The following is a 56,564-nucleotide window of genomic DNA, read 5'->3' as shown; positions in this document are numbered from 1 at the left end:
CTGGTCACCCGGTTCTGCGACTTCTTAGCCATGCGAAATACTCCTTCCCCACCCACGTGCGGTACCTTCAAGAGTCCACTGCCAAGTGACTCCGTGCCCTCTCGAACGACCTCGAGGGGGCACGACCAATATTGGGAGCTTGCGTACCCGTGGGTGCGGGCAGCAAGGTCAGGCCGGCGGCCTGTACAAATTTGGGGTAAGGGCGCGTCATTCATCGTCCTCAGGTGACAAGCCCATCGCCGTGCGTAAAACGCGTGTCGCAGCCCGTCGTGCTGGGAAGCTGTTGCGGGTGCTGAACTTTCCTGCAGTTCCTGACGGCGTAACAACACCAACATTTCTCCAGACCGGATTGTCGATCGCGAAAATGTCCGGACCCGTCGCCTGCTGCAACTTTGGGAAGGCCTCCTGGGGGTCGACACCCTCGGCGTACATCACCGACATCGCTCCAATGAGGCCGAAGATTGCAACGGCCGTCGACGAGATCGAGTTTCGACGGTAACTCTGCCTGGCGGGAGTCGAGAGCTTCCCAAACTCGGGTCGCACGTCGACGAGAGCATCCCACGCATCAATCAACCACTCGGACTGCTCGTCCAGATCGGCGGCTGTAACCGGGCCACCCTTCCAAAACGACTCGATCGCCTTGCTGATGGTGTTGAATGCCGTCAGCTTGTGCGAGCTGGCCGACACGGAATTGGAAAGAACCTCTACGTTGTCTTGGCCGAGGTGAGGGCTGTGGTTCACCAGACGGCGTGCCAGCTCCTGCTCCTGCGTCTCGGAGTACGCGTACTTCGCGGTGGAGTCATTGACCTTATCGCCGCGGGTGTTGTAAATCGTTGCGACCTTCTTAGCGTCGATGTCATTAAGCAGCCAGATGCGGACTTGGAACCGGGTGTCGAGATTGAAGCTCGCCAGCGGGTTCTCAGCGGCCGAAAGAATCGCCTTGATTCGTGAGAGGGAATCGACGGCGCAGTCGAGAACTCCCTCACGTATGGTCAGGCAGGTGTCGCCAGTTTCTTCGTCATTCCACACCTCAGACTTGGCACGGTCTGGATTCAGGCGGACCGAGATGTTGCCAATAATTGCGTTGTTGTCCAAAAGCTCACGCGTCCACTTCTGGATTTTCATTTTCGTCTTGCCAGTCACCTGGTCACGGTTGTGCTCTGGCCTGATGTTGCCTGTAAGTGTGAGCAGTCCCGAGCGGTAGAGATCCACGAGATAAGCGCCGGTCATTTGGCACTCGAAGTGCGAGCCACCGGCATCATCCACGACGCCAACATTTCGAATCTCCAACGGCAACGTCAGCCCGTCCGAGTCGATCACCGATTTCATACGGATCCACCTCCTACGTGTTCTACGTGTATTCTAACACAACTACGTGTAGATGGCGGGACCTACGTGTAGGTTCGCTTGTGTTGTGCTCGGGCTACCTTCGGTAGCCCGTAAGCCGCCCCCCATCGGCACACCCACGCCCGACCTCGAGCTGACCGCCTCGTCCTACTCGCTACAGGCGGTCCCATTCCCGTAAGACCTGCCCGACTTAATGCCCGGTGAACATCCCCTATGCGGAACACCGAAACGGACCGCGGGGCCCGTCTTCGTGCGTCTCATAAACCTAAAGCTTTCTGAGACAACTGGACCCACCCCGCACGGAACAACCAATTCCTCGAGATTCCGGGCCTCCTTTTGTCTCGGAAACTTGTCTCACTGGGTTTCGTCTTAGAAGTCCTCGCATTCGGGGTTTATGAGTCAGAATGGCGGGATGAGGCATCTCGGGTACACCAGAGTCAGCACGTCCAGCCAGGACGCGCAGTTGCAGCTCGACGCACTGGTCGCTGCAGGCGTGCACAAACGTGATGTGTTCGCTGATGTGACCTCGGGGACAAGGGCCGCGATTGAACGGCCCGGCATGAAAAAGCTCCTCGAGTACGCCGACGAGGGCGACACCGTCGTGGTGTGGCGCGTCGACCGACTCGGCCGTTCCCTCATCGACGTCCTCAATACGGTGAATACGCTCCGCGACCGCGGCATCCTTGTCCGATCCCTGTCGGACGGGATTGACCCGACGACGTCGACCGGACGGCTGATGCTCAACATGCTCGCCACCTTGGCCGAATACGAGCGGGAGCTGATCGTGGAACGCATCAATGCAGGCATCGCCGCCTCTAAACAGAACGGCACGAAGTTCGGTCGGCCAACCATGAATCCGAGGGTCGTCGCGGACAAGCTTGCCATCGCCGCCGATGCCCGGGCGAAGGGACGCACCGCGGAGGAAGCTGCCCGACTCGTCGGGTGGAGCCGAGCAACGCTCTACCGGCACCAGCGCGCTTCTGCACGACTCTGATGACCTAGTCACCCCTGAGGGCAGGGCCCCCGGCGCGCCGCAATGACCCACTTGATGCTCTTTAAGGCGTGATCCGCTGCAGCTGCGACTCGCTACAGCAACCACCAATGCAGCACTTGCACTTATTGCAGATATGGCACATGCTGGATACAAGTGAAAAAGGAGACCTACTCATGGCTGCTCTTACTGCCATCCAGAACGTTCGAACCATCGACGTCACATCTACTCAAACCGCTGAAGCCAAAGAGGTTTCGCGTCGTTTCAATGAAGTAGACGCCCAGGATCTCACCATCCGCATCGAGTCATCTGCAGGGGAGGCTGTGACTGTGCCTGAAGACCTCAGCAACCTACTACAAACGATCCTCAGACTGGCGGCGTCCGGTCAATCCATCGGTATCACTCAGCTCTCGAAAGCGATGACAAGTGTGGAGGCCGCTAAGACGCTTGGCATCTCTCGGCCGACCTTGCTCAAACTTGCCGCCAATGGAGACATAGCATCACACAAGGTCGGTTCCCACACACGCTTCGATCGCGCCAACGTACGCGCCTTCGCCGAAGCCCGCCTTACCAAGCAGCGTGATTCATTCGATTCGCTGCGCGATTTCGAAGATGCAATGAGCTTCAACCAGGACTGACAATCCTGTTCGAGTGGCCCCCGATGCGCATAGGCTGAGCCCATGCAGCCGGGGGCCACTCTCATCTTCCTAGACACGAGCGTTATCTACCCCCGGACTCTGCGCGACTGGTTCTGTCTACTTTCACTGAACTCCGGGATCGAAGGCATCGACCTCCGGTGGAGCGAAGACGTACTGGCAGAGTTCATTTACAACCGCAGACGTCAAGAGCCTGGTGCGTCGGACGCCCAGATTGGCCAATGGCGACAACGCCTCACGGACTCCTTCCCCAACGCGATTGTCTCCAACTACTCGATCGACCCCATGTTCCTTGCGGGTGAGGACAAGTTCGACGCACATGTCCTGGCCGCAGCCATACATGGACGCGTCGACTATCTCGTCACGTCCAACATCTCGGATTTCGAAGGCTTTGCGGACAGCGTCGAGTTCGAGATCCTGACCCCCGACGACATGTTGTGTCTGATCGAGCAAAGAAGGCCTGATGCCGTCAGCACAGCAACTAAGAAGCAATGCAACTACTGGTCAAAGCGTGAAGGGTCCAAGACCCTTCACGACGCACTAGTCGACTCCGGGGCACCCAACTTCGCTCAAGGCATCCGGAAGCGACTGTCCCAATGGGCGCTCTCCGGTCGGTACTAGCGATCGGTTCGTCCTGGACGTTCAACCCATAGCCGTTACCTGTAGGCGAACCACTCACTGCAGGACCACCATCATCGTCTCACCGTCTCATCGACCTCCGACTCATCTAAGGGTTACGTTGGTCCGAATGAGACGAACCAAATGCGACACATCGATACGAGACTGTCCGACTGAAGAACAACCCCAATCGTGGGCCACTTCTAGCCGTTGGCAAGCTGATTCAGCTGTCCAGTCAAGGGATCGTTTTATGAGGGAACCGCGCCACCTCCGATCGGGGTGATAGTAGGCCGTAGTGGTGAAGATCTGTGCGAGAAACGGTCGCAGTTGGAGCTTCGGAGAATCAGCGTTCGGTCAGGTTTTACCCAGTTTTCTGACTAGCTCGGGGTGCCCGTTGTAGCGTCGGCGAGAAGGGTGTCCACACATCAGTCGCCAGAACGGCTGATCGATTGTGCCGAGGATGTACGTCCTTCTAGCCTGCTGGGGAGTTCGTTCATGCCTGATCGTAAGACTGTGCGAACGTCAGCGGTGGTGCGAACCCTTGTTCGTTGACGGTGAGTGCGTAAGTGCCGATAGCCGCTAGTGGACCCTCGTCCTCACGCCCTCGCTCTCCTCGATTAGAAAGCAGATTTGCTTTGCATGCTGGCGTCTCGAACCTCATAGATCGGCACCACGTCAGATTCAGTGGTCGGCCCGATGGGTCGGTGCTGCTGTTTGCCCATGGTTTTGGGTGCGATCAGAGCATGTGGCATCGAGTCATCCCGTACTTCGAGGACCGGTACCGGATCGTGTCGTTCGACCATATGGGCTCGGGGCTCTCTGACCTGGACCAGTACGATCCCGAGAAGTACTCGACTCTCGATGGTTATGTCGCGGATCTGCTCGCCCTGTGCCGTGAGCTCGACCTCCACAACGTCGTCCTCGTCGCACATAGCGTCGCGACCATGATGGCGATCGAGGCTGCCATCGCGGACGCCGATAGGTTTCGTGGGCTGGTCCTGGTAGCGCCGTCCCCGTCCTACATTGATGATCCGTCCGCGGGCTATGTTGGTGGCTTCACCCGGCAGGACATTGATGGGCTTCTGGAATCGCTGGACAGCAACTACTTCTCCTGGTCCGCCTCACTCGCCCCCATCATCATGGGTAACCCTGATACACCTGAATTGACGGATGAGCTCGAGGCGAGTTTCTGCCGAACCAACCCTGACACTGCACGAAACTTCGCGAGAGTCAGTTTTCTCTCCGACATACGCTCACATCTGACTGCCCTGGCCACTCCGGCGTTGATCCTTCAATGCTCCGATGACATGCTCGCGCCCCCCGAGGTAGGCCGCTACCTGAACGAGCGACTGGCAGTCAGCACGCTCGTCGAACTCGCAGCGACCGGACATGTACCCCAGGCCAGCGCCCCGCAGGAAACAGCACAAGCCATCCTGCAGTACCTGCAGCACCAGATAACAGGCTTCTCATGACGTCGGACACGGATTACGAGCAACTGTTCCAGGAGGCGCCGTCCAGCTATCTGATCACTGATGAGGCGTGGACGATCATCGCGGCCAACGCGAGCTTTCTGACCTGGACGGGGTACAGCAGCGACGAGGTCCTTGGGACTTCTCTTCCCCGGCTGATGCCGATAGGGGACCGTCTTCTCCACTCAACTCACAGTGCACCTCAGATGCAGCTCACCGGAACCGTGTCCGAGGTGTCCCTCGAGATCCTCGACGCGGCAGGACGCCGCCGGGCCGCCCTGCTCACAGCCGTCCGGTCAATTCGTTCCGACGGGCGTGTGGAGATCCGGGTCATCATCTTCAGCGCTCATGAACGCCGTCAGTACGAGCTCGAACTTGTTGCGGCCCGCCGGCGCGCGGAAGAGTCCGAAGTCCGCAGCGTTCGTGCCGAGGCCGGCCTGCAACACCTCGCACTGCACGACTCCCTCACCGGGCTGCCAAACAGGGCGGGTCTGGCGGCCATCCTCGAACGGGACATCGCCGAGCCACTGCCCAGCATGAAGGTCGCCGTCCTGTTCGTCGACCTCGACCATTTCAAGTCGGTCAATGACAGCCTCGGACACAACGCAGGGGATGAGCTACTGAACATCGTGGCGCGGCGGCTCTCCTCAGCCATACGGGATACTGGGACCGTCGCTCGGTTCGCTGGAGACGAATTCGTCGTGATCGAGCAGGTCAGTGCTCTGTCCGATGCGACAGTACTGGCCCAGCGGCTGCTCGAAACAGTAAACAGTCCGATGATTATCGAGGGCCTGGAAGTCATCTGTTCCGCAAGTATCGGCATTGCCCTCACCGATGACCAGGGTGCCGATGCCGATCGGCTGCTGCGGCGAGCTGATATTGCCATGTATCGAGCGAAAGCGCGCGGCCGCAACACCTGGGACGTCCACGACCCCTCCGAGTCCGATCCGGCAGTAAACCGAATGCGCCTCCTCGGAGAACTCCGCCACGGCATCGAGACCGGACAGCTGCGCGTCCACTACCAACCCCGCATGGACGTCGCGACGAGCATCATCAACGGCGTCGAAGCACTCGTCCGCTGGGAACACCCGGTACGAGGCCTCCTACAACCAATCGACTTCATCGACCTGGCCGAGGAATCCGGACTCATCCGTGACCTGGGAGCCTGGGTGCTCAATGAAGCCATCAAGCAGGGCGCCCACTGGAGTACATCGACGGCGGTGCACACACCAATCGAAATCGCAGTGAACCTCTCCGCCCGCCAACTCATCGACCCACAACTCACCGGGATCGTCGAAGCCGCCCTCGCCCGGCACGACTTCGATCCTCATATGCTGACCCTGGAAATCACCGAAACTGCCCTCATGGACAACCCGGCGGTCGCACTCACGGTGCTCACCGCTCTCAAAGCACTAGGCGTAGGCCTGGCCATCGACGACTTCGGCACAGGCTACGCGAGCCTGACCTACCTCAAAGACTTCCCCATCGACGAACTCAAAATCGACCGGTCCTTCGTCAGCGGGCTCGGCAGCAACGACGGTGACAGCGCGATCGTCGCGAGCTGCATCCAGCTCGCCCACGCCGTAGGCATCAGAGCCGTCGCCGAAGGAGTCGAAACAGACAACCAACGCTCCACCCTGATCACCATGGGGTGCGACCTCGCACAGGGATACCACTACAGCAGACCCCTCAGCCCCGAACACCTCACCAACTGGATCACCAGCCACACCCGCGCCACACCCGAAAGCACGTTCACTGACGCCCAACCGATAACCGTCAGCAAAAACATTCACTAACAAGCCCGACAGCTCAACCATGTCAATTAGTGACATGGTCAAAGACTTGTTGTCGGATCATCAAAGGATCCTTTGATCGGACGGACGGGAGAGCTGCTGGCCGGTGTGGATGTTCCTAGAAGCGGCGAGGAATTAGAGCCGTCCTCTCGTCTCAGCAATGTGTCTCACGTCGCGTATTCTCATCAAAGCAGAAAAAAGCCTTTGATGAGCGTCAGGAGCACGAGGATGGGAAGCATCGGGTATGCCAGGGTCAGCACCTTGGAGCAGAACGCAGATCTGCAGCAAGCAGCACTCACGGCAGCGGGGTGCGACCGGATCTTCACCGACCACGGCGTGAGCGGAACGAGTGCCAGCCGGCCGGAGCTCGACAAGCTCCTCGACCACCTACAAAGCGGTGACGAGGTCGTGGTGTGGAAGCTGGACCGCCTGGGGCGCAACACCCGCAACCTGTTGGCCCTCATCGATGACCTGGAGTACAGGGGAGTGCACTTCCGCAGCATCACCGAGGGCATCAGTACAACCGGACCGATGGGTAGGGCCATGCTCACGGTGATGTCCGCCTTCGCGCAGCTGAAGCGTGACCAGCTCGCTGAACGGACCAGGGCCGGTATGGCCGCGGCCGCCGAACATGGGCGGAAGGTCGGCAGACGGGAGATCACGATTGATCACGCGAAGGTCAGACGAGCCCGAGACCTTAAAGCCCAAGGGCTCGCCCCCGCTGACATTGGGAAGATCATCGGTGCCAGCCGAGCGACGGTGTATCGCTACCTCAATCTAGGAGGAAGTGAGGACGTTCCGCAGTGATCGAAGCTTGTACCGCGGACTGCTGACAAAATGGTGGGCTACAGGAAGTGGGGACATGGACCCGTCGTTAGTGAACCAAATGATCGTCGCCATCGCGACCCTAGTCGCATCCATAGGTGGCTACTTGCTTGCAGGGCTCAATGAGCGTCGTAGAGATGAGCGCACCATGCAACGCGAATCACGACTGCGAGTCTTAGATCGCGGAGCTCAGCTTGACGATGGCAGACGGGCGCTCCAGCGCGAGACGATGCTTGCGCTACAAGATGCTGTCCAGGCGATGGCTCGTTTTGCCGGACAGGCAATGCACTTCGATCACATGCAGGCTCGACAGGGGAAATACACTCAACTGCCCGACGCCCTGAGTAACGACATGTTTGTCAACCAAGTCGAGGTCCGTCGTCTCGCGAGCAGGATCCTCGATTCTGATGTTCGTGATGCCGTCGACGGATTGATTGAACTGACAGTACGCCTGACAACGTCACCGAAGGATTTGGAGGGGCTGGTCGGGGATCGCCTGGAAAATGGTGCCTTTGCAAAGTTGGCAAACCTCAACGACGAATACGCCGCAGTGTCAAGGATCCTTGGGGAAGCAGTCCGGCGAGAGATCGCATGGCAGCCGGCAGAGCTAGTGCGGTGAGGCTCAGGTTCCGCGGTTGCACTCTGATCAAGCGCGACAGGGTGCCAGGGCAAGAACGCCGTTGAGGGCGTCCGCTTTCCATGTTTTTACAGCCTTAGAGTTGCGACCGGCCATTATGAGCCGGCACGCAGGGTACTTCGGGGATGTCCCTACGCCAATGAACACGACGAGTCAACGCGACCGTGCTGGCGATTGGAGCTTTGTCGCAGGACGAGCCGACCGGTCGGATGCTGAGCCTTAGGGGGCAGTGTGTGGATGCAAACGTTCAACTTCTTGCAGGATCCCTTCGATATCGTCAGCATCGTCAACGAAAGATACGGTCCCGAAGACTTTGCCTATGCGGTTGAAAGAAAATTCCATACGGACGGCTCGCGAGCGGTCCGTGACCAGGTGCCGCGAGTGCATCTCTCGTCCCTTGTGAAGCTGAACGGACAGCGACGGGTTGATTAGGGCGATGTCCTGACGGAGGAAATCCTGGACCCCCTCACGGATTTTGCCGTGCACGAAGGTTACCGAGCTGACGTTCTCAAGTGCGGGTTTCAGGAGAGCAGCGACGTTCCCTGCGTAAATCTCAGGGTCCGCACCTCCAGCATCGAGCACGTAGGGGTCGATGACATGGAGGTGGTTTGCCGGGAGGATTCGCTTCAGCTCGGACCAAAATTTGGATAGCACGTCGAACAGCGGCAAGTCGGTTGGAAAAGCGCTCTCCTGGATGTACTCCAAGGTAGAGGTCGCTTCCATTCGATCATCGTCGTCTGCGCTCACTTCAGACCCTCCCCATGGCGACCGCGGGACCCAGGTCCGCGGTCGCAGCGATGCCCGAATCGCACACGCACTCATCCGGGCAGAAAAAAACCCGGCCCAACGAGGGACCGGGTGAGTTATACAACTAGCTTATTGCATACTGTAAGACACTGCAACTCGCGCGTGGAGTACAGGGGCATGTGCTGCGATCTACCAGCTGGTCTACCAACCAACCGGGCGAGTGATGGTTCCGACTGTAGGAGGCAACTGGTTGGACGTGAAGTGAGTGGACGCTACCTGCCAGTTCCAGTGATCCGACGTAGGTATGTCCAACTTCGGAATCTGGAGCGCGCCGGCGGTAAAGCCCGTACTGGGGTTGACTACTGCTGTGGGCATGAGGGTTCGAACATGTTCAACGGGGAAGCGGAGGTCGCTGTCGTTCGAGATGATCATGACCGCGTCGACCTGTGCGGTGAGGGCGTCGATGAGCAGGTGCGATGCGACGTTGACGTCACTGCCTTTTTCCTCAGTGTGGAGGTAGGACACCAGGAAGTTGGCGTTCGGCACGTCAACGCCTGCCGCGTCCTTGACCATAATCGGCCACGCCGAGCTGACGAGTTGAGGTTTGTTGTTTTTGCCCCGCACTGCCAGCGGGGCGGATTTGACCTTCTGCTGGTAGTAGCCGCGCTCGACCTTGTCCGCTGAGCCACTACCGAGCAGGGCTTTGATGTATGCGTCCTGGTGCTGAGATCCGGTTGGATCAGACGCGGCGCTGATGGGGGCGGTGCAGTACACCAAGCGGTCGATGGTCGCGTTGCCCCAGATGGCTGCACCATTCCAGCCCTGCGCAGTGGCCCTGTGCAGGTAGGTGTTGATGACGGCCTCCGAGAACGCCCGTACGTCGAGCCACCTCCACCCCTGGGTAGACGCGCCACAGTGCCCCTTGCCCCCGTAGTACAGGTTGAACGCATCCACGTACACCCCAACTCGCATGCCAACACCCTTCACCTGAGAAGACCTTCAGGCACACCTTGCATGCCGTCCTCCTACTGTAGGGCTTGCGCCTGTAATTACGCAAGCGCATACTGTCTTACACGTACACAGCGGTTGTTCATTGAAGAGGTGCAGGAATGGCTACAGTCACTATTCGGTTGGATGAGAATCTTCGGGATCGTATTTCTGACGAAGCGGAAAGCAAAGGGCTTACTGTCAGCACTTATATCCGCAACGCATTAGAGAACCATCTGATGTTCGCTCAAACGGAGGAGCTTGAGAGTCCTCGCCCTCCTGACACCGACGACATTGATCTCTCGCCCTTCCAGCGCAGGGTTTTGGTGCACCTACACCGGGCGGTGATGGCTGCTCAAGGGAACCTCTCCGCGGAGTACTACGACGTTGAGGAGGAGGTGCGGCAGATTCAGATCCTCGAGCACGGGTTCGAAGGCGACTACTCCGATGAGTTTGCCGGCATCAACCCGCCGATGTCCCGCGCCCAGTGTGAGTTGGTATGGGACATCCTCGACATGTTCCGCATCATCAACGCAAGCGTCGATGCCCTCGGCACCGAGGAAGAGAATGGATGGAGCAAGCTCGGTATCAATCAGCGGTATGGATCCTTCCGCGGATTCGACGCCAACCACGCAGTAGAGCATCGGTTGCTTAGTTACACGAGATTCCTGGTCAAAAACGGCCGATGGGAAGAGCAGGCACACTTCATGAACAGCCGGGAGAGGGGAAACTCTCACAGACAGATGATTCCCACCTACCGGTCGATGCTCAGTGTCTTCAAGCCGATCTGGAGTCAAACCGTGAAGAGCGGGACTCGGTGGCACCTCACGGAAGACAACCTCCGAACAGTTTTCATGGAGGTCCCAGGAGCAGGCCCTGATGATGACGATGACTAAGCACAGTCTCCCTTGGGGTCACTAGAACAACTACCACTAAAGCTGGCCATTTCATCAGGAGCGGACCACGTTCATCATGTTCCAATCACTCACCGCGGGTATCGGGTCGGTTGATGTCCGACATCATAGCCAGCGTCGCGGAGATGGAACGCGAGCGGATCCGGGAGCGTACGAAGGCCGGTCTCGCTGTCGCTACAGGGAAGGGTGGCCGCCCGCCGCGCCTCCAGCCTCACGTCGTCGTGGAAGCGCGACGACGTGAGGCTGGAGGAGAAGTGGACTGTTGAAGCCATCGCGAAGAGGGTCAAGGTTCACCGCTCCACCATCATTCGTGCACTGCGCACCGATGGACTCGCCGGCACCGGATACAAGGGACAACGAAGTGGTGATTAGAGGACTGAGGCTGGCGTCTGTGAACCCTTCCCGGTGAGTGGTCGGGCGCTGGGTACGGTGGGGGCAGTATTCCACCGGCACCAGGGGGACCGACGATGGCGCGATCGCGCAAGCGCAACCAGATTGATGGACAAGCAACTCTCGACCTAGACGCATTTCTTTTCGCACCACCAGAGGAGGTTCTCGATGAACAAGTACGGCAAGTTCGCGCAGGAGACGTGGAGGATGACCGCTCCGTCGCAGTACGCCCTGATCCCGGACCCGGACGAGTGGTTCCGGAAGCTGGGGGAGGAAGCGATGAACCAGGTAGGGGAGCTGCAGTACCAGATCGCGGGACCGGATCCGGAGGGCGAGACGTACCTGGAGAAGGTGGGCCGGCTGAACGCCTCGAGGACGCAGGCCGAGGAGATCGTGCGGACGGAGATGTTGACGCCGGACGTGATGGAGACGGAGGGCGACGACTCGGACGAGGACCTGCCGGAGTCGACCAGATTGATGCACGAGATTCTGCAGTCCTTCAACCACGGGTATCAGGAGGACTTGGAGACGCTGAGGTCCGAGGAGTTGGACCAGAACAGCCAGCGCCCGTAGTACCAGCTGCACTCGAGGGCCGCTTCGTTCCTGCGCGGCAGGATGATCTTGCCCCGTCGGGTGCCCGTGCGCGATTCCAGGCCAACGTCGCTGTGCTGCGCGTCCTGCGCGAGCTGCAGGACCAGGATCGGGCAGCCACGGTGCAGGAGCGTGCCGTGCTGGCCCGGTGGGGGAGCTGGGGTGCCACAGGTGTGGCTGAGGTGTTCGATGAGACCCGGACGGAGTACGAAGCTGACCGCGCCGAGCTGCGCGAGCTGCTGAGCGAGAGCGAGTACCGGGCTGCGAACCGAACCGTCATTAACGCCCACTACACCGACCCCGCCCTCGCCACGGAACTCTGGCAGACCCTGAACACTCTGGGCTTCACCGGCGGCCGCGTGCTCGAACCGGGATCAGGTGCGGGCACCTTCATCGGCCTCGCGCCCGAAACCGTGACCATGACCGGTGTGGAGCTGGACCCGATCACCGCGGGAATCTCTCAGGCCCTCTACCCGGACGCCGACATTCGCGCCGAGTCCTTCGCTGACACGCGCCTGCCGACTGGATACTTCGACGCTGCCGTCGGCAACGTCCCGTTCGCCAAGACCAGACTGCACGACCCGCGGCACAACGCGGGCAACCACTCGATGCACAACCACTTCATCATCAAGTCACTCGACCTCACCCGGCCCGGTGGTGTCGTCGGCGTCATCTCGTCCGCGTTCACGATGGACGCCCAAAACCCGGCAGCCCGCCGCGAAATCTACGAGACGGCCGACCTGCTCGGGGCGGTTCGCTTGCCGAGCGGTGCGCACCGTCGCGCCGCCGGCACCGACGCCCTCACTGACGTCCTGATCTTCCGCAAGCGGCTCCCGGGTGAAGAACCGATGAGCCCGCAGTGGCTGGAGTCACGCGTCTTGTCCGTAGGTGACAGCCAGGATGCCGCGCAGGACGTAATGCTCGACGCGAGCCAGGACGTGGCCCGGATGAACGCCTACTTCATCGAGAACCCGCAGCGGGTACTGGGTGAGCCCATGGTGGGCAACGGCATGTACGGGTCAGCCACCCTCACTGTGCGCAACGAGGATCTGTCCGCCGTACCGGAGCAGCTGCACGACCAGTTGCAGGATCTTGCCCTCACCGCCGTCGACGCCGGCAGGGGAGTGGCAGAACGTGAGCCAGGGCAGATCATCGAGTCCGTCGCCATCGTCCCAGCAGGCAAGCAGCTCCAGGCCGGACACATCATTTCCGAACCGGACGGCACCTTCCGCCAGGTCGACACCGATGGATCAATCGCCCCGTTGAAGGTCCCCGCAACCCAGGCGCGCGAACTGCGGTCCCTGCTCCGGCTCCGCGACCTCGCCCGCTCCGTGCTCACGCTCGAGGCGAGCAACGTGGAGGACACCCCGGAGCTCGCCGCCGAACGCGCCAACCTGCGCGATTCCTACCGCACCTACGTGGATTCCTTCGGCCCGATCAACCGATTCACCGAACGTCGCACCGGCAAGGTCAACGACGCCGGCGCGGACATCATGGCCAGGGTGACGCCGAAGGCAGTGGCGCTGCTGCGCATCGACCCCTTCGGGCCGATCGTCCCTGCTCTGGAGCGGTTCAACGAGGCCAGTCAGAAGGCGACCCCGGCAGCGCTGCAGAACGAACGCCAGGTCCAGCCGCGCCAACCCATCCGAGGCGTCGACACCCCGGCTGAGGCCCTTGCGGTTACTCTGGATGCCCGAGGCGACGTCGACCTCACCGAGATAGCCAACCTGCTCGGCGTCGACCCAGCAGCGGCCAGGGACGCACTGGGGGAGCTGGTCTACGACATCCCCGGCGAACCCGGCGTCATGGAAACCCGGGCCGAGTACCTCAGCGGCAACATTCGGGAGAAGCTCGACGTCGCCACGGTCGCCGCGGCCGAGGACGAACGGTTCCTGCGCAACGTCGAGGACCTGAAAGCGGCCATGCCGCTGCCGTTGGGCGCGGATGAAATTGAAGCCCGCATCGGCTCCATCTGGATCTCGGCCGACGTCCATCAGGAGTTCCTGCAGACCATCACCCGCGACCCGCGGGCACGCGTCGACCGGGTGACCGGCGCGAACTGGGACGTTCAGGCAAACAGGCACAGCTTCCTGGCCCGCAACGACTGGGGGACCGAGCGGATGCCGGCGGGCGAAATCTTCAAGTGCCTACTCGAACAGAAACGCGTGCAGGTCACTGACCCGGACCCCGATCCCGAGAGCCAGCGACGCATCCTCAACCCTGTCGAGACAGCATCGGCTCAGGAGAAGGCCCAGTTGATGCAGGACCGTTTCGGGGAGTGGGTGTGGGAGGACGCAGACCGCGCCATCGCCCTCACCGACGAATACAACCGTAGGTTCAACTCGCTTGTGCTGCGCGACTACACCGTCGAAGGTGAACGCCTGACCCTGCCCGGGCTCAAGAAGGACTGGACTCCCAAACCCCACCAGCGTGCCGCCGTGGCGCGCATGATTTCCGAGCCGTCGGTGGGACTCTTCCACGAGGTCGGAGCAGGCAAGACCGCTGAGATGGTCATGGGTTCAATGGAGCTGCGGCGACTCGGCATGGCGCGCAAGCCCGCGATCGTCGTACCTAACCACATGCTCGACCAGTTCGCCCGCGAATGGCTGCAGATCTACCCCCAGGCGCAGATCCTCGCCGCGTCGTCCGCCGACCTCGCCGGCGACAAGCGCCGACAGTTTGTGGCGCGTGCGGCCGCGAATGACTGGGACGCAGTGATCATGACCCGCACCGCGTTCGAGCGCATCCCGCTCTCTGCCGAGTCCGAGTCCGAGTACCTCACCCGTGAGGTTGACCGGAAGCGCCAGGAGATTCTGGCGGCGAAGGAACGAGCCCTCGCAAGCGGCAACAAGGCTATGAGCGTCAAGAAGCTGGAGTCACGCCTGCAGGCCGATGAGGAGAAGATTAAACGGCTCCGCGAGACCCCCGCCGACCCGGGCATCACGTTCGAGCAGACAGGCATCGACTATCTGGTCGTGGACGAGCTGCACGACTTCAAGAACCTCTCGACCGCCTCCAACATTCAGGACGCGGCAATCGACGGGTCCAAGCGTGCATCGGACCTCCACGCGAAGGTCGAGTACCTGCGCAGCGTGCACGGTGATCGGGTGATCACCGGCGCTACGGCGACGCCGATCGCCAACAGTGTCACCGAGATGTATGTGATGCAGCGCTACCTGCGTCCTGACCTGTTGGAGAAGGCCGGCATCAACGACTTCGACACGTGGGCTGCGACCTTCGGTCAGGTCGTCACCGAGATGGAGATGACCGTCGCCGGCGGTGACAGCTTCAAGATGAAGGAACGGTTCTCGAAGTTCCAGAACGTGCCCGAGCTGCTGAAGATGTTCCACACCTTCGCGGACGTGAAGACCGCCGAGGACCTGCAGCTGCCCGTACCCGACATCGAGGAACGTGAGGACGGCAGGCGCCTGCCCCGCATGGTCACCGTTGAGCCGTCCATCGAGCTCGAGGCGTACATCGCGGACATCGCAGACCGCGCCGAGAAGATCCAGGCACGTCTGGTCGACCCGACCGAGGACAACATGCTGAAGATTTCCAGCGACGGACGCAAAGCCGCCCTCGACATGCGCCTGGTCGACCCGGAACTCGACGCCCTCGTCGGAGCCACGAAGATCAGTGCGACCGCGGACCTCGTGGCCAAGGTGTACGAGGAGACCAAGGACCGCGTCTACATCGACCCGGAAACGAAAGATACGCACCCGACACCGGGCGCCCTGCAGATCGTGTTCTGCGACCTCGGCACTCCCTCGGACAAGTGGAACGTCTACGGGCAGCTGCGTGAGGACCTGGTGCAGCGAGGCGTGCCCGAGCACAAGGTGCGCTTCGCGCATGAGGCGAAGAACGACGCCGAGAAAGGCCGGCTCTTCGAGGCCTGCCGAACCGGCGACGTCGCCGTGCTCATCGGATCGACACAGAAGATGGGTACGGGTACGAACATGCAGGCCCGCGCCGTGCACCTGGTCGACCTCGACGCACCATGGCGGCCGGCCGACGTCTCCCAGCGTCATGGCCGCATCATCCGCCAAGGCAATCAGAACCCCGAGGTCAGCATCTCGCAGGTAGTCACCAAGGGATCGTTCGACACCTTCATGTGGCAGACGCTGGAGCGCAAGAGCAAGTTTATCGACCAGATCATGCGCGGCCGACTCGATGTCCGCGAGATCGAGGACGTAGGTGACAACACTCTGTCCTTCGCGGAGGTCAAAGCCATCTCCAGCGGTAACCCGCTCATCTTGGAGAAGTCCAAAGCCGATCAGGAACTTACCCGCCTGCAGCGCCTTGAGCGCGGCTGGCACCGCAACCAGGCAGCGCTCAGCCGGCGCAAGGACAGCGCAATTGTCCGAGGCAAAGCACTCGTCGCGGAACTGCCTGCACTGAAGGAAGCAGCTGCGCGTACAACGCCCGACGTCGGCGGTGATGCCTTCCGCATGACTATCAACGGTAGGACCGTCGATAAGCGCACGGACGCAGTGGAGGCGCTGCGCACGTGGGCGGACAGGAACGCAGCAGGACGACCCCCTATTCAGGGGTCGAAGGATCTTGGTGTGATGGCCTCGATCGGCGGTCATGACATCAGGTTCGTCCAGGGCCAGGCGAACATGGTTGAGATGGGTGCGTCCCGCGTCGAGTTGCAGATTGAGGGTGCGCCGGGCGTCGCGGTGGACCTCAAGCGCAATGATGCTCTCTTCCCGACTGTGGGTGTGATCCAGCGCCTCGAAAACCAGGTCACGCGACTGCCTGATGAGGTGGTGAAGCGTGAGCGTCAGCTGGAGGAAGCGCGCCAAGAGTACCGGGACGCAGCGAACGCCCTAAAGCAGCCGTTTAAGCACACAGATGCCCTCGAGAAGGCCAAGTGGGAGGTGGAGCGAATCAGCCGTGAGATGCGTGGAGAAGACGCCGCGCAAACGACGCTCACTCCCGAACTGGAGGAATTGAAGCGGCATATGCGGCGGGCGTTCCCCAACCCACCGAAGCCCGGCCAAGCTCCTGATGAACCCTCACGAAAGCACCGCGACAACGGCGCATCAGGACCGAGATTGAACCGCGACAGTGGGATGGAACGCTAGGTAGTGCTCAGCGAAGGGGCGGGTCCTACCAATGGTAGGACCCGCCCCTCATGCGTTTCTGTGCACACGTTGATCTTGGGGGTCGCGAGCTGACGTCCGGCCCGATCCAATCGTTCAACTTTCGGTCGAAGCTGCATGGCGAGCCCGCCATCCCCGGATCTTGGCTTCCAACCGTGATTGGCGGCGCTCCTGTTCGAAGTGGCCGTCATAGCTCAGCACCGACAGTGCGTTTCCATCCATGAGCCGTCCGAGCTTCTTGTCGATCTCGCGAGTCGCTTTCGCGAGGTCGTGCATCCCTCGGATTTCCAGCCACAACCGGCTCTCGAAGAACTCCCAACTCAATGTCGTCTTGAACTCGAGACGCTTCTCGCCAATACCTGCATAGGTCACCGTCGCGGCGTGTTCGCTGGGGAGACCTGAGTCATGACGAGCGTTTCCTGAGTCCCAGAACGTTCGCCATTCCTGGCCGGGTGCGAGGACATGGATGGTCTCAGGAATCTTGACTTGCTCGAGCTTGTCGCCTGCATGCGCTGCCCGCTCCGGATGGGGATCGATCGATACCTTCACATCCTGGGCCGCAGTCGTCCCGTAGTTCTTCACCACCAGGTCGATGAACATTCCACCGGCGCGGCTCTCCTCCATTGTCACCACGACGTAGGGCTGGGCTTGCTCGGTCAGAAGCTCACGTTGTAGCTTGCGTGTTTCGTCGGCATCCTTCGCGCCGTTTGTCAGTTGCTTCTGCGCGTTGTCTAACTGTCCCTTCGCGTAGAAGACGGCGACGACGGCAACGACGAACGTCAGTATCGCGGCACAGGCCCTGACCCAAGTCGCGATCGCTGCCGAGGTTGCGGGATCCATTAAAGTGCGCCCCCGGAGGATGTTGCAGGAGAATCCGACGTCGACGAGGAGCGCCGTGCTCGGCGCCTAGCGACTCCGCCGGCCTCGAGCCCGAGCTTCTTCAGTTCGTCTTCACTCCATCCGTCCTTCGTTGCCCGGACGTATGCCTTCTTGTCTTCCCGCTCGGCTTCCGCGAGTTGCTCGCGCAGCTCGTCTACGCGCTTCCGGGCAATCACCAGATCGGTGACCGATTCGATGCGCGAGTCGAGGAGTTTGCGCGCTTGGTCTTTGGTGGTTTCAAGGTCGATGGTAGCCATGTCTTTACCCTAACGTCGTGCTCGGACGTGCGTCACGAGGCACAGCTTTCATCGGCCAGCAGGGTAGTCGTGGAGGTACCCGTTAGCAGGGTTGTTGAACCAGTCTTCGATGTCGCCGGAGTCGTACCGGACCGTGTTTCGCCCTAACGTGAAGTAGGACGGTCCAATGTTCGCTCGGCGCCACTGAGCAAGCTCCTGGCTTGTTACGCCGTACAACTCAGCCACGTCCTTCGGTGCAATCATCGTGCCCACCATGAGTCCCTCTTTCATCTTTGCCCCCGTTCCTTTCGGCAACGCCGTCATCACTTGGACGCGAAGTGAATTGGCAAGGTGGAGAGGTCGGACCGTGGAATACCGGAGCGGAGCGAGGATATGCCGCGAAAGCCGTCCTCGGAGCCTTGCCAAGAGAAGGGCGGACAGTACATTCACAAGCAGAAACGGAACGGCGCAGCCGTGAGGGTCAATCCAGACGCGCAGCGTCTACCGAAAGCTCGAACACCACCCGGAACAGACCGTCACGAAAGAGCGTTCACAACCACCTGCGGAGCAAGCTATGTGTTTATGTGCCATAAACGCGGATTCCGCTGGCGCCTGCGGCTGGGCGGTGACACACTCGGGGTGTGGAGCCTCCGTTGGAGGGGCGCTGCGCTGGGCCTGAGGATTAAGGGCGGGGGAGTCGTGAGCGAAGGAAGCGAGCAGGAGTCCGCTGAGAACACTGCGTCGTCCCCGGGGGAGACGTCAGGACGTACCACGAGGCAGCACGTGTGGTCTTCCCGGCGCAAGCGCATCGAAGGTAAGACCGTGTACGTGCGGGTCTCGATGTCGGAGATGGAGCGTGCGCAGCTGCTGCAGCTCGAGGCTCAGACAGGTCTATCGCCGTCCGCGATCCTCGTCGACGCCTCTCTGGGATCCGGGGACCCGGCTGTGCTCACGGTGAAGAAGCAGGAGGTTGTAACTCTGCTCGAAATTCGTCGCTTGATCGCGACGGCAGCCAACAACATGAACCAGATCGCTCGCCATGCGAACGCAACCGGTGAGGTCAAGGAGTACGCTGCTGCAGCGATGCAGGAGACCCGCCAGCTGATGCGCCAGATCGAAGCGAAGATGTACGAGCTGAAGCCATGATCCCGAACATCACCAAGGGCTCCCGCACTGTCGGTCTGATGAAGTACCTGGTCGGCCCGGGGAAGAGCAACGAGCACACGGACCCGCACCTTGTGGCCGGCAGCCCGACGATCATGGCCTGGTTCGGAGACGCGCAGCTCAACGACCAGTCGGCGGTTCTCGCGGCACAGGAGATTGACCTCAACAAGCGGGTTAGCGACGTCGAGATGGACCAGCACGTCTGGCACTGCTCACTGTCACTGCGTGCCGACGAGCGTCCTGTCAGTGACCGCGAGTGGGCGGACATGGCAGAGAAGTTCATGGACGACATGGGGTTCACCGAGACGAGCGGGAAGGCCGCGTGCCAGTGGGTCGCCGTGCACCACGGCACGAGCACCGCCGGCAACGACCACATCCATATCGTTGCCTCCCGCGTCCGTCAGGACGGCACGAAGTGGAGTGACTGGTCGGACTTCCCGAAGGCGCAGACAGCCGCCCGGAACCTCGAGAAGCAGTTCGGTCTCATCGAGCTCGGACAGCACTCCGAGAGGGGTCTGAAGCCAGCCGAGCAGCTTGCCGACCGCCAGGTGGGAGGAGCGAAGGAACCAGCCCGTCACCGCCTCGAGCGGACTGTTCGCTCCAGCGCCGTCGCCTCCACCTCCGAGGCTGAGTTCGTGCGCCGGCTACGCCGCCAGGAACTGCTCGTCAGTGCCCGCTTCGCTGACGGCGGCCGTTCTGTTGTCACCGGCTACTCCGTGGCTGAACGGCCACCGGCGGGGATGGACCCGGTGTGGTTCGGCGGCGGGAAACTCGCGAAGGATCTGACCCTTCCGGCGCTGCGTACGGCGTGGGCTGACACCCCGGAAGCGTCGCAGGAAGCAGCCGAGGAATGGTGGGCAGCTAAGCGCCACCAGCGGATCGTGCACCGTGACGCCGCGGACATGACACGAGGTGCCCGGGTGTCGATGATCGGCGGTCACGCCGTCGATGAGGTCGCCGCGCGCAAGCTCGCACTGGATCTCGCGAAGGCCCGTCAGACAATGGCGTCCGTGGCCCCCGGCGATCACCAGACGTGGGCACACGTCGCGCGTGAAGCATCCGGTGTGTTCGGTGCCTGGTCGAAGGCCACCGAGCCCGAGCCGGGACCGCTCGCGCATGCCTCGCGTGTCCTGGCGCGATCCGCACACCGGTCCGGTGTCACCATCAGCGAACCGGTGAACCCACCGCTGAGGATGGCAGGCACAGCCGCCTTCCTGCTCGCCGCATCGACAGCACCGTCACCGGTCGCTCAGGCGATGATCATGCACCAGATGCTGCGCACCATGAGAGCCCTGCACAACATGCAGCAGAGCAACAAAGAGCTGCGCGAGGTGCAGCTGCTGAACGAGACCGTCAGCAAACACCTGAGCCTTGTGGCCGAGCCGTTGCCGGAGATTGTCCAGCCGCGTCTGGCAGCGCCGCAGCCGGCACCCGAGCCGGCGCTCGGTGTACCGCAGAAGGTTGTCCCGGAACTGACCGAAGCCCAGCGTTCACGCATGACCGCACGACGCAATCAGAACGCCCTGAACGCCGGCAAGCACGATCGAGAGATGGGGAGATAGATCATGCACGACAACACACCAGACGGTGCCGACGGGATGTTCCGTCCGCAGCTGCAGTCGGCCATGGCCTTGGCAGGGCGATTGAGCGAGATGCTCGCCCGCCAGCGGGCCGAGCGAAACGAAGAAATGGTCAGGGCCGAGGGTGCCAGACGTCAGCAGCTCGAGGAACGGTTTGAAGCCGAACGGGCAGTGATGCGCACTCAGCTCGGCGCCGTTCACCAACCCCAGTTCTGGGAAGGGGCTAGACCTGAGGACATCGCTGCGCAGTACGCCCTGGCGCAGCAGTGGGAGCCGTTCGACGACATGGCACGGTTGTCCCGTGAGCACATTCACGACGAGATCCGCACCAGGTACAAGCTGACGCCCGAGGAGTACCTTCAGGCCAACGGCTCACCGGAGGTCGAGCAGGCCGGTGAGCAAGTTGATCGAGCAGCACAGCGCGATCACACCGAAGCAGAACAGCAGGCCGCGGCCGTCGTCAGCGGCGACCTGCAAAACGACGTCGACGCCCAGAACGCAACCGCCAACGCGCAGCAGCTGTGGGACTCCGGCGACCGCCGCGCCAAGCTTGCCGACACTCTCATGGAACGAACCGGTGATACCCCGATCGGTCGGGAAGCCGTCGCCGCAGCCCTCGCCACCGACCTCAGCAACGGCACACCACCCTCAGCCGCGGTGAAGGGCCGTGTGATCGCACAGCGACGATCTAAGACGGCCGACATCGGAAAGGCCAAGTCACGGGACTTCGGCCGCGGATAGCGCCCTGCAGAACCGAAGGAAATGGAAGAGGGAGGGACAGCCGGTTTAACTGCTCCCCGGAAGTTGGACTGAGAAATTCGGTGTCGACTCCCGGGGAGCAGTTTTTATGGATGCACTCCCGCAACGCGTTCCCCGTCATGGATCCCTTCCACGTCGTCCGCTTGGCAGGCGATGGGCTCGACCGGTGCCGGCAACGCATCCAACAAGTGACACTCGGGCATCCGGGTCGTGATGGGATCCGCTCTACCGGGCCCGCCGAACACTGCATACCGGCGCCGACCTGCTCACCGAGAAGCAGACCATGCGTCTCTACGCTGTCTTCTGGACCGAGGATCACCTCGAGGTGGAGGCGACGTGGGGGATCTATCAGCGGATCGTCACCGCGTACCGGGAACCCGACAAAAAGAAGGGAAAGGAGCTGATGCGGGCCGTCGTTATATCGGTCACCGCCGGCGTTCCAGCGGCCCTGGTCGAGATCTGCAGGGTCGGCCGGACCCTCAAACAATGTGCCGGTGATGTGCTCGCGTTCTTCCACCGGCCTGGCACCAGCGATGGGCCCACGGAAGCGATCAGTGGACTGCTCGAGCACCTGCGCGGATCAGCCCTCGGGTTCCGGAACCTCACCCATTACATCGCCCGATCGATGCTCGAATCAGGCGGCTTCAGACCCTACTTACACTCTCATTTACGATGGACCCCAATGACCTTTCCCAAATAGTCAATCAGTGATAGAGGGTCAGGACCGTTGGGCGGTAAGCTCGGCACGCACGATGTCTGCGCCCGCCGTTAGTGCGCTTAGCTTTTCGAATGCGACGTTCCGGGGTAGCGGTGCCATACCGCAGTTCGTGCTGGGAATCAGTTTGTCCGGCCCGACGAATGTGAGAGCCGCCCGGAGGGTATCGGCAACTTCCTCAGGGGTTTCGATCGTCTCGCTCGCCACATCAATGGCTCCGAGCATGACTTTCTTGCCACGGATGAGTTCAATGAGATCCATCGGGACATGGGAGTGGTGGCATTCCAGCGAGACGATATCGATGGACGACTGCCGTAGGAGTGGAAACGATTTTTCGTACTGCCGCCACTCTGGCCCGAGGGTCGCCTTCCAATCGTTGTTCGCTTTAATCCCGTAGCCGTAGCAGATGTGCACGGCTGTCTCTGCACGTAGTCCTTCTGCCGCTCTTTCCAGCGTGGCTACTCCCCAGTCCTGTACCTCCTCGTGAAAGACGTTGAATGCGGGTTCATCGAACTGAATGATGTCAACGCCTGCTGCCTCGAGCTCCTTCGCTTCCTCGTTGAGGATCGTCGCGAACTCCCACGCCAGCGCTTGTCGGCTTTTGTAATGGCGGTCGTAGAGTGTGTCGATCATTGTCATCGGTCCGGGGAGCGTCCACTTGATCGGTTGATCGGTCTGTCCGCGCAGGAACGTCGCATCCGCGACGAACACGGGTTTGTCACGGCTTACGGCACCGACGACGCTTGGCACGCTCGCGTCGTATCGATCGCGGATCCGGACGGTCTCGCGCTGCTTGAAGTCGACCCCGGTGAGATGTTCAATGAACGTCGTGACGAAATGCTGACGCGTCTGTTCCCCGTCGCTGATGATGTCGATGCCGTGTCGGTGCTGCTCGTGGACGGCGCTGCGGAGGGCATCCTGCTTACCTTCGACCAGCGCGCCGTCGCGTAACTTCCACGGGGACCACAGAGTCTCTGGCTGCGCGAGCCATGATGGTTTCGGCAAGCTGCCGACGATAGCGGTGGGGAGAAGTGTGTTCATTTTGATGCCTTTCGCCCGTCAGTTGACGGGAGTGAGATGGTCGGTGACCAAATGTTCCAGGACAAGCTTGTGCGGCGTGATGAGGTGTTCCTCCGTGTACTGCCCCTGCACGACTGCAAGCCGGTTGCGTTCGATGCGGTCATAATTGATGTCCGTCCGGGTGAAGTCCTGCGATTCCAGGCTCGGCCGGTAGATACTTCCGGCGGTCGAGTTCGCGTTGTAGATTTCCGGTCGGTAGATCTTCTGGAAACTTTCCATCGTGCTGACGGTGGCGATGAGTTGCAGGTCGGAATAGTCCGTGAGTAGATCGCCGCGGAAATAGAAAGCAAGCGGTGCTACGGCGCCCCGTGGCATGAAGTAGCGGGCTTGCAGTCCCATCTTCTTGAAATAGTCGTCCGTCAGCGAGAAGTCGTCCTGCTCGTACTCGACGCCAAGAACCGGGTGGCGGACATCCGTTCGACGATAGGTCCGGCTCGTCGAGACGCTGATACAGATCACCGGCGACTTCGGGAAGTGTTCTCGGTACGCGGCGGAGTCGAGGAAGCGCTGGAAGAGCACGCCATGCAGCGCACCGAAGTCCTCGGGAACGACGAACTCCGTCGTGCCTTCATTGACCGACGGCAGCCGGATACTGAAGTCGTAGTCGCGGACATACGACGAGAAGTTATTTCCCACGATCCCTGCGTGACGTTCCCCGGAGCGCGGGTCGAGGATGTGAATGTCGAGCATCTCGAGCAGCGGAAAGCGTTGGTGTGCCCCTTGTGCGGAGAACTCGAGCTCGACGGAGACAATGTCGAGCTCGACGACATAATGATCCCGTCGTGCATCACCTCGCTCCGCAAGGTCGTTCAATCGGTGATCAATCATCTCCAGGACGTTACGGAGGTTCTGCTGCCGATTCTCGCCCCGGGCGAGATTAGCGAAATTCGTGGTGGCCCTCGACGTGGTCGACGGCACGTAGTGCTCATCGAAACGGGTCGTGGAAATGCTGAAGGTGATCTTATGCGCCATGCGCGGTTACTCCAATAGTTCCGGGATCGTGGTGCCAAGCTCCTTCTGGCGTTGGAGGAGGTCCACCACGGCAGTGGTGAGCAGTCCTTCGAATTCCGGTGTCCGTTCCAGGGTGAACCCGTCCTCGGCAAAGGTGCGGGCGGCGTTGGCGGCGATCAGTTCCGGTGTGCGCGGCAGCGAGCCGGCGAGGCTGGTGGAGATGCGATCGAGTGTCATGATGCTGTCCTTTCCATCGGTCCTGCCATTAGCACCTTTCCGGACAGGGAATCCGGGGGAAGCTGCAGCGTCATGGAGGCAGGTCTCTCAGCTGCTCTGGATGGTGTGGCTTAGGGCTCTAAATCCACCGGTGACGTAAGGCACGCCCCCTCCACGACCATCGGCCGAGCACCAGACGGAGGGGCTGCGCACCATCATGAACAGCAATCGGTGCGGCGGGAAAGTCTTACGTCATGTGTCCTAGAAATTCGTTGTATGACGACGGGAGGCTCGTCCGCAGCCCGTGAACTGCCTGTAGTCCGTCGGGGACGTGTCATCGGCATGCATGTTCGCGTCACAGGAAATTACGTGCTTATACTTCCAACAGCTTCATGAACTGTGGCCGCCAAGCTCCGACTTGGTCACATACCAACCCCGCGCTCGGTGGGTGGTTCGGATGACGAAGCGGTCCGCATTCGCCCCTCTTCGGGGTACCTGGTGCGGGCAAGAGCTCCCGAAAGGACGCGGCCCGGTGCCGCCCGCCCATGGCTACTACTTCCCCAAGTGCTGAGTCCCACGCCGAGGTTCCACTGTCGGCAGTGAGCATTCACGACTACGAAGCATTGATGGCTCCACGCGAAGCGTTCGTAGACTTCCTCCTGAGACCCCATGTGGTTCTACATCGCTTGGAGAATGCTGGTCTGCCTGCGCTGGCAGTCTGAGGAATGGCACGCACAAGCGGCCTGCTTCTGGATACCGACGTCATCGTGGAGTTGTGGAGCTCACGCCCTTCAACGGCTGTCGTCGATTTTCTTCAGCGGAGGCGACACTCTCGGATCTTCGTCTCCGCTTTGACGATCGGAGAGCTGCATCTGGTGACCCGGGAGAACCAGCAATACCAGACCATCGGTGCCTGGGTGCAGGAGTTCGTGGACACCTACAGCTCGAACATTCTTCCCGTCGACGTTGATATCGCCGCTGTATGGGGGCCGATGCTGAGCGACGCCGAGGTGTCCGCAGTCGATTCCCTCATTGCCGCGACCGCCATTCATAAGAGCCTTTCCATCGTGTCGGGACATTTGGAGGTCTACCGGAGGTTCGCGGTGTCGGCCATTAATCCCTGGATTCCAGAAGCGCAGTCCACCGCGGATGAGGCCCCACCGCTCCCGCGTTCCCGGACAGGACCGGTGACGCAGCCTGTCTAGACGATTCGACCTCAAGTCCTAACTACTTCTGCCGAAGGAGCATCTTCGATGAGTACCGGTGACGCTGGCTGTACGGCCACCTCCCAGATCCATGCAGGTTATGAACCGCAGGCGCCCTACCGGCCCGTGGCGGTCCCCATCTATCAGACCGCGGCTTACGAATTCCCGGACTACGCGTCGGCCCGGCGCATGTTCGCGTTGAAGGAGCCAGGCTTCACCTACACGCGGACCGGTAATCCGACGGTGGCGGTGCTGGAGCAGCGGATCGCCGCGCTCGACGGCGGCGTGGCCGCGCTGGCCACGGCGACCGGGCAGGCCGCCGTCGCCGTCGCCCTGCTGGCGCTGGTCCGCGGCGGGCAGCACATCGTGGCGTCGTCGAAGCTGTACGGGGGGACGGTGGACCTGCTGACGGACACCTTCGACGATTTCGGGATCGAGGTCAGCTTCGCCGATCCCGCACATCCCGGTGCCTGGCAGGACGCTGTGCTTCCGACGACGCGGGCCTTCCTGACCGAATCCATCGGCAATCCGCTGGCCACGCTGCAGGACCTGCCGGCGATCGCCGCGGTCGCTCATGCCGCCGGGGTGCCGCTGGTGGTGGACAACACGCTGGCGACTCCCGCCCTGTTCCGGCCCCTCGATCACGGGGCCGACATCGTGGTGTATTCGGCCACGAAGTTCCTCGGCGGGCACGGGAGTACCCTCGCGGGCGCCGTGGTCGACGGTGGGCGGTTCGATTTCTCCGCCTACCCGGACCGGTGGCCGCAGCTCACCCGTCCCAAGCGCCGCTACGGCGGGGAGATCCTGTGGGAGCGCCACGGCCACGGCGCGTACCTGGCCCTCGCACGCAGCAAGTACCTGCACGATCTGGGTCCCTCGCTCGCACCGGGCAGTGCCGCGCAGATCCTGCAGGGGCTGGAGACCCTGGACATCCGGGTGGCCCGGCACGCCCAGAACACCCGGGACGTCATCCGGTTCCTGGCGGGCCACCCGGCCGTCGCAGCGGTGCATCACCCCTCCGTTCCGGGCCACCCGCAGGCCGGACTCGCGGCCAGGGACTTTCCGCACGGGGCCGGCAGCGTGTTCTCCTTCGACCTGGCCGCAGAGCCAGGGCAGGTGGGGGACTTCATCGACCGGCTCCGGCTGTTCAAGCTGGTGGCCAACGTGGGGGACACCCGGTCCCTGGTCGCGCACCCCGCTGCGATGACGCACTGCCGGCTCACCCCGGAACAGCGAGCCGCCGCCGGGATCGCAGAAACCACCATCCGGCTCTCCGTGGGTCTGGAAACCGCGGCGGACCTCGTCGCGGACCTGGACCTGGCGCTGGCCCCGCTGGTGGGTGCCGCGGACATCGCGGCTACTTCTCCGGCGGCAGGGGCCCCTGCCGCCTTCGCAGGAAGAGGAGCCTGACATGGCGCAGTACACGGGGTTCAATACGACAGCTGTCCACACCGGGCAGGACCCTGATCCGTTGACCGGTGCGGTGATCCCGCCGATCTACCAGACCTCCACTTTCGTGCAGGACGGGATCAACGTGCTGCGGGCCGGGCACGAGTACAGCCGGGGCTCCAACCCGACCCGCAACGGTTTCGAGGCCCAGCTGGCCGCGCTCGAGCACGGGACGGCGGCCTTCGCCTTCGCCTCCGGGCTGGCGGCCGAGGACGCGCTGCTGCGGGCGCTGCTGCGCCCCGGCGATCACATCGTCCTCGGCGGGGACGGCTACGGCGGCACCAACCGGCTCATCAACGGGCTGCTGGGCCCGTGGGGTGTGGCGAACACGGCCGTGGACATCACCGACCTGGCGGCGGTGGCCGCAGCGGTCCGGCTGGGCTCCACCGCGATGCTGTGGGTGGAGACGCCGTCGAACCCGCTGCTGGGCATCGCGGATCTGGCCGGGTGGGCGGCGCTGGCGCACGATGCCGGGGCTCTGCTCGTGGTGGACAACACGTTCGCCTCGCCCTACCTGCAGCGGCCGTTGGACCTCGGCGCGGACGTGGTGGTGCACTCGACCACCAAGTACATCGGCGGGCATTCGGACGTGCTCGGCGGTGCCGTGGTCGTGGCCGACCGTTCCTTCCGCGGCACCGCGCTGGCCGAGACCATCGGCTATCAGCAGTTCGCCGGCGGCGCGGTCGCCGGGCCGCAGGACTGCTTCCTGGCCGCCCGCGGCCTGAAGACCCTCGGCCTGCGCATGGAGCGGCACACCTCCAATGCCCAGGCTCTCGCCGAATGGCTCCGGGATCAGCCCGGCGTCGCGGAAGTGCTCTACCCCGGCCTGCCCGAGCACCCGGGCCATGCCCTGGCAGCGCGCCAGATGTCGGGCTTCGGTGGGATCGTCTCGCTGCGCTTCAGTGCCGGAGAAGCCGCCGCACGGGCGTTCGCCGAATCGACCCGCCTCTTCGCGCTCTCCGTGAGCCTGGGCGGGGTGGAATCGCTGGTCTGCTACTGCTCGGAGATGACCCACGCCTCGGTCCGCGGGACCCCGCTGGCTGTGCCCACCGACCTGGTCCGGCTGTCCGTCGGGGTCGAGGACCTGGCAGACCTGCAGGAGGACCTGGCCACTGCGCTGGAGAAGACACGTCGGGCGTCCAGGAGAGCCGTGGCTCTCAGCGCTTGACCCTGGTGCAGCAGAACACCGCTGTTCCGGGCCTGCTCACTACCCAATACGACGGTCGATGACCCCGTGTTTCCTCATACGACAGCTCGCTTCCCCGGCTCTTGGATGCGGGCGCAAACGGTGCTTGATTGAATTCAAACGCCACGAAAGGACCCATCATGTCGGACATCTCGGACCTCAGCCCCCAGCGCCTTCGGCAGGTGTTGGGACACTTCGCCACCGGGCTCACGGTGATCACGGCGGCGACGCCCACGGGTCCAGCCGGGTTCACCTGCCAGTCCTTCGCCTCCCTCTCGCTCGACCCGGCGCTGGTCACCTTCAGTCCGGCGCGGTCCTCCACCACCTGGCCTCTGCTCCGTGCAGCGGGACGATTCACCGTGAACATCCTGTCGGCGGAGCACCAGCACCTGGCGGGCCAGTTCGCACGCTCGGGCACGGACAAGTTCGCCGGCGTCGACTACACCGCGTCTCCGCTGGGCAACCCGGTCCTGGAGGACGCGCTCGCCTGGGTGGACTGCGAGCTGCACCAGGAGTACGACGGCGGTGACCACACCATCGTGGTGGGGAGCGTCCGGTCCCTGAGCGCGCGGCTCGACGCCGAACCCCTGCTGTTCTTCAGGGGCGCCTACGTCGGTGTGCAGTCCCCGACAGCAGTGCTGGAGAGGACTGCATGACCATTGCCGGACCCCTTCCCGGCGTCGCACTCGCAGGCCCGGACCTTTCTGGGTTCGGGGCGGAGTTCTGGCAGGCAGCGCACGACTGACGGTGCGTTCTATTGGGAAGCGCGGTCAGCGCGGAGTTTGGCGGCTCATCGTAATTAAGAGTGGAGACGGGGCCTGAAGCCGCCGGATTCGAGCAGCGATCGGGCGATGTAGTTCGTGAGGTTCCTGAAGCCGAGGGCTGATCCGCGCAGGTGCTCGAGACGGCCGTTGATCGCCTCGGTGGGTCCGTTGCTGGTGCCTGGTCGGTCGAAGAACGCAAGGATATCCGTGGCCCGTTGTTTCAGGGTCCGGCCGAGCCGGCGCACCTCGACCAAGGCGGTCGGGACGCCGCTGGTGACAGCGTCGATGACGGCCTCCATCATCTGCTTGCCCGTCTTCTTGTCAGGCTCCCGGTACGCGGCGACAATCCGCTGATAGATACCCCAGGTGGCTTCGACCTCGAGGTGCTCCTCAGCCTTGAACACTGCATCCAGGCGTCTCTGCTGCTTATCGGTCAGCAGACCGGCACCGGTATGCAGTGTCCGCCTGGCCCGGTAGAGCGGGTCACCGGAACGACCACGGTGCCCGGTCGTGGTTTGTTGGACGCGTTGGCGGCACCGGTCCAGCCCGTCCCCAGCTAGGCGCACGACGTGGAAGGGATCCATCACCGGAACAGCGTCCGGGAGCTCCTCGGTGGCCGCGGTCTTGAACCCAGTGAACCCATCCATCGCCACCACCTCCACCCCATCACGCCACGCCTGGGGCCGGTTCGCGAGCCAGGTCTTGAACACCTGTTTGGAGCGGCCCTCGACCATGTCCAACAACCGTGCAGGGCCCGTCTTGGCGCGGATCGGGGTGAGATCAATGATGACGGTCACGAACTTGTCGCCCTTGCGGGTATGCCGCCATACATGCTCGTCCACCCCGATCGCAGTGACCCCCTCGAACCTGCCCGGGTCATCGATCAGCCGGCGCCTACCTTCCGCGAGAACGGCAGTGTTCGCGGTATGCCAGGACACTCCCAGACCGGCTGCGACCCGGGACACCGTGAGGTGATCGACAACAATCGCGAACAGCGCCCACGACAGGCCGCGGCGGGAGATCTTCGCCCGCCACTCGGCCGCTTTCGAGGTGTCTTGCCGCCAGGTCTGGTTGCATTGCGTGCACTGGTAGCGACGTACCCGTACCAACAGCGTTGTGGGTCGGTGCCCGAACGGCTCATGGGCAAGCCGGCGGATGACGGTGTCGCGCACGACGCCTTCACCGCCGCAGGACCGACACCACCGATCGAGTGCAAGGACGCGGCACTCGATGACCGCCCGATCCGGGCTGAGGTGTTGCCCGATGGCTTCCAGGCCTAGCTCGTCGAGTCGGCAGAACGTGGTCAGGTCAGGGCTCGTAAAAGTAGGCTGGGGCATGTCGAGGTCTTTCAGATGGCAAGCGTCAGAACTTCCATCATCGGAAGGCCTCGACCTCTATCCCGCCACCGACGCGCCCACCCCGGTCAGACCTGGCCCACACTCTGGTTTACGAAGAGCCTGGTAAGTGCTGGTTTTCTGTCATCCCCGATCCCTAGAAAAGTTTCAACTCTTTGTGTTATCTGTGCAGCTTCTGCTTTCTCCATCTATGAAGGCTAGCCTTCGGAGCAGAACGGGCATGCGCTACTCGAACAGGGAATCGCCGTGTCGTAGAGTCCGGGTGTCGACTCACAGCTGTTGGGCGTACGAGCAAGGCCGGTCCTCATTCATTACATAGGTGTCCGGCGGCAAACCAAGGCCCAGGGACCGCTATGTCTGCAAGGACGACTTAGGTTGTCTACTGGTTCTCTAATGGCGGCCCGCTATCCTGAAACCCCGAGCGCAGCGCCGCGCCGCGCCCGGTCGCAGGAGACAGGTGCCGTCAATGCCGCAGCTTCCGTCCAGCATCACCCAGAACCAACACAGCCACACCCCGCCGTCCCAGCTCGACCGCATCACAGAGCTGGCCGGTGACCTAGCGGGCCAGTTCGAACTGGTCCCGCTGCTCGAACGCGTCCTCGGGCATGCCGCCGCCCTCCTTGGATGCGAGAGCGGCTCCATCTCGATCGTCCATGAGGCCGAGGGGTACTACCGCAAGGAAGTGGACCAGGGCGTCGGCTGCCGCGAAGGCCAGACCTTCCCGCTGACCGAAGGCCTCACGGGGCAGATCGTAACGACCCGCGGCACCGTGATCCTCGATCGGTATGCGTCCGTGCCGAGGGGGCACATCGACCCGGCCGACCCGCGGTGGGGGAGCGCGGTCATCGGCGTCCCCATCACGTGGGCCGGCAGCATCATCGGTACGTTCGCCATCTTCAGTGACGGACCCGGGCGCGTCTTCAGCCCGGGCGACGCCTCGCTCGTGGAACTGTTCGCCAACCACGCCGCCATCGCCATCATGAACTCCCGGCTCCACCAGGCGGCCGCAGCGAAGGAACGCGAGGCCGCCGTCGCCGGCGAACGCGAACGCGCCGTGCAGGAGGTCCACGAGACCATCGGGCGGTCCCTCGGCTCGCTGCTGCTCCACCTCGACCGAGCAGACAAGGCGACACCCGGTGGCTCGCCCTCCATCCAGCACATCGACGGCGCCCGGGTCCTCGCCCACGAAGCGCTGTTCGAGACCCGTCGCACCGTGCTGGGCCTCGGACCCTCCAGCGTGGCTGGCCGCACCCTTGAGGAGTCCGTCCGCCAGGAACTCGACCGGGTCAACGCGGACCACCCGGTCGACGTGACGCTCCTGGTGACCGGAGACCCCCACGAGTTGGCCCCCGCCGTCGCGCACCAGCTCTTCATGATCATCCAGGAGGCGGTGGCCAACTCGGTGGCGCATGCCGGCGCCACCGCGTGCCGGGTGGGCGTCTTCTACGACTCCGCCGGCATCACGGCCGTCGTCGAGGACAACGGTCGCGGGTTCGAGGCCCCGGAAGCGTCGCATCTCAAAGGCAGCCGGCTCGGGCTGCACGGCATGGCCGCCCGCGCTCACTACCTGCGGGGTGAACTGCACGTGGACTCGACGCCGGGCTGGGGCACGAGCGTCCGCGCCGAGGTGCCCTACTCCTCGAACGGCGACACCTCCCGCGAACGGTGGAAGGTCCTCGTCGCCTGCACGCAGCCACTGATCCGGGCCGGCCTCGTCCGGCTCCTCGAGACGTCCGAGCCGTCGGTGCAGGTCCTCGGGGAGTTCGGGACGCTCGAGGACCTCACGGAGTCTGTGTCCCTCCTGCAGCCGGACATGATCGTCCTCGACGAGCACCTGCTCGCCCTGTATGCCCAAGCCCGGGCGGCGGACGCGGACACCGTCGAGCGGCCGGTGGTCGCCGTCGTCGACCATTTCGCGGACGAACTGCTGGCGGCTGCCGCGTCGTCGGGCGTGCGGGGCTTTCTCTCGTTGTCCTCGACACCCGCGGAGGTGGCGCGCGTCGTCGTCGCTGCGGCCCGCGGTGATGCCCTGCTGGACGGGGCGATGTTCACGCGCCTCACGGAGAGTCGCGCGGCGGACGCAGGCGAGGCGATATCACTGACGGCCCGCGAACTCGAGGTACGGGACCTCCTGGCCGAAGGGCTGGCGGACAAGCAGATCGCCACGCGGCTCACCATCTCGGTGAAGACGGTCGAGAAGCACGTGAGCGCCATGCTGCGGAAGACCGGGGCACGTAACCGCACCATGCTGGTGGGCCTGCAGCACCAGGGTCAGGCAATCGCGAACTCCAGATAGGCGGCGACGCCGGCAGAGGCCTGCGTACCGAGGCGTCACCAGAACGCTCGCCAGGTATGCGGATCCGAGGATCGTTATCAAGACCCAGCGGCGGTGGCGTCGAGGATGAATCGGGCTGTCTTTTGCGGCTGGTCCCAGTGCGGGAAGTGCCCGCAGTCCTCGAAGACGTGCAGGGTGGCGTCCGGATAGAGGGACATGGCGACGGCGGCCTCACTGAGCGGGGTGACCCTGTCCGACCGGCCCCAGCCGAACGCCAGCGTGCCCTTGATCGTCCCCTGTGGTGCGCCTGCCTGCCGTGGTCCGTGTGCGAGCGACTTCCGCGCTGCGTCGAGACTGGGCGAGGTGGCGAAGCCGCGGAGCTCCGTCAGGACGAGGTCCGGGTCGAGCTTCCAGGGGGCCGCGGAGAACTGGGCGAGCAGCGCCGTCCGGCCCGCTGCCTGCTGGACGAGTGAGGGCAGGACGGGCTGGAGGCGCCGTACCAGCGCGATGGACGCGGTGATGCTGCCGTTGAAGATGCGCACCTGGGTGTCGTTCCAGAATCCTCCGGGATCGAGGGCGACCGCGTTGCCGGCGTGGCCCCGCCGCGCCAGCTCGACCACGATCCGCGCACCCATCGAGCTTCCGACGACATCCGCGTCGCGCAGGTTCTCCTGCTCGAGGAACTGCCCGACGGCGTCCGTGAGGGTCGCAATGGTCACCTCACCCGCGAGCGGCTCGCTGCCGCCGAATCCGGGGAGGTCGATGGCGATGACCTCGCGCTGATCCAGCAGCAGGGGGAGGACGGGGTCCCAGGTGCGGACGCTCGAGCCGAGCCCATGCACGAGGACGAGTGGCTTTCCGGTGCCGGTCCGTTCGGTGTTCAACATGTGAGGGCCTTCCGTAGGCAGCGCGAGGCCCCAGTCTATGCGGGCACAGATCGCTCCAGCCGATGCCCGCAGGACGAGGGGATTCTTCTGTGAGAATGGGCGCATGAGCCAGACAGAGATCCGCCATCACCAGGAATCCGTCACCATCCAGGCGTCGGCGGACAGCATCTACGACCTGGTCTCCGACATCACCCGCACCGGCGAATGGAGTCCGGTGTGTACGCGGTGCTGGTGGGAGGACGACGTCAGTGCAGGCCAGGTCGGTGCCTGGTTCACAGGGCACAACGAGCTTCCGCACCGCACCTGGGAGACCCGGTCGCAGGTCGTGGCCGCAGAGCGTGGCCGTGAGTTCGCCTGGGTCGTCGGCGGTGACAGGGTGCGCTGGGGCTACACGCTGACGCCGGCCGACACCGGAACCACTCTGACCGAATCCTGGGATTTCCTGCCCGGCGGCATCGCCATGTTCGAGGAGAAGTTCGGGGATGATGCGCCCGCGCAGATCGCCGACCGGACCCGCCTCGCGCACGACGGCATCCCGAAGACCCTCGCCGCCATCAAGCGGATTGCCGAGTCCAGCACGTCATGTGGGGATGACCGGTTCTAGCGCGCTGACCCTGCTGTGCCGGCCTCAGTAGGCGGCCGCCCGGTATCCTGAAGGTCCGTGCGCAGTGTCGCGCCGGGTTGCCGGAGACAGGTGCCGTACATGCCGCAGCTTCCCACGCCGAACCAGACCCGCCCGAGTGAGACTCCGCTCTCCGAGTTGGATCGCATCACCGAACTCGCCGGAGACCTCGCCGGACAGTTCGAGTTGGTCCCGCTCCTCGAGCGCGTCCTCGGGCACGCCGTCGCGCTCCTCGACTGCGAGAGCGGCTCCATCTCGATCGTCCACGAGACCGAGGGGTACTACCGCAAGGAAGTGGACCAGGGCGTCGGCTGCCACGAAGGCCAGACGTTCCCGCTGAGCGAAGGCCTCACCGGAGAGATCGTGAAGCAGCGAGGCACCGTGATCCTCGACCGTTACGCCTCCGTGCCCACCGGCCACATCCACCCGAGTGACCCGCGCTGGGGGAGCGCCGTCATCGGCGTTCCGATCGCCTGGGACGGAGCCATCATCGGCACGTTCGCCATCTTCAGTGACGGACCGGGGCGGGCCTTCACCGCCGCCGACGCCTCCCTCGTGGAACTCTTCGCCACCCATGCCGCCATCGCCATCATGAACTCCCGGCTCCACCAGGCCGCGGCCGCGAAGGAGCGCGAAGCGGCCGTGGCCGGGGAACGCGAACGGGCGGTGCGCGACGTCCACGAGACCATCGGCCGCTCCCTCGGCTCCGTCCTGCTCCATCTCGACCGTGCGGCAAAGCCACTCCTGGTAGTTCGCCGTCGACCCAGCACATCGACGCCGCCCGGGTCCTCGCCCACGAAGCCCTCTTCGAGACCCGCCGCACGGTCCTCGGGCTCGGCCCCTCGAACCTCGTGGGCAGCACCCTCGAGGAGGCCATCCGCAGGGAACTGGACCGTGTGGAAGCGGTTCATCCTCTCGACGCCACCCTCTCGGTAGTTGGGGAACCGCACGAGCTCGCGCCCGAGGTGGCCCACCAGGTGCTCATGATCATGCAGGAGGCCGTGGGGAACGTTCTTGTGCACGCCCATGCCAGTACCTGCCGTGTGGGCCTGTTCTACAACGCCACCGGGATCACCGCCGTCATCGAGGACAACGGGCGCGGGTTCGACGCCGCGAAACGCGGGCCGGAAGGCCCGTCGTCGTCGGCACGCCTGGGACTCCATGGAATGGCGGCCCGCGCGCACTTCCTGCGCGGGGACCTCTCCGTCAACTCGACGCCGGGCTGGGGGACGATCATCCGTGCTGAAGTTCCCTACTCCGCGAACGGGGAGGTCTCCCGTGAGCGGTGGAAGGTGCTCGTCGCCGGTGTCCAGCCCATGGTCCGTGCGGGGCTGGTGCGCCTGCTCGAGACGTCCGAACCGTCAGTGCAGGTGATGGGGGAGCTGGGCAGCCTCGAGGACCTGGTGGAATCCACCTCGCTGCTGCAGCCGGACATGCTGGTGCTGGACTGGGTACTCCTCGAGCAGTACACCGCGGTGCAGCAGGCGGGGCAGACGGAAGATCCTGTTGACAGGCCGTTGGTGGCTGTCGTTGATCACCCGAGCCTCGAGCAGCTGCGCCTGGCGGCGGCGTCGGGTGTGCGGGGGTTCCTCTCGCTCGCCTCGAGCCCCGCCGAAGTGGCGCGCGTGGTGGTCGCGGCTGCCCGAGGAGATGCCCTTCTTGACGGCGCCGTCTTCACCCGCTTCACCGAAGCGCACGGGCATGCGGCCACGGACGAGGACCAGCCCGCCCGCCTCACGGCCCGCGAGCTCGAGGTGCGTGACCTGCTGGGACAGAGCCTGGCCGACAAGCAGATCGCCACCCGGCTTGCCATCTCGGTGAAGACCGTCGAGAAGCATGTGGGCGCGATGCTGCGGAAGACCGGTGCCCGGAACCGCACCATGCTGGCCGGACTGCAGCGCCAGGACCGGTAGGCCGCATCGACGAGCTGTGGCCGGCAAGGGTGTTCGTGTCCGCTCGGCGGTCCCGGTGGTGACGCAGGCATGAAGCTGTCGCACCGTGGGGGTTTCCCCTTACTGCCGGGGTGGGTAAACCCTCATTTCGGGAGTGCTGCGTTTCTGATCTAGTGGCACGGAGATCAGATTCAGCACCTCATCAGCACAGCGGAGGGAACACAGATGGCTCGCATCGGAATTCTGACGAGCGGAGGGGACTGCCCCGGACTGAACGACGTCATCCGTTCCTGCGTCCTGCGTGGAACACGCGTCTACGGCGACGAGTTCGTGGGCTTCCGGGACGGCTGGCGTGGTCTTGTGGAAGGCAGCACCTTGGAGCTGGACTGGCTGAGTGTGCGGGGCATCGGAGGCCTGGGCGGGACCATCCTGGGAACGTCGCGGACCAACCCGCTCGAAGACGACGGTCTCGAGCGAATCAAGGGGAATCTTCGCACCCTCGGTGTGGATGCCCTCATCGTCATCGGCGGAGAAGGGACGTTGACCGCAGCCAATATCCTGAGCAGCAGCGGCATCCCCATCGTCGGAGTACCGAAGACCGTGGACAACGACCTCTCGGCCACCGACTTCTCCTTCGGCTTCCACACCGCGGTGGAGATCGCCACCGAGGCGATCGACAGGCTCAAGACCACCGGGCAGTCACATCACCGCTGCATGATCGCCGAGGTCATGGGGCGGCATGTCGGGTGGATCGCGCTCCATGCCGGGATGGCCACCAGTTCCCACGCGATCCTCATTCCCGAGCAGAAAGCCAGCCTCGACGAGATCTGCGCCTGGGTTGAAGGTCCGTTCCGCCGTGGCAGGACACCCCTGGTGGTGGTGGCCGAGGGGTTCATCGCCGAGGGAATGTCCGAACCGCATGCGGACCGCGGGCTGGACGCCTTCAACCGCCCGCGGCTGGGTGGCATCGGCGAACGCCTGGCCCCCCTGATCGAAGAGCGGACAGGTATCGAAACCCGGTCCACCACCCTCGGCCACATCCAACGCGGCGGCGCGCCGAGCGCCTCCGACCGGGTTCTGGCAACCCGGCTGGGGCTGGCCGCCGTCGACGCCGTTCACGATGAGGCATGGGGTCAGATGGTGGCCACGCGCGCGGACAGCATCACCCGCGTCAGCCTGGCGGAATCAGTCGGGAAGCTCAAGACGGTCCCACAGGAGCGGTATGACGAAGCCACCTACCTCTTCGGATGAAACAGGTAGATGAGTTCTCGAAGAGGCGGTGGACGCTGATCGATTGAGCCGGGCACGGCCTGAAGGACAGTCCCGAAAGGGACGGACTCCCTCGGCCGCGCCCGGATTCCTGCCTGCGCGCCTGGAGCACGCCTGCAGCTCTCAGAACGCGGCAGCGCCCGCCTCGGCGACTTCCTGGTCCTGCTCGATGGTGCCGGTGGAGACACCGATGGCACCCATGATGCTGCCGTTCCTCACAAGTGGAATGCCGCCGGGGAACACCGCGAGGCGTCCGCCGTGCGCGTCGCTCAGGCCGTAGATGGGGCCGTCCTGGCGGGTGACGCCCTGCAGGTCGCCGGTCTCGCACTGGAATGCGATGGACGTGTAAGCCTTGTTGATCGAGATGGTGATGCTGCCGATGTTGGCGCCGTCCATCCGCACGTGCGCCTTCAGGTTGCCGCCGGCGTCCACCACGGCGATGTCCATCGGCTGGCCGATCTCCGTGGCCTTCGCCGCGGCGGCGTCGATCACGCGGCGGGCTTCTTCGGCGGTGACTGTCTCGAGTACTGATCCTGTAGCCATGGTGTCCTTCTTCGTTGAAGTGAAGTGCAAGTGGTGGGTCAGAAGAGCCGCGCCTCACTCAACCACCTCCGCCTGCTGCGGACGAGGTGGTGAAACCCCCCACGCCACGGGAGGGGTAACCCCCATACCGGCCGTCGCGGCCCGGGTCTAGCGTGGGCTGAAGCCTAACCAGGAGGATGCGTTGTGGGAGTTGTACCGCTGAAGGACATTGTTGATCCGGCGTTCCGGGACCGCTACGGGGTGCCCGCCATCAACATCTTCAATGACTTGACCATGGAGGGCGTGCTCGCCGGCGCCGTGGAGGCGAACTCCCCGGTGATCCTGCAGACCTCCGTGAAGACCGTGCGCACCGTCGGCTCCCGGGTGCTGTTCGACATGTGGCAGTCCATGACCCGCGGCATCGAGGTGCCCGTCACCCTGCACCTGGACCACTGCCCCGACCGTGCGGTGGTCACCGAATGCCTGAAGGCCGGCTGGAACTCGGTGCTCTTCGACGCGTCCGAGCTGCCCGTGGAGGAGAACCAGCGCCAGACCATCGAGGTCGTCGCCGAGGCCCGCAGCTACGGCGCCCAGGTGGAGGGCGAGATCGAGGCCATCACAGGCGTCGAGGACGATCACGGGTCCGATGAGGTGTCCAAGCAGCAGAGCCTCGAGGTGGCGCTCGCGTTCATCGACGCCACCGGGATCGATGTCTTCGCCCCCTCGATCGGCAACGCCCACGGCAGCTACAAGGCGGCCCCCGTGCTCGACGTCGAGCGTGTCACCCAGATCGTGGAGGCACGCAACCTCCCGATCGCCCTGCATGGCGGCAGCGGCCTCAGCCCCGAGCAGTTCGCCGACCTCATTGCCCGCGGCTGCGCGAAGGTCAACATCTCGACGGCCCTCAAGGAGCAGTACATGCAGTCCAGCCTCGCGTTCCTGAAGCAGGCGGAGCAGAACAACAAGTGGGATCCGCCGTCGCTGTTCAAGCACACCCGCGCCGACACCGTTGCGATGGTCCTCGACCTCTGCACGCAGTTCGGCAGCGCGGGCAAGGGAGGCCGCTGAGCATGCCGGCCCTCATCTTCGACTGCGACGGCGTTCTCGCCGACACCGAGCAGTACGGCCACCTTCCCGCCTTCAATCAGACCTTCACCGACTTCGACGTCCCCGTGCAATGGAGCGTCGAGGACTACGCCGAGAAGGTGAAGATCGGCGGCGGGAAGGAGCGGATGCGCAGCATCCTCACGCCGCAACTCGCCTCGTCGCTGGGACTCGACGACGACGCCGCGGTGGACGCCGCGATCCTCTCCTGGCACAAGCGGAAGACGTCCGTCTACACGGAGCTCGTCGAAAGCGGCGTCATGCCCGCACGGCCCGGCATCGCACGGATCGTGCAGGAGGCGCACGACGCCGGCTGGACCCTCGCCGTTGCCTCCACCTCCGCGGAACCCGCGGTCCGCGCGGTCCTGACGCACGCCGTCGGGGCTGACCTCGCGGCGCACTTCTCGGTGTTCGCCGGGGACGTGGTGCCCGCGAAGAAACCCGCACCGGACATCTACCTGCTGGCGCTCTCGGAGCTGGAGGTGTCCGTCGATGACGCGATCGTCGTCGAGGACAGCTCCAACGGGCTGCGCGCCGCCGTCGGTGCCGGGCTGCGGACCGTCGTCACGGTCAGCGGCTTCACCCGCGAGGAGGACTTTACGGGTGCCTCGCTCGTAGTGAGCTCCCTCGGGGAGCCTGACGGCGAGCAGGCCGAGACCCTCGCCGACCCGCGCGGCGCCGGGCCATCCGGCGTCGTCACCCTCGCCACCCTGCAGACATTGCTGTCCGCACCCGGCCCTGCTTCTGAGGCCGCGAACACCGAAATGGAGACCCCATGAGCGCCACCGACCTCGCCGACGTCGAATTCGTTGTCCATTCGCTGGCCAAGACGGCCGTGGACAAGGAGAAGGAGTTCGGCGACCTCGACGCCGTGGTGGGCGACGGCGACCTCGGCTACTCCCTGGCCCGCGGCTTCGAGAAGGTCCTCGCGGATTGGGATTCGTTCAAGCGCGACGACGTCGCCACGTTCCTGCAGCAGATAGCGCTCGCGATTTCCAGCAGGATCGGCGGGACCTCCGGGCCGCTGTGGGGGACGGCCTTCCTGCGGGCCTCCGCCGCCGCGAAGACGGTGGACGCGATCGACGGCACCGCCGTCGTCGCCATGCTGCGCGGAGCCACCGACGGCATCAAGGCCCGCGGCAACGCGGACCTCGGCGACAAGACCCTGCTGGATGCGCTGATCCCGGCGACGGACGAGCTCGAACGGCAGCTGGCGGCAGGAGCCTCGCCCGCGGAATGCCGTGCGGCGTTCGGAGCGACGATCCGCGAGTGCGCCGATGCGACGTCGGCCCTCGAAGCCCGGCGCGGACGCGCCAGCTACAGCGGGGAGCGCAGTATCGGATCACCCGATGCCGGGGCGGTGGCCGTGGCGATCATCGCCGAGCGCATCGTGGCCGACTGGCCCTGACTCTTTCTCACATCCGTCCGACTCACAACGAAGTGGAGAACCCATGAAGAAGTTCGTCAATGACCCGCAGCAGTTCGTCCCGGAGATGCTCGAGGGCCTGGCGCTCGCGAACCCGGACACCCTGAAGTACGTGCCCGAGTACAACCTGATCATGCGCGCCGATGGCCCCGACCAGAACAAGGTGTCGATCGTGCAGGGCTCGGGCTCGGGGCACGAGCCGGCGCACGTGATGATCGTGGGCAAGGGCATGCTCGACGCAGCCTGTCCGGGTGATGTGTTCGCGGCGCCGCCGTTCGACTACGTGTACGAGACGACCAAGCTCATGGCCTCGCCGAAGGGCGTGCTGCTGCTGGTCAACAACTACACGGGCGACAAGATGGTCTTCGAGATGGCGCAGGAGATGTCCTCCGCCGAGGGCATCGAGGTGAAGACGCTCTTCATCAACGACGACGTCTCCGTGGAGGACTCGACCTACACGATCGGGCGCCGCGGCGTGGCGGGCAACTTCTTCGTGATCAAGGCCGTCGCCGCCGCCGCCGAGCGCGGGGCGGACCTCGACGAGGTCATCCGCATCGGCGAGAAGGTCAACTCGGTGACCCGCACCATGGGCGTCGCCCTGACCGCCTGCACGCCGCCGTCGAAGGGCAGCCCGCTGTTCGAGCTCGGCGACGACGAGATCGAGATCGGCGTCGGCATCCACGGCGAGCCGGGGCGTCGCCGGGCGAAGATGATGTCGGCCAACGAGATCGTCGAGGAGCTCCTGGCGCCGGTGGTCAAGGATCTGCCGTTCGAGAGTGGTGACCGCGTGGCCCTCATGGTGAACGGCCTCGGCGGCACCCCGATCAGCGAGCTGTACCTGCTGTACGGGCAGGCGCACAAGCGCCTCGCGGAGCAGGGCATCACGGTGGGCCGCAACTACGTGGGGGAGTACTGCACGTCCCTCGACATGGCCGGCGCGTCCATCACGCTGGTCAAGCTCGACGACGAGATCGAGTCGCTGCTGATGGACCCGGCGGAGATTCCGATCCGGGTCTTCTGAGTTCCTGAGGAGGAGGACTGCGGGCCGTTCACCTCGGGTGGGTGGCCCGCCGTTGTGTAGGAGCTGCTTCGCAGCGTCCTCAGATCCTGCCTCTCATCAACCTCTTCGACGAAGTGAAGGCCGCTGACCGCTCCGACGGTCAGTGCTGCGGCAATCCCTGCGATGACGTCCTGGGCTGCCATTGACCGGTGTAGGAGGAGAACATCGATCAGGGCGCGGGTGCCGCCGGAGTCCCCGTCGGTTTTGCGGGCCGCGGCCCAGAACGCCTCATGGGCGGAGGTGAAGGCCCCGGATGCTCGTGCGTGGGCCAGAGCGGTCGAGCCTGGTAGGGCGCCGGGTTTGTGGTGTAGGACCTCGAGGTAATGGTCCAGGTTCACGCTCTGCCCGTGCTGCGCGACTACACGGGGGTGCCGGGCGATTTCGGTGCGGCCGTCGAAGACGACGACTTCGGACGCGCGAAGGAACACCCGGACCGGGCGTCCGATGAGCCGGGCCGGAACGGAATAGGACGCCATCCGTACCCGGATCAGGCTTGACCGGTTCACCCTCGGCGTCAGTGTCAGGCCCGGTTCGAACCGTTCCGCCGTGATCGGCGCGAGCAAGGCTCGCTCAACGGCGAAGTCCTGGCCGACAGTATGAAGACGGTTCCCGATACGGCGGGCCTCATCATCGAGGTCCCACTGCCTGATCTGCGCATGGAGCTCGGCAAGGGACTCGACGACGGGCATCGGGGACAGGTGTGTGCGACGGAACCGGCCGACTTCCCCCTCGACGCCGCCCTTTTCGTGGGCGCCCTCGATGCCGGGCTGGCAGTAGAACGCGTCGAACCCGTAGTGGGACCGGAACAACAGCCACCGCTGGTTCTCGGTCCGCTGCCTGCCGGTGCCGTAGACAACTTTCACGACCGCGTCGGTGAGGTTGTCGTATCTGATGTGTCGGGTCGGGATGCCGCCGATGTCCTCGAAAGCATCAATGTGGCCTTCCAGGAACGCTTCCTGGGCCTGGGTCGCATAGACCCTATGGATGGCCTTCCCGGAGTTCGACAGGCGGAAGGTGAACATATGGCACTTGGTCTTCACCCCGGCCAGCACCACCCAGACCTCCCCGAAGTCGACTTCCGCCTCCGCTCCCGGTGCGTGTTCCTGCGGGATGAAGACCTCCGGCAGCCGGCCGGCCTCCGCATCGACCTCTGGGCGACGTTTGCGGACATAGTCACCGACCGTCGAATAAGAGAGCTGCCTTGCCCCGTGCTCATCAGCGAGGCGAGCGAAGACACGTCGTGCGGTATGACGCTGTTTGCGGGGAGCCTCGAGGTCCTGCCGGAGCATCGCGTCGATCACGGGCTTGAACGTCTCCAACCGGGGCGCTGTCCGTACCCGGGGCTTTCGAGGTGGTGGTTCCGCCTGCCCGAGGGCCTGCCGGACAGTTGGTCGGCCGACACCATAACGCCTTGCCAGCTCCCTGATCGAGAGGCCCTCGACGCGCGCATCACGCCGGATCCGCGCAAAAACTTCCACCCGAGACTCCATTCGAACCTCCACCTTGAGCAACCAAAGAAGCATTGCCACAACCGTGAAGGTGGGTCCGGCTTAGACTGTCCGCGACACCCCGAAACGGTCGAAGTGGGTCCCGCTTAGATTGCCCTGGTGGGTACGAACAAAGCTGCCATAGTCATCGCGGCCGGTCTGGGAGTGTCCTGGCATACCGCGAACAGTGCGGTCCTTGCGGAGGGCAAGCGCCGGTTGATCGACGACCCGCACCGGTTCGACGGGGTGACCGCGATCGGCGTGGACGAGCACGTCTGGCGGCACACCCGGCGGGGCGACAAGTTCGTGACCGTCATCATCGATCTGACGCCGATCCGCGAGAAGACGGGCCCGGCACGGTTGTTGGACATGGTTGAAGGCCGCTCCAAGCAGGTGTTCAAGCAATGGCTCGCAGACAGGCCACAAGCCTGGCGGGACGGGGTGGAAGTCGCCATGGACGGGTTCACCGGCTTCAAGACCGCGACCACGGAGGAGCTCCCCGACGCGGTCCCGGTGATGGATCCTTTCCATGTTGTCCGCCTCGCCGGCGACGGACTGGACCGGTGCCGGCAGCGTGTTCAACAAGCCACGACAGGGCATCGAGGCCGTGCCGGCGATCCGCTCTACCGGGCTCGGCGGACACTGCACACCGGTGCGGGACTGCTCACCGAGAAGCAGAACACGCGCCTGGATGCTGTGTTCGCGTCCGAGGAACACCTCGAGGTGGAAGCGACGTGGGGGATCTATCAGCGGATCGTCGCCGCGTACCGGGAACCCAGCAAACAGAAGGGGAAAGAGATGATGAAGGCCGTCATCAACTCGGTCACCGCGGGCGTCCCGGCCGCCCTGGTCGAGATCCGCAGGCTCGGCCGGACCCTGAAACAACGCGCCGTCGATGTGCTCGCGTTCTTTGACCGCCCCGGCACATCGAACGGCCCGACCGAAGCCATAAATGGGCGCCTCGAACACCTTCGCGGCTCAGCCCTGGGCTTCAGGAACCTCACCAACTACATCACCAGATCACTCCTGGAATCAGGCGGCTTCAGACCCCAACTGCACTCTCAATTACGATGAGCCAGTTTGGCTCCGCCCATTCCTATGCGGACCGTCCAGCCCTCAGGCTCTTCTAGTCGAGCCCATTTCGGAAGCAGACGCTAACATCATCGCCCACATAGGGACCAAATGGAGGAACGCGGTTCCAGCCTTGGCGTGAGTAGAGCGCTATGGCTTCAGGCTGCAGGATCCCGGTCTGGAGGACCAGGTCCTGCACGCCGAGGGAGCGAGCAACCTCCTCGACGTGAGCCAGTGCCTGCCGAGCGAGGGCCTTCGTCGGAACTCGGGCGAGACGTAAACGCGTTTGACTTCCCAGTAGTCCGGAGTTCGCAGCAGGGCGGCTGTTGCGGCTGGTCGATCATCGATGACGGCCACCCACACTGTCGCGATGTCCTCAGCCCTGGGTGGCAGCGGCCTCGGGTGGCCCTGTTCGACAAATGCTCTGTAACGGGGCCCCAACTCGGCGTCCATCTGCCCGCGCAGATCTTCTGCCCACCGGTGGTCCCAGCTGGTCTGCACCCAGACGGGGGTCGATCCGTCTCCGAACGGAGCGGCTACCCCGGTGCTCTTCTGCTGAGCGGGCGATACATCAGTCACGCTGGTGCCTTACGTCGTGGCAGTGAGCGAACTGCCCATTGTGGTGTTGAACAGCCACTGTAGGAGCAGCGGAAATCCGGACCAAATGACGTGTCTTTTTATTCACCACTGGCAACCCGGCGTAGGTTGGCGCAACAGGGGGTAATGCAGGGTAACGAATGATGCCCTGCAGGAGAACCTGGCGGACGCGCTGGCGAAGACACAGGAGCGGACGCGGGACGCCGCGAGGAGCGCCGTGGTCCTCAGCATTTGACCCCTCCCGAACCGCGGCGGCAGTCCGGGCCGGGCACGGTCAGCCTCGCTGCTGCTGAGGAATGGGCAGGTCTTTGGTGAACGCCAGGTGCAGGATGGTCTCCGGGTCGGCGGCCAGGTCGAAGCCCGGGTGGTAGCCCGTGGCGAGGTAGAGGTTCTTCGCCTCCGGCTGGCGCGGGCCTGTCGTGAGGTAGATCCGGCGGTAGCCGCGACGCTCGGCCTCCGCTTCGAGCTCGACCAGCACCTGGCGGGCCAGACCGCGACGGCGGTGCCCGGCATGGGTCCAGATCCGTTTGAGTTCGGCGGTCTGCCCGTCGTACCGGCGGAAGGCGCCGCCAGCCACGGTCCGCTCCTCCTCCTGGAGGATCAGCAGTGCGCCGTGCGGGGCAGCGAACTCCTCCGCGGGATAACGGCGCATCTCCTTGCCGGCGCCACCAAACAAAGTGCCGTACCTATTGTCGTATTCCTCGATGAGTCCGTCCACCAGGGGCTGCACGCGGGGGTCCTCCAACGGCAGGTGGAGCACGGTCAGTTCCGGGGGAGCCCCGAGGGGCAGGGGGGTCACCATCAGGGTCCTTCAGGTCAGGTCAGGGACGAGTGGAGCTGTGTGATGCTGGCCGCCAACCGGTCACTGGAGAAACCGTTCGGTATGGCGGGCGGTTCCGCCAGGTCAGTGAGGATCCTTCGTGCTAGGGCATCGCTGTCTCGGAACGGGGCGGCGTTGCTGTTCGGCCGGGAGAACGCACCACCGTTCCAGCCCGAGGTTGCTGGCCCCACGGCGTACAGGCCTGGCCGGGTACTGCCGTCCGCGGCGACGAGCCTGGACGCGGAATCGACCAGCATCCTCCCGGTGCCACCTGCCGTCGGTTCGCTGTCGGCGCGTTCCTCGGAGCCGAGGCCTGACTCCGCCAGTGCCCGCAGCAGCGGATTGGCCGAGGCAACCAGTGAGGGATTTGGCAGTCGGGCCTCAATGAGCACGCTCGCCGTCACGACCGAGGGTACCTGCGGGGACGACGCGGTGAAGAGGCCGCGCTCCTCATCCGTGCCTACCTGCAGCTGGGGGCCAAGGAACCGAACGAAGCCGGCCTCGTGCAGCGCCAGGAGCTCCCGCAGTCTACGGGCTGGCGGGCCCGAATCCACGTAACTGAAGAAGCCGTGCCACCAGCCACTGATCAGCGGGCGCGATTCGGGCGTGAGCGCGTCCATCGGCACCAGACGGCCCAGTTCGAAGTACACGTACAGCAGCCCCAGGAACAGGCCGAGGGTCTCCGAGTTCGCCCCGCCGTCGCGCAGCAGGAGGTCATTGCGGATGTGCCGGGTCACCGCCTCCTGCACGTCCTCGGTCCCGGGAAAGTGCACGCCGGCCAGCGGATAATCGAGTTCCTCAAACTCCAGCCGGTCCGCCAGGTCGGGCACGGCCCGGGCCACCAGTGCGCGCCGGTCATCCGAGTACCAAGGGGTGGCGTCGAAGCGAACCAGGAACTCGGACCATGGCAGCGCTACCCGCTCCGGGTGCCCGGTGAACAGTTCCCGGTAGTAGCCGAAGGCGGCATCCTTCGCCAGGAGCGGCCACAGGTGCTGCCGGAAATCCAGCCGGCCGTGTTCCTCGAGCAGTGTGGCGACGGCGCCGGCGGTGAGGTAGCGCGGCGGGCCTGCCGGTTCACCACGCAGGAGGGAACTGATCTTGGAGCGGTACGGGACGCCGCGGCGGGAGCCTGCCCACAGCACCGATTCGTTCCCGGAGGCGATGTAGCGCAGGGTGCCGTCGGACGCGTCGATGAAGCGGCCGCCACGGCCTTCCATCAGCAGCACCATCAGGTCGATGAAGGCGAGTCCCATGCCGGAGACGATCGCCTCCTGCCCGGGCCGCAGGGCGGAGAAGTCGACGTCGTTGGTGTAGGCCGGCGGGGCATAGAAGAGGCTGTGCCGCGCCGCGAAGCCGGCGTAGGCGACGGACCGGGGTTCCGGTTCCGAGTCGGTGTGGCCGACGCTCACCACGACGGCGTCCGCCCGCAACATGACGCCCGACGCCAGCGTCACCACGTAGCCGGCGCCGTCGATCGTCACGTCCACGGCCTGATCGGGATGCACGGTCACCGGCACCTCCGGACCGAGGGCCTGCACGGCCCGGGAAAAGAACCACTCGAGGTAGAGGCTCTGCAGGCGGCGCGTGGGGAACGTCGTCGGGCCGAGGCTGCGCAGCTGGCGACTCAGGTCCTCATCGGGCACCTGCACGTCCTGGATGCTGCCGTCCACCACGCCTCGGGCCCATTCGACCAACCCGGGTCCAGGGACGGTCGGACCGGCGCACTGTACCGAGTCGTCGGTGAACATGGTGACGTCGGCGGCTAAGGAATTGAGCATCAGCAGCGGGCTCTGGTCCTGTCGCCAGATCCGGCCGGAGCCCGGCCGGTGCGGTTCCACCACGTGCACGTTCAGCGGACCGGAGAAGAGCCCGGACCGGTTGGCGGCGAGGCGTTCCAGGATCAGGGCTGATCGCGGACCGCCGCCGATGAGAACGACTGTGGCCTCCCCGCCCTCGTGCCGCACTCGGCCGGGTGCACTGTCGATTGTCATGGTGCTCCTTCCCGGGCAGCATTCGGGTCCGCGGTCCTGCCCATCCTAGGAGCTGCTACGCGCTTCCGGAGGGCAGCCGTAACAGGCCTTCACCGGCCGACACATGACGCAACAAGACGTCGTAAACCCTCCGGAAAACCCGTAACGGCGCCAATACGTCCTCGCTTTACTTCGCGTGAACGTTCGTTTGGAAGCGTCGCGGGAGCTGTTCTAGGTTCAGCCAACCAGCTCGATTCCTTCGGGCCGGTTCGGAGCCGACTGCACCGCGCAGACAAGGCCGCAGGACACGAGGGAGGTTGCGCATGAGTGCCGCAGCACCGAAAAGCCAGACCCGCCCGGAGGCAACAGCACCACACGCTGCCCTGCCGTCGGCGCAGGACGACGGCGCCGGTTCCACCGGCCGTCCGCCGTCGGACCGAACCGGATTCCGCGCCGCGACGGACTACTCCGGGTACCCGGTGGTGGCTGCCCGCCACCCCTGGCGCTGGGCCGGCACCGCACTGGTTGCCCTGTTCGTCGCCGCGATAGCGTGGTCGCTGCTGACCAACCCGCGCTGGGAGTGGGACGTGGTCGCCCAGTGGTTCACCGCCGAATCGATACTCCGCGGCCTCGGCGAGACCCTGAAACTGACCGCCATCGCCGGAAGCCTCGGGTTCATCCTGGGGTTCATCCTGGCGTTGATGAGGCTGTCCTCCTCTCCGCTGCTGGTCTCGGTGTCCTGGACGTTCTCCTGGATTTTCCGATCCGCGCCACTGCTGGTGCAGCTGCTGCTCTGGTACAACCTTGGCTACCTCTACGAAAAGATCTCCCTCGGTATCCCGTTCACGGATGTGCGGTTCTTCGAGGTCCAGACCACCACGCTCATCAGCCAGTTCGCCGCCGCGATCCTGGGGCTCACGCTAAACCAGGCTGCCTATTCGTCGGAGATCATCCGCGGCGGCATCCTCGCCGTGGACCAGGGTCAGCTTGAGGCGGCTGCGGCTCTCGGCATCCCCGCCTGGCGGCGCTCCACGCGGATCGTGCTGCCGCAGGCCATGCGCTCGATCCTGCCCACGGCGTTCAACGAGATTATCGGCCTGGTCAAGGGAACCTCTATCGTCTACGTGCTGGCCTACTCGGAGCTCTTCTACACGGTGCAGGTCATCTACAACCGGACCCAGCAGGTCCTGCCCCTCCTTCTGGTGGCCACCCTCTGGTACGTGGTGATCACCTCCGTGCTGAGCATCTTCCAGTACTACATCGAGCGGCACTACTCCAAGGGTGCCGTGCGTACACTGCCGCCGACCCCGTTGCAGCGGGTCCGGCGTTTCTTCTCCACCCACGCGAAGACGTCCGAGGTCGCACGATGAATCCGCCAGCCCTCCCGGCCGACGCCGCTGCTCCAACCGCCAGCCGCGGCCTGGTCGAGATTAGCAACGTACACAAGTCCTTCGGCCACGTCGAGGTGCTGCGCGGTGTCTCGCTGACCGTGGAGCCAGGTGAAGTGGTGGTGATCCTCGGACCCTCCGGATCGGGCAAGTCCACCCTGCTGCGGACGATCAACCACCTGGAAAAAGTCGATGCCGGTCACATCTCCGTCGACGGTGAGCTGGTGGGGTACCGGGCACGCGGGGGCAAACTTCATGAGCTGCGGGAGAAGGACATCCTGGCCCAGCGAACCAACATCGGCATGGTATTCCAGAATTTCAATCTTTTCCCGCATCTGACAGCGGTCGAGAACGTCATCGAAGCACCGGTCTATGCCCAGCACCGCCCGCAAGCCGAGGCACGAGTGCGGGCCCTGGAGCTGCTCGAAAGGGTGGGGCTGTCGGACAAGGTCGACGTCTACCCACGTCAGCTCTCTGGCGGCCAGCAGCAGCGCGTGGCGATCGCCCGGGCGCTGGCGTTGGACCCGAAAATCGTCCTGTTCGACGAGCCCACATCGGCCCTGGATCCGGAACTGGTCGGCGAGGTGCTGGATGTGATTCGTGGCCTGGCGGATTCGGGCACCACGCTGATCGTCGTTACGCATGAGATGGGCTTCGCCCGCGACGTCGCCGACCGCGTGGTGTTCATGGACCAGGGGCAAATTGTCGAGGAGGGAACTCCGGTGCAGATCTTCGGTGCCCCACGCCACGAACGCACCAAGGCCTTCCTCTCGAAGGTCATCGAACCGGCCTTCAACCTCTAAACCCGAGAACTCTCCCACAGTCCAACCGCAAGCAAGGAGAACACCCATGAAGTCTCTCGAACCTCGCCGGCTTCCCGCACTGTCCGCCGCAGCCCTCGTCCTTCTGGCCCTGGCCGGATGCGCCGACCCGGAAGCGGCAGCCACGCCAGGGACCGGTGAGTCCGCGGCCCCGGCCGAGAACGGCATTGTCTACAACCTGGCACCGGAGCAGGACCGTGTCCGCGCAGAAAAGGATGACGAACTGGCCGCGCAGGTCCCGGCCGATATCGCCGAGGACGGCAAGCTGACGGTCGGGGTGAGCCCGTTCGCGGTTCCACTGTCGGTCTATGCTACGGATGACAAGACCGTGATCGGCAACGAGACCGATATCGCGCAGCTGGTCGCGGACAAGCTCGGCCTCGAACTGGACCTGCAAGCCACCTCCTGGGAGAACTGGCCGCTGAAGACCCAGTCCGGTGACTTCGAGGCCGTGTTCTCCAACGTCGGCATCAACGGGGACCGCGTGCAGCTCTTCGACTTCGCCCCATACCGGGCCGCGTTCATGGCCTTCGAAGCCCGCGAGGACTCGGAGCTCACAGTTGACGGCTCCGACGACATCTCCGGAAAAAAGGTAGCCGTCGGATCCGGAACCAACCAGGAAAAAATTCTGCTTGCCTGGAACAAGGAACTCGAGGACGCAGGCAAGGCTCCGGCGGAACTGCAGTACTACGGCAACGACGCGGATACCATCCTGGCGCTCTCCTCCGGCCGGCTGGACCTGAACCTTTCCCCGTACCCGAGCGCCACCTATCGCGAGAACACCCGTGAGGACCTGAAGATCGTTGGCAAGGTCAACGCCGGTTGGCCGTCGGAGACCCTGGTCGCGGCCACCACGCTGCGCGACAACGGGTTCGCCGAGCCAATCGCGGCAGCCATCAACTCCACCATCGAGGACGGCAGCTACGCCGAGGTGCTGGAGCGTTGGGGCCTGGGCGACGAGGCCATCCCCGAATCGACCGTGGTGAACGCCGCGAACTTCGGCAAGTAGGAACACCCGTGAAATTTCAGGTCCTGGACATCATCCCGCATCTCAGGAACCCGGTCACCGGGAGCATCGTCTCTCCGGCGGACCGGTTCGAGCAGGTGATCCGGACCGCGCAGCGGGCCGAGGAGCTCGGCTTCGATGCGTTCGCAGTGGGGGAGCGGCATGCCGGGGAGTTCCTCTCCTCCTCGCCGACCGCGGTGCTTGCTGCCATCGCGGCGGTGACCGATACGATCCGGCTGCAGAGCGGGGTCACAGTGCTCTCGGTGCTGGATCCGGTGCGCGTAGCGGAGGACTACGCCACCATCGACCAGCTCAGCCGGGGGCGCCTGGAACTCGTCATCGGCAAGGGCAACGAAGTGCTGCAGTATCCACTGTTCGGCCTGGACCTGGCGCAGCAGTGGGACCTGCTGGAGGAGAAGTACGCCCTGCTGCGCCGTCTCTGGCGCGAGGAGGACGTGACCTGGTCCGGCGAGTTCCGGGCACCGTTGGTGGAGCCGGTGACGACGACGCCGCGACCCTTCGCCGGGGCGCCGCGGGTCTGGCACGGCTCCGCGACCTCGCTCCGGTCGGTGGAGCTCGCGGCCACCTGGGGTGATCCGTTGTTCACCGCCAACGCCATCCAGCCGCGGGAGAACTACAAGAAGCTGATCGACCACTACACCGAGCGGTACCTGGCCGCCGGACATGATCCGGCGCAGCGTCACATCGCCTCCGGCTCCGGGGCCGGAGGGATATTCCTCGCGGACAGCACCGCCGCCGCCAAGCAGGCGTTCGGCCCCGTCTATGAAGCCCTGACGGCGGGACGGAACGTGCCCGGGAACAACTCCCCGTTCCGGGACATCGACCACGCGGTCGCGGAAGGACCTGCCCTGGTTGGAAGCCCGGAGGACGTGGCCGCGAAAATCCTGGACTACCACGCCCTTTACGGGCATTCCCTGCAGTCCATCTCGCTGCCCACCACCCTTCCGTTCGGGCAGCAGATCGAGATCCTGGAGCGGTTCGCCGCTGAGGTCATCCCGGTGGTCCGTGCTGCTGCGCCTACCACGCTGTGGGAGGACGAGGACCCGTACGGCAGCCGCCCGGAGACCGCCAACGCCCACACCAACAGGAGCGACCATGCCTACGCACACTGAAACACCGACCTTCACCGCCGCCTGGGAGCAGTGGCACGCCGCCCACGAACGCCACCGCGCGCACCCCCACGGATTCCTCGCCGTCACCCACCTGCACTGGCTGAGCGGCATCGCCACGCAACTGGCCGGCACCCCCGGTACCTGGAGCGTCCAGGACGACGCCGTGCGGATCGCCCTGAAGCCGGGCGAAAGCCTGCAGCGCGACGGGCAGGAACTGAACACGGCGGACGGCACCACGATCCTCTTCGACCCCATCGAGGAGCGCGGCGGAATCAACCTCGTTGCAGGCGAAACGGTGATCGAGGTTGCGAAGCGTGGCGGTAAGTACATCGTCAGGCCACGGAATCCAAACACCGCTCTCCTGCGCGACTATCGCGGGACACCCGCCTACGCGCCGAACCCGGAGTTTGCGGTCACCGGTACTTTCGTGCCGTTTCCAACGCCTCGCCCCACCACGGTCGGTGCCGCCGTCGAAGGTATCCACCACGTCTATGCAGCGCCGGGCGAACTCCGCTTCCAGCTGGCCGGTCAGGAACTGGCACTGACGGCATTCAACGGCTTCGCGCCCGGATCACTCCTCGTGCTTTTCACCGATCAGACGTCCGGCCGCACGACCTATACCGCCAACCGTTCGCTGTCAGTGGTCCCTGCTGCGGACGGGTCCGTGCTACTAGATTTCAACCGCGCCGTGAACCTGCCCTGCGCCTACACGGATCTCGCAACCTGCCCACTGCCGCCGGCGGAGAACCGACTTCCGGTGGCCATTGAAGCCGGCGAGAAGATCCCCTACGAGCGTCAGGAACAGAAGTGAGCACGATCGACGACCGCACTGGGAAAACAAGCACCAGGGCCGGCTTTCTGGCCATCGAGCTCGATGGAGCCGGATGGGATGGGAAGAAATTTCGAAGCACGGAAGGCTTCGCGAGCCTAACCGAAGCCGTCCTCGCCGCCGAATCCGCAGGATTTCACGTGGCCACCTTCGCCGACTCGCCGGCTGCGGGCCGCGCGAACGCCCTGCAGCGCGCCGCCTACGCCGGACCGGTCACGCGGACCATCGCGCTGGTTCCCGAGGTGGACACCGTCTACACGGAGCCGTTCCACGTCTCCACGCAGCTGGCGAGCCTGGACTACGTCTCCGGGGGCCGTGCAGGCTGGATCGCGACGGCAGCGGAATCCCCCGAAGCGGCAGCCGCCGTAGGCCGCGACACCGTGAGCGGCACCGCGCTGGCGCAGGAGGCCGCCGCCGCGATCGAGGTCTCCCGCCGACTGTGGGACTCGTGGGAAGACGACGCCGTCATTCGGGACGTCACCACGGGCGGGTACATCGATGCGGACAAGCTGCACTACGTCGACTACGAGACCCCGGCGGGCTTCGGCGCTCCCTACTCCGTCAAGGGCCCGTCCATCATCCCCCGACCACTGCAGGGACAGCTGCCGATCCTTGCTCCTGCCTCGATCGTGGGTGCGGGGCAAGTTCCGGCGGACGCCGTCGACGCCGTGCTCGTCACTGCTCCGACGCCCGAACTGCTGGCCGCGGAGATCCGGGACGTCCGGCACCGGCTGGGAGCCGCAGTGGCGATCATCGGTGAGCTCGACGTCGTCCTGGACGCCCGAGGGCAGGACGCTGTGGAGCGGGCCACCGAGCCGGCGAGTGGCCGCGCACGGTACGTCGGTTCTGCAGCCGACCTCGTGGACTTCCTCGAACCGCTCCTGACGGAAGCGGACGGCGTCCGTCTGCACCCGGCGTCGCTCGCCGTGGAACTGGACGAACTCGCCCGGTGGGTCCTGCCCGAGCTGAGGCGCCGCGGCGCGCTCCGCGCACCGGTCCAGGACGGCACCTTCCGGGACCTGCTGGGACTTCCACGCCCGGCCAGCCGCTACGCCCACCCGTCCACCACCGCCGGAAACTAGGGGATCCCATGCCACGGCACAGCAGCGCCTTCATTCCATCTGGCACACTACAGCTCGGTGTCTTCTTCCAGGGAGTCAACTCCGGCACGATCTGGAAGGCGGCCGAATCGGGCTCCCAGACCGATTTCGAGTCCTTCCGCCGCATAGCGCAGACGGCCGAGCGAGGACTGTTCGCCGCGTTCTTCCTCGGCGAAGGACTCCGCCTGAGGGAACACCTCGGCAGGCCCCACGCGCTGGATGTTGTGGGCAGGCCGGACGCGCAGACCATGCTCGCCGCGCTGGCCTCGGTCACCACCCACATCGGGCTCGCGGCCACCCAGAACACCACCTACAACGACCCGGCGGACCTCGCCCACCGACTGTCCTCGCTGGACCTGATCTCCGGCGGCCGTGCCGCATGGAACATGGTGACGACCGACAACGCCTGGACCGGGGCAAACTTCCGTCGCGGCGGGTACCTGGACCACGCCGACCGCTACGTCCACGCCGAGGCGTTCGTGCGCACGGCCAAGGCCATCTGGGACTCCTGGGCCCCGGATGCCGTCGCCGGCACAGCCGGCACAGCCGGGAACTGGCCGGAGGACGGAGCTGTGCGCCGCGTGCACCACGAGGGACAGCACTACACCGTGGACTACACCCCTCGGCTGCCGCGCAGCCCGCAGCACCACCCAGTGCTGTTCCAGGCGGGTGATTCCCCTGCCGGGCGGGACTTCGCAGCCCGCCAAGCCGATGTCATCTTCTCCGCTCACCCCCAGTTCGACGCCGCCGTGGCCTTCCGCGAGGACATCGTCGAGCGCACGCTCCGTGCAGGGCGTCCCGCCGACGCCGTGAAGATCATGCCTGCCAGCGAATTCATCCTGGCCCCGACCAGCGCGGAGGCAGCGGAGAAAAAAGCCTGGGTCCGCGAACTCCAGATCGGGCCGCAGCAGGCCATCGCCTACCTCGAGCAGTTCTGGGGCCGGCAGCTGGACGGCTGGGATCCGAACGGTCCGTTGCCGGACATCGACCCGGCGGTCGAGGAGACCTCGGAGACCCGCGGCAGCGGTTTCCACGGGGCCAAGGCCGTGGAACTGACCGCGCAGTGGCGCCAGGAGGCGGCGGAGAAGGGGCAGACCATCCTGCAGTTCGTCCGCGCGAAAGCCGCGCGATCGGACGCCTCCTTCGTGGGCTCGTACACCGATGTGGCCGACAAGCTAGCAGAATACGCACGCGTCGGCGCCGTCGACGGCTTCAATATTTCCCCCTGGCTGGTCCCCACCGGCCTCGATGACATCGTCAACCATCTGGTGCCCGAGCTGCAGGAACGCGGGGTCTATCCCACGCAGTACCGGGGGGCCACGTTGCGCGAGAACCTGGGCCTCGCGGTCCCGGAGCGCGCCGCAGCTGGGGAACCAGCCGTCCGCTGATCACCCACCACCCATCCTCCCGACAGACCGGAAACCTGCACTATGAACAGCACCGCTCCTTCGTTCGCTCGCCGACCCCGGCCTCTCGCACTGCTCGGGGTCACCCTGCTCGGTCCGGCACTGCTGGGCCTGGCCGGATGCGCAGATCCCGGCCCGGCGACAGCGGGGGACCTCACACCGGTCAGCGCCGCGTCCTCGGCGTCCCCGGCAGGCGAATTCAACCTCTCGTCGGAGCAGGATCGATTCACCTCCGACGCCTCCGCGGAGGCGCAGGCCCTGGTGCCCGAGGCGATCAACGCGGACGGCAAGCTCACCGTGGCCGTGAGCCCCTTCGCCGCCCCGCTGGCGCTGTACGCCACTGACAACACGACCGCGATCGGCAACGAGGTGGACATCGCCTACGCCCTCGCCCAGTCACTGGGCCTAGAGGCGGAGGTGATCCCGGTGGCCTGGGCCGACTGGCCGCTCGGCGTAGAGTCCGGCAAGTACGAGGCAGTGATCAGCAACGTAACGGTCACCGAGGAGCGGAAGCAGAAGTTCGACTTCGCCAGCTACCGCAACGACCTGCTCGGCTTCTACGCCCCGTCCGACTCCCCAATCAGCGAGATCAAGAAGGCGAAGGACGTCGCCGGCCTCCGGGTGATCGTGGGTTCCGGGACCAACCAAGAAAAGATCCTGCTGGAGTGGGACGCCGAGAACACGAAAAACGGGCTCGAGCCGGTCGAATTCCAGTACTACGACGACGACTCGGCCTCCACACTGGCCCTGCAGTCCGGCCGGGCTGACGTGAGCTTCAGCCCCAATGCCACGGGCGCCTACAAGGCAAGGGCCGACGGCAAAACCAAGCTCGTGGGTCTGGTGGACGGTGGCTGGCCGAAAAAGGCCAACATCGCCGTGGCCACGAAAAAGGGCAACGGCTTCGCTGCGGCCGCCCAATCGGGGCTCAACCACCTGATCGACAACGGCACCTATGGTGAAATCCTTGACCGCTGGGGCCTGATCACCGAGGCCATCGAGACGTCTGAACTCAACCCGCCCGGCCTGGGGTCCTAACCTAACCGCTTCAGCTCGATTCCAGCGATGGCATTACACTGAGGCAGCATCACTCAGGGACACCCAACAAGCACTCGGGTGCAGGTGCAACGCCCCCTGATTTACGAGCTTCTTAGCGCCGATAACGAATATTATGTAAAGTAGAACCCGGCGAATCGCGTCTGGTGCGAACTCGACGGACTGTGATACCTCTCCCCTGCAGGTGGTTCGCGAGGCCCGGGATGTCGTTGGTTGG

51 protein-coding genes, 3 pseudogenes and 1 riboswitch (1 of these 55 running past the window's edge) are annotated in these 56,564 nt (G+C 64.4%); of the genes and pseudogenes, 38 read left to right on the top strand and 16 right to left on the bottom strand.

The window, feature by feature from the left end; all coding sequences use genetic code 11:
- Together ACIQCY_RS16120 and ACIQCY_RS16115 are read right to left on the bottom strand one after the other, a co-directional pair.
- Positions 1–32 carry the beginning of a hypothetical protein gene (locus tag ACIQCY_RS16120; protein WP_400484869.1) on the bottom strand. Its footprint begins 103 nt before the window's first position, so only the first 32 of its 135 coding nucleotides appear in the window; its start codon is at positions 30–32; the stop codon falls past the left edge of the window.
- A gap of 175 nt (positions 33–207) precedes the next feature.
- The gene (locus ACIQCY_RS16115; RefSeq protein ID WP_158505494.1) at positions 208–1,329 is read right to left on the bottom strand and encodes a DNA sulfur modification protein DndB; all 1,122 of its coding nucleotides are present in this window, start codon (positions 1,327–1,329) and stop codon (positions 208–210) included.
- A 430-nt stretch (positions 1,330–1,759) separates the two neighbouring features.
- Here ACIQCY_RS16115 and ACIQCY_RS16110 point away from each other — a divergent pair, with 430 nt between their 5' ends.
- The 7 genes from ACIQCY_RS16110 to ACIQCY_RS16080 all read left to right on the top strand — a co-directional run bounded on the left by ACIQCY_RS16110 (position 1,760) and on the right by ACIQCY_RS16080 (position 8,318).
- Positions 1,760–2,341: a recombinase family protein gene (locus tag ACIQCY_RS16110; RefSeq protein ID WP_400484868.1), complete on the top strand. Its 582-nt coding sequence runs from the start codon at positions 1,760–1,762 to the stop codon at positions 2,339–2,341.
- 173 nt (positions 2,342–2,514) lie between these two features.
- Positions 2,515–2,976 carry a helix-turn-helix domain-containing protein gene (locus ACIQCY_RS16105; RefSeq protein WP_158505793.1) on the top strand — a complete coding sequence of 154 codons (462 nt, stop codon included), beginning with the start codon at positions 2,515–2,517 and terminating at the stop codon, positions 2,974–2,976.
- A gap of 42 nt (positions 2,977–3,018) precedes the next feature.
- Positions 3,019–3,615 carry a PIN domain-containing protein gene (locus ACIQCY_RS16100; protein WP_158505792.1) on the top strand — a complete coding sequence of 199 codons (597 nt, stop codon included), beginning with the start codon at positions 3,019–3,021 and terminating at the stop codon, positions 3,613–3,615.
- Between the two features lie 701 nt (positions 3,616–4,316).
- A complete protein-coding gene (locus ACIQCY_RS16095; RefSeq protein WP_400484867.1) occupies positions 4,317–5,084 on the top strand; it encodes an alpha/beta fold hydrolase in 768 nt (255 codons plus the stop codon).
- Entirely contained in the window at positions 5,081–6,877 is a 1,797-nt protein-coding gene (locus tag ACIQCY_RS16090; RefSeq protein ID WP_400484866.1) for a putative bifunctional diguanylate cyclase/phosphodiesterase, read from the top strand. The genes ACIQCY_RS16095 and ACIQCY_RS16090 overlap by 4 nt, the downstream gene beginning before the upstream one ends.
- A 72-nt stretch (positions 6,878–6,949) precedes the next feature.
- Positions 6,950–7,681: a recombinase family protein gene (locus ACIQCY_RS16085; protein ID WP_400484865.1), complete on the top strand. Its 732-nt coding sequence runs from the start codon at positions 6,950–6,952 to the stop codon at positions 7,679–7,681.
- A gap of 55 nt (positions 7,682–7,736) precedes the next feature.
- Positions 7,737–8,318 (top strand): hypothetical protein, encoded by a 582-nt coding sequence (locus ACIQCY_RS16080; protein WP_196597072.1) that lies wholly within the window; start codon positions 7,737–7,739, stop codon positions 8,316–8,318.
- 237 nt (positions 8,319–8,555) lie between these two features.
- Here the strand turns inward: ACIQCY_RS16080 and ACIQCY_RS16075 are convergent, their stop codons facing one another.
- Positions 8,556–9,083 carry a hypothetical protein gene (locus tag ACIQCY_RS16075; RefSeq protein ID WP_158504536.1) on the bottom strand — a complete coding sequence of 176 codons (528 nt, stop codon included), beginning with the start codon at positions 9,081–9,083 and terminating at the stop codon, positions 8,556–8,558.
- Between the two features lie 201 nt (positions 9,084–9,284).
- Positions 9,285–10,037, bottom strand: coding sequence for a hypothetical protein (locus ACIQCY_RS16070; protein ID WP_196597073.1), 753 nt, complete (start codon positions 10,035–10,037; stop codon positions 9,285–9,287).
- 272 nt (positions 10,038–10,309) lie between these two features.
- Here ACIQCY_RS16070 and ACIQCY_RS16065 point away from each other — a divergent pair, with 272 nt between their 5' ends.
- The 5 genes from ACIQCY_RS16065 to ACIQCY_RS16045 all read left to right on the top strand — a co-directional run bounded on the left by ACIQCY_RS16065 (position 10,310) and on the right by ACIQCY_RS16045 (position 17,052).
- Positions 10,310–10,966 (top strand): YfbU family protein, encoded by a 657-nt coding sequence (locus tag ACIQCY_RS16065; RefSeq protein ID WP_196597074.1) that lies wholly within the window; start codon positions 10,310–10,312, stop codon positions 10,964–10,966.
- Positions 10,967–11,079: 113 nt separating this feature from the next.
- Positions 11,080–11,250, top strand: coding sequence for a recombinase family protein (locus tag ACIQCY_RS16060; protein WP_158504539.1), 171 nt, complete (start codon positions 11,080–11,082; stop codon positions 11,248–11,250).
- Positions 11,171–11,356: a hypothetical protein gene (locus tag ACIQCY_RS16055; RefSeq protein WP_196597086.1), complete on the top strand. Its 186-nt coding sequence runs from the start codon at positions 11,171–11,173 to the stop codon at positions 11,354–11,356. Before ACIQCY_RS16060 ends, ACIQCY_RS16055 begins: the two co-directional genes overlap by 80 nt.
- Before the next feature lie 186 nt (positions 11,357–11,542).
- Positions 11,543–11,947, top strand: coding sequence for a hypothetical protein (locus ACIQCY_RS16050; protein ID WP_196597075.1), 405 nt, complete (start codon positions 11,543–11,545; stop codon positions 11,945–11,947).
- A gap of 92 nt (positions 11,948–12,039) precedes the next feature.
- The gene (locus ACIQCY_RS16045) at positions 12,040–17,052 is read left to right on the top strand and encodes a helicase-related protein (protein ID WP_196597076.1); all 5,013 of its coding nucleotides are present in this window, start codon (positions 12,040–12,042) and stop codon (positions 17,050–17,052) included.
- 114 nt (positions 17,053–17,166) lie between these two features.
- Here the strand turns inward: ACIQCY_RS16045 and ACIQCY_RS16040 are convergent, their stop codons facing one another.
- Together ACIQCY_RS16040 and ACIQCY_RS16035 are read right to left on the bottom strand one after the other, a co-directional pair.
- On the bottom strand, positions 17,167–17,910 hold the full coding sequence (locus ACIQCY_RS16040) for a hypothetical protein (RefSeq protein ID WP_158504540.1): 744 nt from the start codon (positions 17,908–17,910) through the stop codon (positions 17,167–17,169).
- Positions 17,910–18,206: a hypothetical protein gene (locus tag ACIQCY_RS16035; RefSeq protein WP_158504541.1), complete on the bottom strand. Its 297-nt coding sequence runs from the start codon at positions 18,204–18,206 to the stop codon at positions 17,910–17,912. The genes ACIQCY_RS16040 and ACIQCY_RS16035 overlap by 1 nt, the downstream gene beginning before the upstream one ends.
- Positions 18,207–18,968: 762 nt before the next feature.
- Between ACIQCY_RS16035 and mobC the strand changes: the two genes are divergently transcribed.
- From mobC to ACIQCY_RS16015, 4 genes and pseudogenes are all read left to right on the top strand, one after another.
- Positions 18,969–19,331, top strand: coding sequence for a plasmid mobilization relaxosome protein MobC (gene mobC / locus ACIQCY_RS16030; RefSeq protein ID WP_400484864.1), 363 nt, complete (start codon positions 18,969–18,971; stop codon positions 19,329–19,331).
- Positions 19,328–20,911, top strand: a complete 1,584-nt coding sequence (locus ACIQCY_RS16025; protein WP_158504542.1) for a relaxase/mobilization nuclease domain-containing protein — start codon at positions 19,328–19,330, stop codon at positions 20,909–20,911. The genes mobC and ACIQCY_RS16025 overlap by 4 nt, the downstream gene beginning before the upstream one ends.
- A 3-nt stretch (positions 20,912–20,914) precedes the next feature.
- A complete protein-coding gene (locus ACIQCY_RS16020) occupies positions 20,915–21,670 on the top strand; it encodes a hypothetical protein (protein ID WP_400484863.1) in 756 nt (251 codons plus the stop codon).
- Positions 21,671–21,792: 122 nt separating this feature from the next.
- Positions 21,793–22,388 (top strand): annotated as a pseudogene (locus ACIQCY_RS16015) (transposase); the annotation flags it as partial.
- An 18-nt stretch (positions 22,389–22,406) separates the two neighbouring features.
- On the opposite strand, the gene ACIQCY_RS16010 reads toward ACIQCY_RS16015, so the two are convergent.
- The 3 genes from ACIQCY_RS16010 to ACIQCY_RS16000 are packed head-to-tail and all read right to left on the bottom strand — an operon-like array spanning position 22,407 to position 24,671.
- Complete coding sequence (locus ACIQCY_RS16010) at positions 22,407–23,444, bottom strand: methionine synthase (RefSeq protein ID WP_158504544.1); 1,038 nt, start codon at positions 23,442–23,444, stop codon at positions 22,407–22,409.
- Positions 23,445–23,462: 18 nt separating this feature from the next.
- Positions 23,463–24,455: a putative oxygenase MesX gene (locus ACIQCY_RS16005; RefSeq protein WP_158504545.1), complete on the bottom strand. Its 993-nt coding sequence runs from the start codon at positions 24,453–24,455 to the stop codon at positions 23,463–23,465.
- Positions 24,456–24,461: 6 nt separating this feature from the next.
- A complete protein-coding gene (locus ACIQCY_RS16000) occupies positions 24,462–24,671 on the bottom strand; it encodes a hypothetical protein (protein ID WP_196597079.1) in 210 nt (69 codons plus the stop codon).
- Between the two features lie 367 nt (positions 24,672–25,038).
- Positions 25,039–25,167, top strand: a riboswitch (SAM riboswitch).
- A 208-nt stretch (positions 25,168–25,375) separates the two neighbouring features.
- Here ACIQCY_RS16000 and ACIQCY_RS15995 point away from each other — a divergent pair.
- From ACIQCY_RS15995 to ACIQCY_RS15980, 4 genes are all read left to right on the top strand, one after another.
- The gene (locus ACIQCY_RS15995) at positions 25,376–25,855 is read left to right on the top strand and encodes a PIN domain-containing protein (protein ID WP_158504546.1); all 480 of its coding nucleotides are present in this window, start codon (positions 25,376–25,378) and stop codon (positions 25,853–25,855) included.
- 48 nt (positions 25,856–25,903) lie between these two features.
- Entirely contained in the window at positions 25,904–27,265 is a 1,362-nt protein-coding gene (locus ACIQCY_RS15990) for an O-acetylhomoserine aminocarboxypropyltransferase/cysteine synthase family protein (protein WP_400484862.1), read from the top strand.
- Between the two features lies 1 nt (position 27,266).
- On the top strand, positions 27,267–28,472 hold the full coding sequence (locus ACIQCY_RS15985) for a cystathionine gamma-synthase (protein ID WP_158504568.1): 1,206 nt from the start codon (positions 27,267–27,269) through the stop codon (positions 28,470–28,472).
- Between the two features lie 158 nt (positions 28,473–28,630).
- Positions 28,631–29,146, top strand: a complete 516-nt coding sequence (locus ACIQCY_RS15980) for a flavin reductase family protein (RefSeq protein ID WP_158504547.1) — start codon at positions 28,631–28,633, stop codon at positions 29,144–29,146.
- 143 nt (positions 29,147–29,289) lie between these two features.
- Here the strand turns inward: ACIQCY_RS15980 and ACIQCY_RS15975 are convergent, their stop codons facing one another.
- On the bottom strand, positions 29,290–30,591 hold the full coding sequence (locus tag ACIQCY_RS15975) for an ISL3 family transposase (RefSeq protein ID WP_158504548.1): 1,302 nt from the start codon (positions 30,589–30,591) through the stop codon (positions 29,290–29,292).
- 484 nt (positions 30,592–31,075) lie between these two features.
- Here ACIQCY_RS15975 and ACIQCY_RS15970 point away from each other — a divergent pair, with 484 nt between their 5' ends.
- A complete protein-coding gene (locus tag ACIQCY_RS15970) occupies positions 31,076–32,905 on the top strand; it encodes a GAF domain-containing protein (RefSeq protein ID WP_158504549.1) in 1,830 nt (609 codons plus the stop codon).
- 77 nt (positions 32,906–32,982) lie between these two features.
- Here the strand turns inward: ACIQCY_RS15970 and ACIQCY_RS15965 are convergent, their stop codons facing one another.
- Positions 32,983–33,771: an alpha/beta fold hydrolase gene (locus tag ACIQCY_RS15965; protein WP_158504550.1), complete on the bottom strand. Its 789-nt coding sequence runs from the start codon at positions 33,769–33,771 to the stop codon at positions 32,983–32,985.
- A 103-nt stretch (positions 33,772–33,874) separates the two neighbouring features.
- On the opposite strand from ACIQCY_RS15965, the gene ACIQCY_RS15960 reads away from it, so the two are divergent.
- The 4 genes from ACIQCY_RS15960 to ACIQCY_RS15945 all read left to right on the top strand — a co-directional run bounded on the left by ACIQCY_RS15960 (position 33,875) and on the right by ACIQCY_RS15945 (position 37,536).
- On the top strand, positions 33,875–34,375 hold the full coding sequence (locus ACIQCY_RS15960; protein ID WP_158504551.1) for an SRPBCC family protein: 501 nt from the start codon (positions 33,875–33,877) through the stop codon (positions 34,373–34,375).
- 99 nt (positions 34,376–34,474) lie between these two features.
- On the top strand, positions 34,475–35,329 hold the full coding sequence (locus tag ACIQCY_RS15955; RefSeq protein WP_158504552.1) for a GAF domain-containing protein: 855 nt from the start codon (positions 34,475–34,477) through the stop codon (positions 35,327–35,329).
- Positions 35,245–36,306 carry a response regulator transcription factor family protein gene (locus ACIQCY_RS15950; RefSeq protein WP_158504553.1) on the top strand — a complete coding sequence of 354 codons (1,062 nt, stop codon included), beginning with the start codon at positions 35,245–35,247 and terminating at the stop codon, positions 36,304–36,306. The genes ACIQCY_RS15955 and ACIQCY_RS15950 overlap by 85 nt, the downstream gene beginning before the upstream one ends.
- A gap of 204 nt (positions 36,307–36,510) precedes the next feature.
- Positions 36,511–37,536: an ATP-dependent 6-phosphofructokinase gene (locus ACIQCY_RS15945; protein ID WP_158504554.1), complete on the top strand. Its 1,026-nt coding sequence runs from the start codon at positions 36,511–36,513 to the stop codon at positions 37,534–37,536.
- A gap of 141 nt (positions 37,537–37,677) precedes the next feature.
- Here the strand turns inward: ACIQCY_RS15945 and ACIQCY_RS15940 are convergent, their stop codons facing one another.
- Positions 37,678–38,097, bottom strand: a complete 420-nt coding sequence (locus ACIQCY_RS15940) for a heme-binding protein (RefSeq protein WP_158504555.1) — start codon at positions 38,095–38,097, stop codon at positions 37,678–37,680.
- Positions 38,098–38,280: 183 nt separating this feature from the next.
- On the opposite strand from ACIQCY_RS15940, the gene ACIQCY_RS15935 reads away from it, so the two are divergent.
- The 4 genes from ACIQCY_RS15935 to dhaK are packed head-to-tail and all read left to right on the top strand — an operon-like array spanning position 38,281 to position 41,627.
- A complete protein-coding gene (locus ACIQCY_RS15935; RefSeq protein WP_196597080.1) occupies positions 38,281–39,144 on the top strand; it encodes a class II fructose-bisphosphate aldolase in 864 nt (287 codons plus the stop codon).
- Between the two features lie 2 nt (positions 39,145–39,146).
- Positions 39,147–39,959, top strand: coding sequence for an HAD-IA family hydrolase (locus ACIQCY_RS15930; RefSeq protein WP_158504556.1), 813 nt, complete (start codon positions 39,147–39,149; stop codon positions 39,957–39,959).
- Positions 39,956–40,588: a dihydroxyacetone kinase subunit DhaL gene (gene dhaL / locus ACIQCY_RS15925; RefSeq protein ID WP_158504557.1), complete on the top strand. Its 633-nt coding sequence runs from the start codon at positions 39,956–39,958 to the stop codon at positions 40,586–40,588. The genes ACIQCY_RS15930 and dhaL overlap by 4 nt, the downstream gene beginning before the upstream one ends.
- A 43-nt stretch (positions 40,589–40,631) precedes the next feature.
- Complete coding sequence (gene dhaK / locus ACIQCY_RS15920; RefSeq protein WP_158504558.1) at positions 40,632–41,627, top strand: dihydroxyacetone kinase subunit DhaK; 996 nt, start codon at positions 40,632–40,634, stop codon at positions 41,625–41,627.
- A gap of 122 nt (positions 41,628–41,749) precedes the next feature.
- On the opposite strand, the pseudogene istA reads toward dhaK, so the two are convergent.
- A pseudogene (gene istA / locus ACIQCY_RS15915) lies at positions 41,750–43,156 on the bottom strand (IS21 family transposase); the annotation flags it as partial.
- Positions 43,157–43,300: 144 nt separating this feature from the next.
- Between istA and ACIQCY_RS15910 the strand changes: the two are divergent.
- Positions 43,301–44,227 (top strand): annotated as a pseudogene (locus tag ACIQCY_RS15910) (ISL3 family transposase); the annotation flags it as partial.
- A gap of 147 nt (positions 44,228–44,374) precedes the next feature.
- Here the strand turns inward: ACIQCY_RS15910 and ACIQCY_RS15905 are convergent.
- The 3 genes from ACIQCY_RS15905 to ACIQCY_RS15895 all read right to left on the bottom strand — a co-directional run bounded on the left by ACIQCY_RS15905 (position 44,375) and on the right by ACIQCY_RS15895 (position 47,632).
- Positions 44,375–44,677: a GNAT family N-acetyltransferase gene (locus tag ACIQCY_RS15905; protein ID WP_400484871.1), complete on the bottom strand. Its 303-nt coding sequence runs from the start codon at positions 44,675–44,677 to the stop codon at positions 44,375–44,377.
- A 418-nt stretch (positions 44,678–45,095) separates the two neighbouring features.
- Positions 45,096–45,623 (bottom strand): GNAT family N-acetyltransferase, encoded by a 528-nt coding sequence (locus ACIQCY_RS15900; protein ID WP_158504559.1) that lies wholly within the window; start codon positions 45,621–45,623, stop codon positions 45,096–45,098.
- Between the two features lie 14 nt (positions 45,624–45,637).
- A complete protein-coding gene (locus ACIQCY_RS15895) occupies positions 45,638–47,632 on the bottom strand; it encodes an FAD/NAD(P)-binding protein (protein ID WP_400484861.1) in 1,995 nt (664 codons plus the stop codon).
- 302 nt (positions 47,633–47,934) lie between these two features.
- On the opposite strand from ACIQCY_RS15895, the gene ACIQCY_RS15890 reads away from it, so the two are divergent.
- From ACIQCY_RS15890 to ACIQCY_RS15855, 8 genes are read left to right on the top strand one after another with little or no spacing between them, the layout of a single operon-like run.
- A complete protein-coding gene (locus ACIQCY_RS15890) occupies positions 47,935–48,981 on the top strand; it encodes an amino acid ABC transporter permease (protein ID WP_158504560.1) in 1,047 nt (348 codons plus the stop codon).
- The gene (locus tag ACIQCY_RS15885) at positions 48,978–49,802 is read left to right on the top strand and encodes an amino acid ABC transporter ATP-binding protein (protein ID WP_400484860.1); all 825 of its coding nucleotides are present in this window, start codon (positions 48,978–48,980) and stop codon (positions 49,800–49,802) included. The genes ACIQCY_RS15890 and ACIQCY_RS15885 overlap by 4 nt, the downstream gene beginning before the upstream one ends.
- Positions 49,803–49,848: 46 nt before the next feature.
- Positions 49,849–50,829: a transporter substrate-binding domain-containing protein gene (locus tag ACIQCY_RS15880; protein WP_158504561.1), complete on the top strand. Its 981-nt coding sequence runs from the start codon at positions 49,849–49,851 to the stop codon at positions 50,827–50,829.
- 8 nt (positions 50,830–50,837) lie between these two features.
- Entirely contained in the window at positions 50,838–51,959 is a 1,122-nt protein-coding gene (locus ACIQCY_RS15875) for an LLM class flavin-dependent oxidoreductase (protein ID WP_196597082.1), read from the top strand.
- A complete protein-coding gene (locus ACIQCY_RS15870; RefSeq protein ID WP_158504563.1) occupies positions 51,943–52,770 on the top strand; it encodes a DUF1684 domain-containing protein in 828 nt (275 codons plus the stop codon). The genes ACIQCY_RS15875 and ACIQCY_RS15870 overlap by 17 nt, the downstream gene beginning before the upstream one ends.
- Complete coding sequence (locus tag ACIQCY_RS15865) at positions 52,767–53,870, top strand: LLM class flavin-dependent oxidoreductase (protein ID WP_196597083.1); 1,104 nt, start codon at positions 52,767–52,769, stop codon at positions 53,868–53,870. The genes ACIQCY_RS15870 and ACIQCY_RS15865 overlap by 4 nt, the downstream gene beginning before the upstream one ends.
- Positions 53,871–53,878: 8 nt before the next feature.
- Positions 53,879–55,276, top strand: a complete 1,398-nt coding sequence (locus ACIQCY_RS15860) for an NtaA/DmoA family FMN-dependent monooxygenase (protein WP_158504564.1) — start codon at positions 53,879–53,881, stop codon at positions 55,274–55,276.
- A 42-nt stretch (positions 55,277–55,318) separates the two neighbouring features.
- Complete coding sequence (locus tag ACIQCY_RS15855) at positions 55,319–56,329, top strand: ABC transporter substrate-binding protein (RefSeq protein WP_400484859.1); 1,011 nt, start codon at positions 55,319–55,321, stop codon at positions 56,327–56,329.
- Positions 56,330–56,564 lie beyond the last annotated feature (235 nt).

Origin of the sequence: Arthrobacter sp. NPDC092385 (genome assembly GCF_044755105.1) — a bacterium.
Lineage (GTDB): Bacteria > Actinomycetota > Actinomycetes > Actinomycetales > Micrococcaceae > Arthrobacter_D.
This window is presented reverse-complemented; position numbering and strand designations above follow the sequence as displayed.

Excerpts from the sequence above, each read along its gene's own strand:
- ACIQCY_RS16115 (WP_158505494.1), bottom strand. The coding sequence starts at position 1,329 with ATGAAATCGGTGATCGACTCGGACGGGCTGACGTTGCCGTTGGAGATT.
- ACIQCY_RS16110 (WP_400484868.1), top strand. The coding sequence starts at position 1,760 with ATGAGGCATCTCGGGTACACCAGAGTCAGCACGTCCAGCCAGGACGCG.
- ACIQCY_RS16105 (WP_158505793.1), top strand. The coding sequence starts at position 2,515 with ATGGCTGCTCTTACTGCCATCCAGAACGTTCGAACCATCGACGTCACA.
- ACIQCY_RS16100 (WP_158505792.1), top strand. The coding sequence starts at position 3,019 with ATGCAGCCGGGGGCCACTCTCATCTTCCTAGACACGAGCGTTATCTAC.
- ACIQCY_RS16090 (WP_400484866.1), top strand. The coding sequence starts at position 5,081 with ATGACGTCGGACACGGATTACGAGCAACTGTTCCAGGAGGCGCCGTCC.
- ACIQCY_RS16080 (WP_196597072.1), top strand. The coding sequence starts at position 7,737 with ATGGACCCGTCGTTAGTGAACCAAATGATCGTCGCCATCGCGACCCTA.
- ACIQCY_RS16065 (WP_196597074.1), top strand. The coding sequence starts at position 10,310 with ATGTTCGCTCAAACGGAGGAGCTTGAGAGTCCTCGCCCTCCTGACACC.
- ACIQCY_RS16060 (WP_158504539.1), top strand. The coding sequence starts at position 11,080 with ATGTCCGACATCATAGCCAGCGTCGCGGAGATGGAACGCGAGCGGATC.
- ACIQCY_RS16050 (WP_196597075.1), top strand. The coding sequence starts at position 11,543 with ATGAACAAGTACGGCAAGTTCGCGCAGGAGACGTGGAGGATGACCGCT.
- ACIQCY_RS16040 (WP_158504540.1), bottom strand. The coding sequence starts at position 17,910 with ATGGATCCCGCAACCTCGGCAGCGATCGCGACTTGGGTCAGGGCCTGT.
- ACIQCY_RS16035 (WP_158504541.1), bottom strand. The coding sequence starts at position 18,206 with ATGGCTACCATCGACCTTGAAACCACCAAAGACCAAGCGCGCAAACTC.
- ACIQCY_RS16025 (WP_158504542.1), top strand. The coding sequence starts at position 19,328 with ATGATCCCGAACATCACCAAGGGCTCCCGCACTGTCGGTCTGATGAAG.
- ACIQCY_RS16020 (WP_400484863.1), top strand. The coding sequence starts at position 20,915 with ATGCACGACAACACACCAGACGGTGCCGACGGGATGTTCCGTCCGCAG.
- ACIQCY_RS16010 (WP_158504544.1), bottom strand. The coding sequence starts at position 23,444 with ATGAACACACTTCTCCCCACCGCTATCGTCGGCAGCTTGCCGAAACCA.
- ACIQCY_RS16005 (WP_158504545.1), bottom strand. The coding sequence starts at position 24,455 with ATGGCGCATAAGATCACCTTCAGCATTTCCACGACCCGTTTCGATGAG.
- ACIQCY_RS16000 (WP_196597079.1), bottom strand. The coding sequence starts at position 24,671 with ATGACACTCGATCGCATCTCCACCAGCCTCGCCGGCTCGCTGCCGCGC.
- ACIQCY_RS15995 (WP_158504546.1), top strand. The coding sequence starts at position 25,376 with ATGGCACGCACAAGCGGCCTGCTTCTGGATACCGACGTCATCGTGGAG.
- ACIQCY_RS15990 (WP_400484862.1), top strand. The coding sequence starts at position 25,904 with ATGAGTACCGGTGACGCTGGCTGTACGGCCACCTCCCAGATCCATGCA.
- ACIQCY_RS15985 (WP_158504568.1), top strand. The coding sequence starts at position 27,267 with ATGGCGCAGTACACGGGGTTCAATACGACAGCTGTCCACACCGGGCAG.
- ACIQCY_RS15980 (WP_158504547.1), top strand. The coding sequence starts at position 28,631 with ATGTCGGACATCTCGGACCTCAGCCCCCAGCGCCTTCGGCAGGTGTTG.
- ACIQCY_RS15975 (WP_158504548.1), bottom strand. The coding sequence starts at position 30,591 with ATGCCCCAGCCTACTTTTACGAGCCCTGACCTGACCACGTTCTGCCGA.
- ACIQCY_RS15970 (WP_158504549.1), top strand. The coding sequence starts at position 31,076 with ATGCCGCAGCTTCCGTCCAGCATCACCCAGAACCAACACAGCCACACC.
- ACIQCY_RS15965 (WP_158504550.1), bottom strand. The coding sequence starts at position 33,771 with ATGTTGAACACCGAACGGACCGGCACCGGAAAGCCACTCGTCCTCGTG.
- ACIQCY_RS15960 (WP_158504551.1), top strand. The coding sequence starts at position 33,875 with ATGAGCCAGACAGAGATCCGCCATCACCAGGAATCCGTCACCATCCAG.
- ACIQCY_RS15955 (WP_158504552.1), top strand. The coding sequence starts at position 34,475 with ATGCCGCAGCTTCCCACGCCGAACCAGACCCGCCCGAGTGAGACTCCG.
- ACIQCY_RS15945 (WP_158504554.1), top strand. The coding sequence starts at position 36,511 with ATGGCTCGCATCGGAATTCTGACGAGCGGAGGGGACTGCCCCGGACTG.
- ACIQCY_RS15940 (WP_158504555.1), bottom strand. The coding sequence starts at position 38,097 with ATGGCTACAGGATCAGTACTCGAGACAGTCACCGCCGAAGAAGCCCGC.
- ACIQCY_RS15930 (WP_158504556.1), top strand. The coding sequence starts at position 39,147 with ATGCCGGCCCTCATCTTCGACTGCGACGGCGTTCTCGCCGACACCGAG.
- dhaL (WP_158504557.1), top strand. The coding sequence starts at position 39,956 with ATGAGCGCCACCGACCTCGCCGACGTCGAATTCGTTGTCCATTCGCTG.
- dhaK (WP_158504558.1), top strand. The coding sequence starts at position 40,632 with ATGAAGAAGTTCGTCAATGACCCGCAGCAGTTCGTCCCGGAGATGCTC.
- ACIQCY_RS15905 (WP_400484871.1), bottom strand. The coding sequence starts at position 44,677 with ATGGACGCCGAGTTGGGGCCCCGTTACAGAGCATTTGTCGAACAGGGC.
- ACIQCY_RS15900 (WP_158504559.1), bottom strand. The coding sequence starts at position 45,623 with ATGGTGACCCCCCTGCCCCTCGGGGCTCCCCCGGAACTGACCGTGCTC.
- ACIQCY_RS15895 (WP_400484861.1), bottom strand. The coding sequence starts at position 47,632 with ATGACAATCGACAGTGCACCCGGCCGAGTGCGGCACGAGGGCGGGGAG.
- ACIQCY_RS15890 (WP_158504560.1), top strand. The coding sequence starts at position 47,935 with ATGAGTGCCGCAGCACCGAAAAGCCAGACCCGCCCGGAGGCAACAGCA.
- ACIQCY_RS15885 (WP_400484860.1), top strand. The coding sequence starts at position 48,978 with ATGAATCCGCCAGCCCTCCCGGCCGACGCCGCTGCTCCAACCGCCAGC.
- ACIQCY_RS15880 (WP_158504561.1), top strand. The coding sequence starts at position 49,849 with ATGAAGTCTCTCGAACCTCGCCGGCTTCCCGCACTGTCCGCCGCAGCC.
- ACIQCY_RS15870 (WP_158504563.1), top strand. The coding sequence starts at position 51,943 with ATGCCTACGCACACTGAAACACCGACCTTCACCGCCGCCTGGGAGCAG.
- ACIQCY_RS15860 (WP_158504564.1), top strand. The coding sequence starts at position 53,879 with ATGCCACGGCACAGCAGCGCCTTCATTCCATCTGGCACACTACAGCTC.
- ACIQCY_RS15855 (WP_400484859.1), top strand. The coding sequence starts at position 55,319 with ATGAACAGCACCGCTCCTTCGTTCGCTCGCCGACCCCGGCCTCTCGCA.